Origin of the sequence: Pleomorphomonas sp. T1.2MG-36 (assembly GCF_950100655.1) — a bacterium.
Lineage (GTDB): Bacteria > Pseudomonadota > Alphaproteobacteria > Rhizobiales > Pleomorphomonadaceae > Pleomorphomonas.
In genome coordinates, this window is the sequence record NZ_CATNLY010000023.1 from 227,144 (window position 1) to 283,367 (window position 56,224).

A 56,224-nucleotide genomic window follows, 5' to 3' on the forward strand; every position below is an offset into this window, starting at 1 on the left:
AGCTGCCCAACAAAACGCCTTGGCCAATCCTTGAGCGATGATAGACTTGCGGCATGTCTAACTATGCCATCCTGCTCGGCCGTCAGCGTCACGTCTTCGACGATCTCAAGACCCTCATGGCCGCTGCTTCGCCGGAAAAATCCGGCGACCGGCTGGCCGGCATCGCCGCCGACACCAACGAGCGCCGCGTCGCCGCCCGCTACCTCCTGGCCGACGTTCCTCTCCGCACGTTTCTCGAAGAGCCGCTGATCCCCTACGAGATCGACGAAGTCACCCGGCTGATCCTGGATGGTCACGACGACGCCGCGTTTTCACCGGTCGCTCACATGACGGTCGGCCAGTTTCGCGACTGGCTGCTCTCCTACGAATGCACGACCGAAGCGCTTTCCGCCCTTGCTCCTGGCCTGACTCCGGAAATGGTCGCCGCGGCCTCCAAGATCATGCGCAACCACGACCTGATCGTCGCGGCCGCCAAGGCCAGCGTCGTCACCGGTTTCCGGACCACCATCGGCCTCAAGGGGCGCCTGTCCAGCCGCCTGCAGCCGAACCATCCGACCGACGATCCCGAGGGCGTCGCCGGCTCGACGCTCGACGGCCTCACCTACGGCGTGGGCGACGCGGTGATCGGCATCAACCCGGCCGGCGACAACCTCGAAGCCTGCATGCGGCTGATGGAGCTGTTCGACCGGCTTCGCCAGCGCTTCGACATCCCCATGCAGTCCTGCGTGCTGACCCATGTGACGACATCGATCAAGGCCGTCGAGGCCGGTGCGCCGCTCGATCTGGTGTTTCAGTCGATCGCCGGTACCGAGGCCGCCAACCGCGGCTTCGGCGTCGATCTGAAGGTACTTCGGGAAGGACGGGAGGCGGCGCTCAGTCTGAAGCGCGGCACCGTCGGCGACAATGTGATGTATCTGGAAACGGGCCAGGGATCGGCCCTCAGCGCCGACGCCCATCATGGCGTCGACGAACAGACGGTGGAGGCGCGCGCCTACGCCGTTGCCCGCCACCTGAAGCCGCTGATCGTCAACACCGTGGTCGGCTTCATCGGGCCGGAGTATCTCTACGACGCCAAGCAGATCATCCGGGCCGGCCTGGAGGACCACTTCTGCGGCAAGCTGCTCGGCGTGCCGATGGGTGTCGACGTCTGCTACACCAACCATGCCGAAGCCGATCAGGACGATATGGACAACCTGATGTTCCTGCTCGCCTCGGCCGGCGTCAACTTCCTGATCGCCGTGCCCGGCGCCGACGACGTGATGCTGAACTACCAGTCGCTCAGCTACCATGACATCGTCAGCCTCCGGCGCTCCTTCGGCCGGCCGCCGGCGCCCGAATTCGAGGCCTGGCTCTACCGCATGGGCCTTTTCGACAGCGAGGGGCGTCTGGCACCGCAGGCCAGCTCCGTCGCGCGCCGCCTCATCGACTACAAGGCGTCGGCATGAGCAATCCCATCGACCTCGATCCGTTCGCCCGCTTCAGGGCCGTCACCCGCGCCCGCATCGGCCTCGGCCGGGCCGGCGACTCGCTGCCGATCCGCGCCGTGCTCGACTTTCAGCTTGCCCATGCCCGCGCCCGCGACGCCGTGCACGGCCATGTCGACTTCACGGCAATGGCGGAACGGATCGGCGCGAAGCGGGCGGTGATCCGGCTGAGATCGCGCGCTGCCGATCGGCCGATCTATCTCGCACGCCCCGATCTCGGCCGGCGCGTTGAACCGGCGGCTCTTGCCGGCATCGAAGCGGGCGACTGGGACGTCGCCTTCGTCATCGCCGACGGCCTTTCGGCCGCCGCCGTCGAGGCCCATGCCGAAATCGTGTTGTCCGCCTGTCTGCGCCGGCTCGGCGACTTCAAGATCGCTCCGATCGTGCTCGGCGAACAGGCCCGCGTCGCCTTCGGTGACGAAGCCGGTGAGGCGCTTGGCGCCCGCATTGTCGTCGTTTTGATCGGCGAGCGACCCGGCCTGTCGGTCCCCGACAGTCTCGGCGCCTATCTGACGTTCGGGCCGAAGGTCGGCCGGCGCGACAGCGAGCGCAACTGCCTCTCGAACATTCACGCCGACGGGCTGGCGCACGAGGCGGCGGCCGACAAGATTGTCTGGCTGATCCGGGAAGCGCTGAGGCTCGGCCTCACCGGCGTCGACCTCAAGGAGGACATGACCGGCGCGGCACTGCCGTCGGCGGCCCCTTGACCCAAAGCTTCTGAACAATCCGCCTCTTACGCGACCCTTCGCCAATACCTTCTGAACTATTGCCGCACTAGCATCCCCGAACGACCGCGTTGAGTCGGTGGAGGGGAAGGCGATGCGCTTCAGCGCGATTGTGGGAGTTGCGACGCTGATCGGCACGACCAGCACCTCGATGTCTGCCGAAGTGCTGACGATTGCTGCCGTCGACAACGCCGACATGGTCCGCATGCAGGAACTCACCGACGACTTCGCCGCACGCAATCCGGGGATCCACCTCAATTGGGTGCTGCTCGAAGAAAGCGTCCTGCGGCAGAAGATCTCCACGGATATCGAGACGCGCGGCGGCCAGTTCGACATCATCGCCATCGGCAACTACGAAGTCCCGATCTGGGCTCGGCAAGGCTGGCTGCAGCCGCTCGACGCGCTGGGCGACACCTATGACGAGGACGATCTTCTGCCAGCCATCCGCAAGGCGGTCTCCTATCGAGGCAAACTCTACGCTTCGCCGTTCTATGGCGAGAGCGCCATGCTGATGTACCGCACCGACCTGTTCCGGGACGCCGGCCTTGAGATGCCGCCCTCGCCAACCTGGACATTCGTGCGCGACGCGGCGCTGAAACTCACCGACAAGGTCGCCGGACGCTATGGCATGTGCCTGCGCGGCAAGGCAGGCTGGGGCGAGAACATGGCGCTGCTCACGGCGGCCGCCAACTCCTTCGGCGCCCGCTGGTTCGGCTTCGACTGGCGTCCGGAGTTCAACTCGCCGGAGTGGAAGCGGACGCTCGAGTTCTACGTCGATCTGCTTCAGGCGGCGGGACCGCCTGGCTCGGCCTTTTACGGCTACCCCGAGAACCTCGACCTGTTCCGGGCGGGCAAGTGTGCCATGTGGATCGACTCCACCGTCGCCGCATCCACCCTCAGCGATCCCAAGACGTCGAGCGTCGTCGGGCGCGTTGGCTACGCGCCCTTCCCAAGCTACGGCACCCTCGGCAACCACGGCAACTGGCTGTGGACGTGGAACCTCGCCATTCCCACCAGCACAAGCAAGGCAGCCCCAGCCCAGCGCTTCATCGCCTGGGCAACTGACCGGGAGTATGCCGAGCTGGTCGCCGCGCATGAGGGATGGCCCTACGCGCCGCCCGGAACGCGCGTGTCGCTCTACAACAACCCCGGCTACCGGTCTGCGGCGCCGTTTTCCAGCTACACGCTAACCGCCATCAAAACGGCCAACCCCGACCAGCCGACCGTCAAGCCCGCGCCCTACACGGGCAGCCAGTTCGTGGCCATTCCCGAGTTCCAGAGGATTGGTGACGCCGTCGGCCAGATTTTCGCCGCCGCCGTCGTTGGGCAGATGAGCGTGACGCAGGCCCTCGCCTCGGCGAACGAAATGACCTTGAGGGAGATGACGCGAGCCCACTACGTCAAGCTGCCGTGAAATCGCTGGCAATTTGTGCCCGCGCAACGTCCCCCATGGGTGTCCCTTCTACGGTCGCCTCCATTCCGCCGGCTCGGCCGGCAAGAAGGGCTGTAAGCCCCCGAGGATGGAGACGGACAGATGTTTTGCTATCAGTGTGAACAGACCGCCCGCGGAACCGGCTGCGTGACGCGCGGCGTCTGCGGCAAGTCGCCGGAGGCTTCCGACCTGCAGGACGTGCTCGTCCACGCCGCCAAGCGCCTTGCGACCCGCTACGCGAACGTGCCCGCAGCCGAGCGGCCGGCGAACCTCGCCCCGATGCTCGAAGACGCTCTGTTCGTCACCGTAACCAACGTCAACTTCGACACCGCCTCGATCCTCGGCATGATCCGTAACGTGGTCGCCGCCGCCGGTACCCCCGCCGCGGGCGTCGCCGTCGAGGCGCCGGAAGACACCCTGCTCGCCTGGGCTCGCGAATCGATGATCGCCCCCCGCAAGGCAAGCCTTGGTGAAGATATCACCGGCCTGCAGGAGCTGCTGCTCTACGGCCTCAAGGGCATGGCCGCCTACGCCCACCACGCCCGCCAGATGAACCGCGCCGATCCGGTGGTCGACGCTTTCATGGTCGAAGCCCTCGCCAAGCTCGATGCCGGCGTCGCCACCGTCGACGAACTGCTCGCCCTCAACCTCAAGTGCGGCGAGGTCACCATCAACGTTCTGGCGCTGCTCGACGCCGCCCATGGCGACACCTATGGCAAGCCGACGCCGACGCCGGTGCTGATGGGTCACGTTCCCGGCAAGGCGATCCTGGTGTCCGGCCACGACATGGTCGACCTCAAGGCGCTCCTGGAGCAGACCGAGGGCAAGGGCATCAACATCTACACCCATGGCGAAATGCTGCCGGCCCACGGCTATCCCGAACTCAAGAAGTTCAAGCATCTCGTCGGTCACTTCGGCGGCGCCTGGATGCTGCAGCAGCGGGAGTTCCCCAACTTCCCCGGCGCCATCCTGATGACCACCAACTGCCTGATGCAGCCCTTCGAGGATTACGAAGGCCGCCTGTTCACCCGCAACCTCGTCGCTTGGCCGGGCATCGCCCACATCGAGGACCGCGATTTCTCGGCGGTGATCGAAGCGGCGCTGGCCGCCCCCGGCTTCACCGACAGCGTGAAGACTGGCGAGCACATGGTCGGCTTCGGCCATGACGCGGTGCTGGGCGCCGCCGACAAGATCATCGGCGCCGTCAAGTCCGGCGAGATCAAGCACTTCGCGGTCATCGGCGGTTGCGATGGTTCGGAAGGCGAGCGTTCCTACTACACCGACCTCGGCACCACCATTCCGAACGACTGGGTGATCCTGACGCTGGGCTGTGGCAAGTATCGTCTGCTCGGCCACGACTACGGCACCGTTGCCGGCCTGCCGCGTCTCCTCGACATGGGCCAGTGCAACGACAGCTTCTCGGCCGTCAAGGTGGCGCTGGCGCTCGCTGACGCCTTCGGTTGCACGGTCAACGAACTGCCGCTCTCCATCGTTCTGTCGTGGTTCGAGCAGAAGGCGGTCTGCGTGCTGCTCGCCCTGCTGCACCTCAACGTCAAGAACGTCCGCATCGGGCCGCGTCTGCCGGCCTTCCTGACGCCCGCCGTCCTGAAGGTTCTGGTCGACACATTCGGTCTGAAGCCGGTGGGCGAGGTGGAAACCGACCTCAAGGCGATGGCCAACGCCGCCTGATTGGGCGACGCGAGGAGGGAAAAACGGACCGGCCGGGCATCGCTGCCCGGCCGGCGGTTCCACGAAGAGCGCGTTGCGCGTATCAGACGCCGACGGCGATGGCCTGAAGGCCAAACAATACCGTCAGGAATGCCGCGGCAACGGCGATCCGCAGGCAGAACCCAGCAGACGGACACGTAAGAGCCCGACCCACTTCCTTGGCCACGGTGACAATCACGGCCGCCTCCCTGTTGCGTTCGCAGGTCACCCTGAACGATGAGGCCCGGCAAGTTCCTCCCACACCGGACCGCACGTTTGCAAAAATTAGAATCGAATCTACCCAAGAGTCATCCGAAACGTTTTGCCTAAGTATTCGGAGGGATGGGGACCGCCTGTCGCCAGAAGGTTGTTCAGGCTATATCTTTCACAACAGATATAAGTTTTCGGACACGTCATGAGCACAGCCGCCGCCCTTCTGAGAGAGCCCCCCGCCGGGGACGTTTTCGACCGTGCCGCCGTCAAGGCGCTGTTCGACCTGCCGCGCGAGACGCTGTTCGCCCGTGCCGACGCCGTGCGCAAGGACAACATGGGCGACGAGGTGTTCCTGCGCGGCATCGTAGAGTTCTCCAACATCTGCGCCAACGACTGCCTCTATTGCGGCATCCGCAAGTCCAATCGCGACGTGCGGCGCTATCGCATCGATGAGGAGGAAATCCTCGAGGTAGCCCACCGGATGGAAGGCTGGCAGCAGACGACCATCGTGCTGCAATCGGGCGAAGTGGCCGCAGAGAAGGAAGACGAGCGCATCGAGCGCATCATCCGCCGGATCAAGACGGAGACGCGGCTCGCCGTGACCATGAGCGCCGGCAACCGACCGCGCGACACCTATGCTCGCTGGCGCGCGGCAGGCATGGACCGCTATCTTCTGCGCTTCGAGACGTCCAACCCCGAGCTCTTCGCCTATCTGCATCCGGACTGCGACCTCGACGAGCGCATCCGCTGCCTCAAGGATCTGCGCAGCCTGGGTGTCCAGGTCGGCTCCGGCTTCATGATCGGCGTTCCGGGCGAGACGCTCGACATCCTGGCCGACAACATCCTGCTCTGCCGTGAACTCGACCTCGACATGATCGGCATCGGGCCGTTCATCGCCCATCCGGATACGCCGCTCGCCGGCCTACAGAACGCCTATGCCGACGACCACGACATGTTTTTCGCCGCCGTGTCGGCGCTCCGCATCGTCAATCCGAAGGCGCACATCCCGGCGACCACGGCCTTCGATGCCATCTTCCCGCACGCCGGCCGCGACCTTGTCCTGCAGCGCGGCGCCAACGTGTTCATGCCCAACGCGACGCCCGGCCGCTTCCGCAAGAACTATATGCTCTATCCGGACAAGCCTTGCGTCGACGAAGACGATCATCAGTGCTCCGGCTGTGCCGCGGCCCGCGTCTGGTCGATCGGCCGGGTGATCGGTCAGGGGCCGGGGCACTCGATCAAGGTCAGGTGAAGCTGCCGATCGTCGCCGGCAAGCCGTCGCGGGACGCGCGATCAATCGGCGACGCAGCGCCCTCGTCGGCGACGGAATGACGGGGCAGCCCCCGCTGGTTGCCCAGCGTCTCCGCCCTCGGGCGCCACTCGCTCCAGGGCGCGGCGCGTCGACCGAACGGCCTTCCCCTGATCTTTGGCGCCTTGCAGCTCGGGAACCTTTCCTGTCGGTCGGCCGTTGATGGCCTATCAACCAATAGGAGTCCGAGATGAAAAACATCCTCTCAGCTTCCCTTCTGGTCGGCGGCCTTGTGATTGCTCCGGCCGCCTTTGCCCAGGAAGGTACCCTCTCCGGCGCAGCTGGTGGCGCAGCCACCGGCGCTATCGTCGGTGGACCGGTGGGTGCCGTCGTGGGCGGCGTGGCCGGCGCCGCGGTCGGCACGATTCTCGATCCGCCGCCGCCGGAGGTGCGCACCATCGTCATCGAACAGACCACGCCATCGATCGTCTACGAACAGCCGATCGTGGTGGGGCAGGCCTTGCCGACGACTGTCGTGCTTCATCCGGTCCCTGGCTACGAGACCTACTATTACACCGTGATCAACAACGAGCGGGTCATCGTCGACCCGCAGTCGCGCGTGGTGTTGCAGGTCCTCAACTGACGCCGGAATCTCGGTCTGGAAGGCGGGGTTCGGCCCCGCCTTTTCATTGGGAGGCGCTGGCCCGCTCGAAAGCGATGCGCGCCGAGGGGAAAGGCCCGAGCGAGCGGTGAAGAACGCCCTGCACGCGGCTGATGGCAACGCCGTAGTTGGTGATCGGCACGCCCTGCCGCTCGGCCTGCCGGATGCGAAGTAGCACCTGCTTGCGGTTGACCGTACAGGCGCCACACTGAACGACCAGCGCGTAGGGGCTGAGATCCTCGGGGAAAGCCCGGCCGGCCATCGTCTCGAACTCGATGTCGCCGCCGGCGTATTGTCGGAACCAACGAGGTATTTTTACCCGGCCGATATCGTCGGCCATGGAGTGGTGGGTGCAGGCCTCGGCGATCAGCACCCGATCCCCCGGCTTCAAATGGTCGATGCGCGCCGCGCCTTCGGCAAGACGGACGAGATCGCCCTTGAAGCGGGCCATCAGGATCGAGAAGGTGGTGAGCGGCACGTCGTCGGGCGTATCGGCCGCCGCCTTCAACACGATCTGGCTGTCGCAGACCACGAGGTCGGGCTTCTTGCCGAGCATCTTCAACGTTGACGCCAGTTCGCGCTCCTTGACCACGGTACAGCTCGCATCGGCGTCCAGAATGTCGCGGATGGCCATCACCTGCGGCAGGATCAGCCGGCCCTTCGGCGCCGACAGATCGATGGGTACCACCAGCACCACATGCCCGCCGGCCGGCACCAGATCGGCCAGGAGATGCGGCACCTCGAAGGAACTCTCCGGAGCGGCCTGAAGAATCACCTCGCGGACACGCGCGGCATCGGCTTTCGATGCGGTCGAGATGATCGCGAAGGGCACGTCGCGCGCCTTGACCGCCGCCAGCGCCTCTGCCGGCGGCGCACCGAGATCGGCCTTGGTGAAGACGACGCAATAGGGAGTCTCGCGGTCGGCGAGCGCATCCATCAGCCTGATCTCGTCGTCGCCGATCGCTCCATCGGTGACGATGATGCCGAGATCGGTGTGGTCGAGCGCCTTGAGCGTCTTCTCGACGCGCATCTCGCCGAGGTTGCCGACGTCATCGATACCGGCGGTGTCGACAAACAGGACAGGACCGATCGGCAACAGCTCCATCGCCTTCTCGACCGGATCGGTGGTGGTGCCCGCGACGTCGGAGACGATCGACACTTCCTGCCCGATCAACAGGTTGACCAGGGACGACTTGCCGACGTTGCGCCGGCCGTAGACGCCGATATGCAGACGAAGACCCTTGGGCGTGGCGAGCATGGTCTGGTCCTATCTATTTCGTACCGAGGGCGGTCATGGCGTTGGCGGAGAGCAGGCGCTCGAGATCGGCGGGTTCGATCAGCTTGCGTTCGAGGACGATCTCGATCACCGACCGGCCGCTGTCGCGAGCGGCAACGGCAACCTCGGTGGCGGTCTCATATCCCAGGCGCGGCAGAAGGGCGGTGACGACGGCACGGCTTTCGGCCACCTGCCGCCGACAGGCCGCCTCATCGACGGAAAGCCCCTCGACGCAACGCGTGCGGAACATGATCGAGGCCGCCTCCAGAAGACTCAAACTGTCGAGCAATGCGTCGGCCAGGAGCGGCAGGAAGGCGTTGAGCTCAAGCTGGCCGTTCTGGGCGGCAAGCGTCACCACCTGGTCGTTGCCCATCACCCGCATGGCCGCCTGGCCGACCGCTTCGGGAATCACCGGGTTGACCTTGCCGGGCATGATCGACGAGCCCGCCTGCACCGCAGGAAGCAGGATCTCGCCGAAGCCGGCCTGCGGCCCCGACGACAGCAGGCGGAGGTCGGAGGAAATCTTGAACAGATTGACGGCATTGGCCTTCAGAATGCCCGACACCTCGACGAAGGCATCGGCGTTCTGGGTAGCGTCGACAAGGTTCTCCGCCCGGGCAAGACCGAGGCCGGTCACCTCGCGCAGCACTTCGGTGACCATGAAGACGTAATCGCGCGGCGCGGCAATGGCGGTGCCAATGGCCGTGCCGCCGAGGTTGACGACGCGCAGCCGCTCCTCGCACTTGAAGACGCGCCAGCGATCGCGCGATAGCGCTTCGGCCCAGGCCGAGAATACGGCGCCATAGGCGATCGGGCAGGCATCCTGCAGCTCGGTGCGGGCGATCTTGACCACACCGGACCAGGTCCGCTCCTTGTCCTGGAAGGCGACCTGGAGATCGGCGATGGCCTTTTCCAGTCCGTGCAGCAGGCGAATGGCGGCGATCTTCAGCGCCGTCGGGAAGGTGTCGTTGGTCGACTGATTGAGGTTGACGTGATCGTTGGGATGGACGCGGAGGTGCTGACCGCGCCGGCCGCCGAGCAGTTCCTCGGCCCGATTGGCGATCACCTCGTTGACGTTCATGTTGAGCGAGGTACCGGCGCCACCTTGCAGCGCGTCGACGACGATCTCGGAAAGGAGCGTGCCATCCTCGATTTCGCGGGCGGCGCGCACGATCGCCTCCGCCACATCGTCGGCAAGGAAGCCGAGGCGATGGTTGGTTTTCGCCGCCGCGATCTTCACGGCAGCATAGGCCTTGATGAGGTCGGGATGACACGGCCGGCCGGCCAGCGGAAAGTTCTCGCGCGCCCGCGCCGTGTGGATGCCCGTGAGGGCATCCGCCGCAATGTCACGCTCGCCGATCAGGTCGGCCTCGCGTCGCGTCGCCATCGCCTGCCTCCAGGCCACGTCCCCCTCAGCGGTAGACGTCGCGCTTGCCCTCGCGCACCTTGCGCATCATCGTCTCCGAATAGCGGGCGATCTTCGGCTCCATGGTCGCCACCTCGGTCGCCACGGCCTTTTCGCCGGCGGCGCAGGTATCTTCGGAGCCGTAGTCGAGCATGTATTCCATGAAGGACGACAGGGCGTTCGGTCCGCACATTTCGCGGATGAGGCCGGGCTTGGCAAGGTCCATGAAGTCGGCGCCGGTGCGTCCCATGCGATAGCAGGCGGTGCAGAAGGATGGCACGCAGCCGCTGGCGGCGATGTCGCGCACCACTTCATCGAGCGGGCGATGATCGCCGCGGGTGAACTGGGCGGCGTGCTCCTCGACCGGCGTCGCGTAGCCGCCGGGGTTGGTGCGGCTGCCGCCGGAGATCTGCGACACGCCGAGGCGGAAGGCCTCGCGACGCATTTCCGGGCTTTCGCGCGTCGACAGGATGATGCCGGTGTAGGGCACGGCGAGGCGCAGGATGGCGATGATCTTCTTGAAATCGGTATCCGAGACGGCATGCGGCGGCGCCATCGACACGTCCGAGCCGAAAGCGGGCTCCATGCGCGGCACCGAGATGGTGTGCGGGCCGACGCCGAAAGCATCCTCCAGATGGGCGATGTGCTGCATGGTCGCCAGCACCTCGAAGCGCCAATCGTGCAGGCCGAACAGCGGACCGATGCCGACGTCGTCGATGCCGGCGGCCATGGCGCGGTCCATCACCGACACGCGCCAGTCGAAATCGGCCTTGGCGCCCGACGGATGCATCGGCTCGTAGACCTTGCGATTATAGGTCTCCTGGAACAGCTGGTAGGTGCCGATGCCGGTTTCCTTGAGCCGACGGAACTCGTCGGTCTCCAGCGGAGCCACGTTGACGTTGATGCGGCGGATTTCGCCACGGCCACGCTTCACCGAGTAGATGCGCTCGATGGCGTCGATGAGATACTGGAAGCCGGTCTTGGGGAAGGCTTCGCCACCGATCAGCAGCACGCGCTTGTGGCCCTGGTCGATCAGCGCCGCCGTCTCCGCCTCGATTTCCTCCATGGTCAGGATCTTGCGATCGAGATCCTTGTTGGAGCGGCGGAAGGCGCAGTAGACGCACTCGTTGAGGCAGATGTTGGAGAAGTAGAGCGGCGCGAACAGCACGATGCGCGGGCCGTAGATCTCCGTCTTCACCTTCTCGGCCGTGTGGAACAGCTCGGCCGTCAGATCGGGGTCGGTGACGGCGCAAAGAACGGCAACGTCGTCCTCCGAAAGACCGCCCAGCATCGCCGCCTTTTCGAGGATCTCGCGCACGCGCTGCTTGTCGGCACCGGCGGCAGTAGCGGCGATCTCCGCCTCGATGCGATTCTCATCGAGCCAGGTGATCCGTTCGGTCTTCGTCATCATTGCAGCCTTTCACCGGCCCGTCCGCCGGAGCTTTTCGCAGGCGACACTGCCCGATATCGACCGGGGACGAATTGCGGGAGATCAATCCTAACTCGGTTAAACTGGAATAGTGGGGTAATAAAAGCCGGGGCAGCCCGGTTTGGTAGCGTTTACCTCGCTCGTTGGCGGCGTTTGTGTGGCGTTTCCTGACAGCACAAAAGCGGATAGGCTCGGACCAAACCAGCGAGGATTGTGGAATGAGGGAAAAGGACAACGAGACCTTGTCCAGCGACACGGCCGGTCGGGAAGCCGGCGCCCGCCGTCGCGGTCGCCTCAGGAATGTTTCCCGCTCGCTGCCGGTCGCCCTTCTCAGAACACGGGAAGCGGTGATGCGGCAATTTCGCCCGGTGCTGAGATCGGTGGATCTCACCGAGCAGCAATGGCGCGTGCTGCGAGCACTCGACTCGGTACCGGAGATCGACGCCACCGGCCTCGCCATGGCGACGTTCCTGCTTCCCCCCTCGTTGTCGCGCATCCTGCGCGACCTCGAGAAAAGGCATCTCATCAACCGCCGCCCCGACCCTGCCGACCTCCGGGCATGGCTGATCTCGTTGACGCCCGAGGGCAAGAAGGTCATTGACGCGGTGGGCACCTGGGCCGAAACGGTCTATGCCTCAATGACGGACCGGATCGGCCAGGAACGGCTCGACACGCTGATGCGCCTCCTCAGGGACATCGAGCAGGATCTCAACGCGCCGCTGACCGATGACGACGCGGCCGAGCCGCGCGGGGAATGAGTGGAGGAGACATGTTGAAGACGGGGTTTGGCGGCGGTGCGTGGGTGAACGAGCCCTCCCGCTGGAACATCGACGGCGACCAGTTGACCCTGGCCACCGAGAACGAGACGGATTTCTGGCGCGAGACCTATTACGGCTTCGTGCATGACAACGGCCATGCCTATCTGCTGCCGGCCGATGACGGCTTCACCGCCCTTTTGCGCATTCGCGCCGACTATACCGCCAACTTCGACCAAGCCGGCCTGATGCTGTACCTCGACGAGAAGCATTGGCTGAAGTGCGGCGTCGAACTGACGGATGGCGACCGCTTCCTGTCGGTGGTTGTCACCAACGGCCGCTCCGACTGGTCGGTTTGCCAACCCTTCCGCGAGCTTGACGACTTCCGCCTGCGCTTGACGGTCAAGGACGGTTCGGTGCTGGTCCACGCGTCCCGCGACGGCAAGACATGGTCGATGCTGCGGGTTGCCTCCTTCGCAACGGCGCCGCGCTACCGGGTCGGCCCCATGGCCTGCTCGCCATCGCGCGCTGGACTGGAAGTCGCCTTCTCGGACTTTTCCATCGGACCGGCCTCGACCGAGCCTCTCCACGCCGACATGTGAGGCGCAGGAGCTTGCCCATGACCGATGCACCCGCGATCCGCCTGACCGGCATCGACAAACTGTTCTCGACGGAAGCTGGCGGCACGGTAACGGCGCTCACCGGCGTCGACCTCGACGTGGCGGCCGGAGAGTTCGTCGCGCTGATCGGCCCATCGGGTTGCGGCAAGAGCACCATCCTGCGGCTGGTCGCCGGTCTCGACCGGCCGAGCAGCGGAACGGTGACCGTCCATGGCGGCGAACCGGGTGCTCTCAGCCGTGCCCACAAGCTGGGCTTCGCCTTCCAGGACGCGGCCCTGCTGCCCTGGCTCGACGTTCGCGACAACATCGCCATGCCCTTCCGTCTCGCCGGCACCGAGACGAACATGGATCGCGTGGCCATGCTCACCGATCTCGTGGGGCTCGCCGGTTTCGAGCGGGCGCGACCGGACGAACTCTCCGGCGGCATGCGCCAGCGCGTCGCCATCGCGAGAGCGCTGGTGCTTGAGCCGGAGGTCCTTCTGCTCGACGAGCCGTTCGGCGCGCTCGATGCGGTGACGCGGCGGCAAATGAACCTCGAACTGCAACGCATCTGGAGCGCCACGCAAACGACGACTCTTCTGGTGACTCATGCCGTCGACGAAGCCCTGTTCCTCGCCGACCGCGTGCTGGTGATGAGCCCGCGCCCCGGCCGGGTCATCGAAACGGTGGACGTGCCCTTCGGCCGGCCGCGCGCGCCATCGCTGCTGCGCGAGGCCGCCTTCCACGCCTTGGAGGACCGCTTGACGGAAGCGCTCATCCCCAACGCCTATAGCGAACCGGCGCGCATCCAGCCTATTGCGTAGCCGCTCCTGAAACGCTAGGTAATCCCTCACGTTTCGGTCGCGGGGCATAGCGCAGTCTGGTAGCGCACCTGCTTTGGGAGCAGGGGGTCGCAAGTTCGAATCTTGCTGCCCCGACCAAACGGCGGCCCTCGATCGCGGTCCCGCGGCCGGCGGCCGGGACGGCGACAGAGGAGAAGGGCCAAGATGACGGCGCGAATCTACAAGCCTGCCAAGACCGCCATGCAGTCCGGACGCGGTCGCACGGAGCGTTGGCTGCTGGAGTTCGAGCCGGAGAAGCCCAAGACCATCGAGCCGCTGATGGGCTACACCTCGTCGCGCGACATGAAGCAGCAGGTGCGCCTCTCCTTCGACACGCGCGAGGAGGCGATTGCCTACGCCGTGCGCGAGGGCCTCGCCTATCAGGTGATGGAGCCCAAGGAGCGGACGCCGAAGAAGCTCTCCTATTCCGACAATTTCAAATATTCCAAGGCCGAAACCTGGACGCATTGAAGCGTTCGGTCCCAGCCGCCCCTGGAGCGGCCGGCCTAACGGCTCCATAGCTCAGCTGGATAGAGCAGCCGCCTTCTAAGCGGCAGGTCGCAGGTTCGAGCCCTGCTGGAGTCGCCAAACACATCGCAAGCGCAAGCCACGAGCGGCGGCCGCCAAGCTGCTCGCAAACTCCGTTTTGCCGGGCATCATCGGCTTTCAGGTGAAGGCGCAGTTCTTTCCAGTTTGGAAACCAAGAAAGCCGCTCTCGTTCGAGGATGGCGCGAGGCGTGGTGATTGCGGATTGACTCCAAACCAATCCCGGTAGTTGTGTCGCGCCAACTTCATAAAGGGAATGGGGTACAATCTTGAAGTGTTATTCGGTTTTGGCCGTCGCCTCCGCGGCGTTGGCACTCTCTGGCTGCGTGACGGTCGAGAAGACCTCATTTGCAAAGCAAGCCGGACAGGAAATCCTCGTCCGCTCTGGACGAGACGCCATTCTGTCCCAAACGGGATCCACTCAGCTCATCGTCGCGCCGGCATCCCGCACCGAGCAGATGCCGAGGCCAACCTATGTGGCGCTGATCAGAAACACCGGGAACAAACCGGTTACGCTACGCTACTCGGATATTTCCGTCGTCCAGACCAACACCGGCAAGCCGCTCAAGGTATGGACCGTAGATGAGTTGCAGTCCGAAGCGCGCGGACAAGCCATTGCGCTGGCGCTGCTCGGTGGCGTGGCCGGTGCGGCAAGCGGATACTATTCGGGCTCGGGAACCATCAACGGTCAACACTATACCTACAGCGGCTACAATGGCGCCGCAGGCTCGGCCATCGCCAATGCCAACGTAAGATCCGCTGCGGCGGAGGGTGAGATCAATGTCGCGGCCCTCGAAAGCAACATGCTGATGGACAACACGATCCTCCCCGGCGAGTCATATGGCGGCGCGTTCGTGTTCGACGCGGCCAAAGTGGCCAAGACGTCCGATCCAAAGCAGTACACGATCACCTTCAAGATCGGGTCCGACGTCCACAAGATCCAGCTGGCGGTCACCAAGGAAAAATCGAAGTAACTTCGGATCTGCACAGCTTTTTCCGCCGCCGGGGCGACCAGTCTTCGGCGGCGCTTTTCGCCGGCCATCAGGCCTTTCGCCTTGTCGACGCCTTCTTTACCGGCGACACGGCAGAATGCGTAGACGCATAAGGACGGCAGGAGCGAAGAGATGAAGCTGGAACATATCGGGCGCAAGTTGTTCCAGATGTCGGGCATTCTCTCACTCGCCGTGATCGTGGTGCTGTCCCTCCTGCCGGGCGCCGAGCGGCCGCATGTCTTCGGGTCGGGCAACGTCGAGCATCTGCTCGCCTACGCCGGCGCGGCCTTCTTTGCCTCCACGCTGCCGCCCTTGCGCGGGTGGCGGATCGTGCTGCTGCTGTCCGCGGCATCGCTTCTGTTCGAAGGCATTCAGATATTCATTCCCGGTCGTGGCCCGGGGCTCGACAACTGGGCCGCCTCGACGCTCGGGGCGATCATCGGGCTTGTTCTCGCCCGCGCTTTCGTGACCGTGGCACGCACCACGCTGGCGATCGTTTCTCGCTGAACCTCAGCTCGCCGCCACAAGCTCCACGCCCGACTGCCGGAGCGTCGCGGCCAGTTTCTCGGGCGGCGGCGCATCGGTGACGAGCGCATCGACATCCCGCCACGGCGCGTAACGCGAGGGAAAGATGGCGTCGAACTTGGAATGGTCGGCCACCACCACGCACTTGGCAGCGCGCGCCACCATCGCCGTATAGACCGCGCCGCATTCGAGCAGGGCCTCCGACGGGCCGTCGACGGCAAGGCCCGACGCTCCGGTGATGGCGTAGTCGGCGTAGAAGTTGCCGAGGAAGGACACCGTGTGCACGCCGACCGTGGCGCCTTCGCTGGAATGATAGTCGCCGGGCAGCATCAGCACCTTGATGGTCGGGTTGAAGGCCAGCACCGTCGCCACGCCGAAAGAATGGGTGATGACGGTGATGTTCTTCATTTCCACGGCGATGCGGCGGGCTACGTGGACCGTGGTGGCGCCGGAGCCGATCATCAGCACATGGCCGTCACCGATGACCTTCAGGGCGGCGCGCGCGATGCGCTGGCGCTCTTCGACAAACAGGCGGTGGCGTTCGGTGACGGACGGCTCGCTGGAGAGCGGGCGGACGGCGCCACCGTAGGTCCTGTTGAGCAGGCCCTGCGTCGTCAACTCGTCGAGGTCGCGCCGGATGGTTTCCGTGGAAACATCGAGCCGACGGGCGAGTTCGGCGACGCGCAGCGACGGACTTGAATCGAGCTCCGCCAGAATCTGCGTCTGCCGCGATGATTTGGTCCGCTTCATTTCACGCGCCATTGTCCCGTTGGCCGATCAGGTCCGATTCGGCCATCCTCTTGATCTCCGAGGTTTTCAGGTCGAGGTGACGACGGTCAAGGCGTCTTATTGGCTGCCTCAATCGCCGGTGGGCTTCCAGCCCTAGCTTCACCCTTCCCGCGCCCGCAGTGCAGCGCGACGCCGGATCAGGAAGCGGATGAGGCCGCCACCCAGAAGAAGCGCGGCCGCCGTCAGCGTGCTCATGGTGCCGAGAGCCGGGACCATCGGCGTATAGCCGGCCACCATCTTGGAATAGAGCCACTTCGGAATCGTCGAGTCGGCACCGGCCGTGTAGAGCGATAGCGGGAAGTTGCCCCAGGACAGCAGGAAGGCGAACAGCGCGCCCGACCAGATGCCCGGCCACAGGATGGGCAACGTGACCGTGCGGAGCGTGAACAGGCGCGAGGCGCCGAGATCGCTGGCCGCCTCCTCCAGGACGGGGTCGAAACTGAACACCTGGATGGCGATCACCAGCGTCACCACCGGCACGATCCAGACGAGATGGGCGACGACGGCCGTCTTCCAGGTGGGACTGATGCCGAGCGCATTGAACCACAGGAGCAGCGCGAGGCCGAGCACCGGCTGAGGAAAGAAGATCGGCAGCAGCAAGAGGCGCTGGAAGGCGCGACGGCCCTTCCAGGGATAGCGAGCGAAGGCCAACGCGCCGAAGAAGGCGAAGAGAACGCTGAGCACCGTGACGATCAGGGCGATCAGCACCGAGTTCTGCACGAGGACGTGGATCTCGAAGGAGTCCCTGGTCCTGCCCCACCACTCGGTTGAAAAGACCCGGATCGGGAAGGCGAAGTAGCGCCCCTTGGAAAGCCCGGCCAGAGCGCCGCAGGCGATCGGCAGGTAGATCGCCAGCACGACGAAGGTCGTCCAGGCACGGATGACGAAATGGGTGCGGGTGCGGCCGACGGTCTGCATGGCTCAGCGCTTTCCGAGGATCTTGTCGAGGTCGAGCCGAGCCATGGCGGAGAGCGCCAGACCGGAGACGATAAGGACGAGGATGAGGGCGAGCGCCGATCCCATCGGCCAGTTCTGGGCGTAGGTGAAGGCCACCTCGATGTCTTGGGTGATGGTGATCACCGACTGGCCGCCGAGGATCTTGGCTTCGGCCACGGCGCCGGCAGCCAGCACGAAAGTCAAGAGCGCACCGATCAGGATACCCGGCATGGCGAGCGGCAGTTCCACCTCGCGCCAGATCATCAGCCTACCCGCCCCTAGGTCGCTCGCGGCATCGACCAGATCGCGCGGGATCATGGCGATGCCGAGCGTCATGGGGAACAGCATGAACGGCAGGTAGACGTAGACCATGCCGAAGAGAGTGATGCCCGGCGTGTAGAGAAGCTCGGGACCGCCGGAGAAGCCGAGCCATTTCAGCGCACCGTCGAGGACGCCGTTCTTTATGAAGAACAGCACCCAACCGTAGAGACGGACGTTTTCGGAAACGAAGAGAGGAAAGACGAACAGCACCGACACTAGGCCGGACCACTTGCCGAACACCTTGTTGAGGCCGAAGGCGATCGGGTAGCAGACGACGAGAAGGATGGCCACGCAGGCGAAGGCGAGCGCCAGCGACCAGACGAAGGACGTCCAGACGGTATTGTTGGGGTCGAAGATCGCCGACAGATTTTCAAGTGTGAAGGACCTGAAGGCGTCGAAACTCTTGGGCGTCGCGAAGGCATAGGCGGCGACGGTGAGAAGTGGAGCGAGAAAGCCGGCGACCAAAAGGAAAAGCACCGGCAAGGAAGCGCGCAAACCGGGCGAGAGCTTCGGCGCGGGCCCAGAGAGTGAGCTTTCGGCCATCTCAGCCTCCCACCACGATGGCATTCCCGGCGTCCCAGCCGATCGTCACCTCGCCATCGCCCTTCCAGGCAGCGGCGCGCGGCACCTCGACAAGGAAGGTGCGGCCGGTGCGGCTTCTCACCTGGTATTGCAGGCGGGAGCCAAGCGAGTACTCGTTGAAGATGGTCCCCGTCAGCGTGTTGTCGACCCCGGCCTCGTCGGTGACGAAGCGCATGTATTCGGGGCGGATGACGACGCTGGCCTCGTCGCCGTCGATGACGAGGTTGGGCGTCACCGCCACCGGCTTGCCGTCGCGGCGCAGCCATCCGTCATCGGCACGGCGGATCGGCACGATGTTCACTTCGCCGAAGAACTCGGCAACGAACCGATCGGCTGGCGTCGAATAGATCTCTTCGGGCGTGCCGATCTGCACCACCTTGCCGGCGCGCATGACGCCGATACGGTCGGACATCACCATCGCCTCTTCGAGCGAGTGGGTGATGTAGACGAAGGTCTTTCCGCTCTCGCGATGCAGGTCCTTCAGCTCCTTTTCCAGGAGCTTCTTCAGCTTGTAGTCGAGGGCGGACAGCGGCTCGTCGAAGAACAGGACATCGGGATCGTAGGCGAAGGCGCGGGCCAGCGCCACGCGCTGCTTCTCGCCGCCCGAGCACAGCATGACGTTCTTGGAATAATAGTCCTCGGGCAGGCGCACCTTGGCCATCAGCTCCAGCGCCCGCCTGCGCCGCTCATCTGGCGCCATCTTGCGGACGCGCAGCGGGAACTCGATGTTGTCGCCCACCGTCATGTGCGGGAAGAGCGCCAGAGACTGGAACACCAGGCAGGTCGGCCGCCGGTTGGACGGCACGTCGTTGATCAGCTCGCCGCGCAAAGTGATGTAACCGTCGCTGGGGCTTTCGAGGCCAGCCAGCATCCTGAGCAGCGTCGTCTTGCCCGATCCCGATGGTCCGACGATGGTGACGAACTCCCCCTCCTCGATGTCGAGACTGATGCCGTCGACTGCCGCGAAACCATCGAACACCTTGCGAACATCGACGAGTTGCAGCACCGGTCGCGGAGACTTCTGGACGGGGGATGAAGCGGGCACTGGAGTGGCGGCGACAGACGACATGAGCGAGCGATCCTGAAAGCAGACCTGAGGAAACCATCCGCCGCGTGCGACGGACGGTCGTGTATCGGGCGGAAGATCAGCCGCGCTGGCGCTTGGCGCCGAGCATGATCTCCAGCGCCTTGTCGTAATCGGGCACGATGTCGTACTCGGCCGAACGCGCCATCTCTTCCTCGAGGCTGTCCCACTGGATGGCGTCGAGCTCTTCCTTGGTGAACAGGTCGAAGCAGGCCTTGTTGCCCATCTGGGCAACCGGGTTGAAGGTACCCTCGGCGAAGGCCACGGTGTGCGCCACCTCCGGGTCCTGAACGTACTGAAGGAACTCGGTCGCCAGCGGCGACAGCTGCGGATTGTTGACGGTCGAGGTGACCTCGATCCAGGAAACGCCGCCCTTGCCGTCGATCGGCCCCTTCAGCGGCGTGACGGCGCGCAGGTTCGGATAGCCGTCGGCACGGGCCGGCGATACCGAATAGGTGCCGCCGGTGAAGTGCAGGTCGATCTCGCCGGAGATCAGCGCCTGGTTCATGGTGGCGATGTCGCCGATCATCTTGGCGCCCTTGAAGATGCGGACGGCCGTTTCCTCGAACAGCTTGAAGTCGGCGTCCGTGTGCTCGACGAAGGGATTGATGCCGGCTGTCAGGAAGATGTCGAAGACATTCCAGTCGTCGGACTCGAGGATGCCGTACTTGCCGGCGAGCGACGGATCGTTGAAGAGGTTCCAGCCCTGCTCCTCGGCGGTGGCCCGGCTGATCTTGTCGGTATTGACGACGAAGGAATACGGCCCGAAGCGTTGGGCCATGCCAAGGAGATCCTTGCCGTCGTCGCTCATCGCCCAGCGATAGGGCGCCTTGAAGGCCGGCAGCATCTTGTCGAAATAGGGCTCGAAGGTCTCGCGCGGCAGCGGCTTGATCAGGCCGGCCGGCGCCATCACCTTGCGCGCCCAGGGGTTGTTGACGTTGATGAGGTCCCAGACGTTGGTCTCGCCGGCCCTGAGGCGGTTGATCATCGTCGGGTCGTTGGTAAGGCTCTCGGCCTTCACCGTGGCGCTCTTGGCCGACCGGAAGGGGTCGAGCACCTGCGCCGAGTTGTAGCCCTCCCAGCACAGAATGTTGAGCTCGCCTTCACGGGCGGCGAAGGCTCGGCTCGCGGAGAGAAGCGGGCCGGCAAAGGCGGCAGCCCCCATCATTTGCAACATGTTGCGCCTGGACATCGGTCCCATCGGAAAACCCTTTCCTGCTGACGGTTGGTCTGTTCCCTTTCGTTATGTTGGAAGTCTGTCGCAAAAATGTGCTGTTTACAACATCAATTTCGTTGGGCATGTTGATCCCAACGAGACGCAGCCTCGCGACCGGCGAAGGACCTACCGGGTTGCAGAGCGAGATCATCACCCGCTGAAATCCTCTGTTTTTCGGGGAATCATCGCGTACCCGCCATGCCGCATCTTTTTTGATCGACGGCTGCCGCAGACATGATCGATGTGCTGGATTTTTGGTCAAACAACAACAGAAGGTGGAACTTGATGTTGCAGTCACTACACGGAAGGACGGTGATCGTCACCGGTGGCAGCCGGGGCATCGGCAAGGGCATCGCCCTTCGTTTCGGCGAGGCCGGCCTCAACGTGCTGGTGGTATCGCGCAGCGAATCCGATGCGTCAGCCGTCGCCAGGACGATCGGACCGAACGCCAGCGGTTTCAGTGCCGACGTGTCGACGCCGGAGGGATGCACGGCGATGGCGAAGGCGGCGCTCGATCGCTACGGCGCCATCAACGTGCTGTGCGCCAACGCCGGAATATTTCCGGCGGCCAAGCTGTCGGACATGACGCCGGCCGACTTCGACCATGTGATCTCCACCAACCTTCGCTCCACATTCCTCAGCGTATCGGCGGTGTTGCCGGCCATGACGGCGGCGGGCAGCGGTCGCATCGTTCTGACGTCTTCCATTACCGGCCCCGTGACCGGCTATCCCGGCTGGTCGCACTATGGCGCCAGCAAGGCTGGTCAACTCGGCTTCATGCGCACTGCGGCGATCGAACTGGCGCCGAAAGGCATCACCGTCAACGCGGTTCTGCCCGGCAACATCTTCACCGAAGGACTTGAGGGAATGGGGCCGGACTACATCGCCAAGATGGAGGCGTCGATCCCACTGAAGCGACTGGGCACGGTGGCCGACATCGCCAACGCTGCCCTGTTCTTTGCCTCCGAGGAGGCCGCCTACATCACCGGGCAGACCATCACCGTCGACGGCGGCCAGATCCTGCCGGAAAGCCTGGGCGCGCTGGAAGCCATGGAGGGGTGAGTTTCCGGGGTGGCGGCGCCAGAAGGCGCCGCTCCTCCGGCTTGCATCCGTTCAACGGTCAGCAAGAATCGACTTCAGCGTTTCCACAAAGAAGTCGGCATTTTCCCTTGAGAAGCAGAGCGGTGGCCGGATCTTCAGCGTGCTGCCCCATAGGCCGGCGGCACCGATCAGGATGCCGCGCTCCTTCATGGCGTTGATGACCGAGGTAGCCAGCCCTTGATCGGGACGACCGTCGGCATCGATGAAATCCAGGCCGATGAAGAGGCCGGCTCCGCGCACCGCGCCGATATCGCGGCGGTTGCCCATCACCTGGGTAAGGCTGGCCTTGAAATAGGCTCCGACATTCCGAGCGTTGTCGACCAGCCCTTCCCTCTCGATGACGCCGAGCACGGCCGCCCCGGCAGCGGCAGCCACCGGATTGCCGCCGAAGGTGTTGAAATATCCGGTCTCCTCGCAGAACAGCGACAGAAGGTCGGGCCGGGTGACGACGCCGGCCATCGGGAAGCCGTTGCCCATAGGCTTGCCCATGGTGACGACGTCGGGAACGATGCCATGTCGCGAGAAGCCCCACAGACCGCCGCCGGTGCGACCGAAGCCAGGCTGCACCTCGTCTGCGATGAAGAGACCGCCGGCCTTGTGCGCCACCTCGTCAGCCGACCTCAGGAAACCGGGCGGATCGGCGAAGATGCCGTCCGAAGAAAAGATGGTGTCGACAATGACGGCCGCGAAACCGATGCCCTTTTCTTCGAGATCGTCGATCGCCGCCTGAAGGTTGCCGGCGAAGAAGGCCGCAACATCGCCGCCCGGCGCCAAAGCCGGATCGGGCTCGGGGATGACGCGGACAAAGTCTGGCACCGGCTTCGACTTCATCGACGATGGCGATATGGCCGTCACGTGATGGGTGTTGCCGTGATAGGCGGCACGCGTGACGACGAACCCGCGCTTGCCCGTCGCCGCCTCGGCGATGCGCATGGCGAGATCGTTGCTCTCGGAGCCGGTGCAGGTCATCGTGAGGTTGGAGAGCGGCGCCGGAAACTTCGACAACAGCTTCTCGGCATAGGCTTCAACTGGCCGAGTCAGGTAGCGGGTATGAATGTTGAGAACGGCGATCTGCGCGGCCACCGCCTCGGCAACGGCGGGATGGGAATGCCCGATTGACGGAACGTTGTTGTAGACGTCGAGGTAGCGCTTGCCGTGGGCGTCGTACATGAAGACTCCTTCCGCCCGCACCATCTCGATCGGCTCCCTGTAGAAGAGAACCGACGAAGCGCCGAAGGTTGCCTGCCGCTTGGCGACCCGCGCCGCCAGTTCCGGCGCCAGCGCCGCCCCCTCCGAAGCCTCGAAGCGGTTGAGGGCGAGAATCTGCTTGGTCGGGCTCATGCCACCCCCTTCAGGAAATCGGAGCCAAGGTAGCGATCGGCGAGCTCGATGGTGCCGGCGGTGTATGCCGTACCCATGGACTGCGCCGTCGGCGTTTCCGAGTGAGAGGCGATCCAGGCGGTGAGCTGCATCCGCCTCAGCATCACCAGCATGGGCAACGCCGCCACCTGCTCGGGATCGAGCGAGGCGAGGCGAGCATAGCCGTCGAGCCAGGCCGCCATCAGTTCGGGTATGAAGGGAGCGGTCTCCATGAAGGAGATCGAAGCGGCAAAATCGTAGGCGAACCAGGAGAAGCCGCAGTCGTCAAAGTCGATGACGCCGAGCCGTTCCCCGTCGACCAAGAGGTTGGCGGCGCGCATGTCGGCATGGATCAGGCCGAACCGATCGGGCGACGTTCCGAAGGCCGCCGTTTCATGCTGAAGCCGGGCCGCCACCCGTTCCAGGATCGCCCGCCCGGCGGCGTCGAGGCCAAGCGCCGCGCGCCAGTCGCCCCAATAGGCGTTCGGGCCGATGATGGTGTCGAATGTCCAGGTCTTGCGGACAAACCCTGGCGGCGGCGACCACGCCCGACTGTGAGCGTGGAGACGGGCGGAGATTTCTCCGAGATGGCAATACCAGCGGGCGAGGTCGTCGGTCTCATCGGGCGCCTTGCCGCGCATGAACTCGAACGCCACGACGTTGCGGCGCGTTTCGCCATCGAAGAAGGTGGCGAGCAGCCGCCCATCCGTTGAGTGAAGCGGTGCCGGCGTGGCGATGACACCCGCTGCCCTGAGCGCCTCGATCCACTGGAGTTCAGAGGCGATCTCCTGGTCGCTGTGGTAGGCCGGACGATGGACGCGCAGGACCAGTTGGCGGCCTCCTTCCGCGTCGTCCACCTTGAAGGTGGCATTCTCGGAAATGGTCAGCAGCGACAGTTCCGCTGTTTCGTCGATATTCCAAGTCGGTAGCGCCGAGCGCAGGCCACCTTCGAGACGGGCGAGAAAGGCATCATGATAAAGCATGCTGGCCGGATCCGTGCAGGACTATATTTGCAGATGCAACAACATTAATGTTGGAATTGCAACATTAAAAACTGGTCACTCCCACAGCGGAAGCCAGTGCAGGCTCCCATTGGCGGAATTTGTCGCCCCGGAGCTTTCGGCGATCAAGTCAGTTCAACCAATTGGCGGACGCCTCGACCGTGTCCCATGGCAGACCGGCCGGCATAGGCTCGATCTGTCGCCCATTGTGCTGGCAGCCATCGACGCTTCGACCCTGACTGCCGCCACCGGCGGGCGACAAGCGAGCCGATGCTGATTGCAACGGACTTCGGCGGATTGGAATCCAATCTTGTCTCTGAGCGCAAGATATTCCAGGCACAAGCCGGATGACGCATCACCACGCCTTGGCTCCTCAAGCAAAAATCCCCGGGGAGCTTATCCCCGGGGACCACGTTCAGGAGGAGATTTGCCGCTTGCGATCAGCGAGCCGCCGTCCAGCCCTTGTAGTCGGCGATGTTCTCGCGCGTCACCAGCTTGGAGGGAAGCAGCGTTACCTGCTGCGCCGGCTTCTTGCCGTTGATCAGGTCGATGCCGATCTGCGTGGCGAGCTGGGCCATGGCATAGGGATCCTGGCTCGACGAGGCGACGACGAGCGACGACGTGTCCTTCAGCTCGGCCTCGATGTCCGGCGCGCCGTCAACAGCGGTGATGAACAGGTTCGTGCGGTTGGCCTGCTTGGCGGCAAGGCTGGCGCCAATGCCCGTCGGGTCGTTGATGGCGAACACGGCGTCGATCTTCTCGAAGCGCGTCAGCATCGACTGCATGACGTTCAGGCCGCCGTCGCGCGAGCCCTTGGCGTCCTGGTCGTCCGAGAGAACCTTGATGCCGGAGTTGGCGCCGAACACCTTCTTGCAGCCGACGACGCGGTCGGTGACGGCCGAGACCTGCGGGCCGTTGACGATGACGACGTCACCCTTTCCTTGAAGCTTGTCGACGATGTACTGGCAGGCGATCTCGCCGGCCTGGACGTTGTCGGTCGTCACGGTGGCGTCGGCGCCGTCGGCGGCGGTATCAACGGCCACGACGGGAATGCCGGCGGCCTGAGCGCGGGCGATGGCGGGCGCCACGGCCTTCGGATCGGCCGGGTTCAGAAGGATCAGGTCGACGCCGGCGGCGATGAAGTTGTCGATCTGGGTGAACTGCTTGTTCATGTCGTAGTCGTAGCCGAGCGCGGTGACTTCGACGTTGGGATTGACTTCCTTGGCCTTGTCCGTCGCGCCGGTCGCGAGAGCCACGAAGAACGGATTGCCCATCGAGCCGAGCGAGATGCCGATCTTGTTGAGGTCTTTGGCCGAGGCGGCGCCGGTCAGAGCGACAACGGCGGCGGCGGCAAGCAGAATGCTGCGAGACTTCATGACTATGTTCCTCCTTGGGATGCCGGCTGAGTCAGGCGGATCTCCTCCCGCCCGACGCGCCCGCTATGTCCGGCCGGCCGCGAGGCGGTCCCGCCGGTGGATTGCAGGGGCGCCGCGACTACCGGACCTGGCCGGCGGAAACGTCACCCCAGATGCGGAGGCGGGGACGGCCCGCCGCCGAATTGCCTGGATTGGGCAAAATGCGTTTCCCAATCCTTCGTTTTCTCGCATCCGCCTGGTCCGAAAAGCCTCCAACTTTTCGGGCAGATGCTCAGGTCCGCGCACCACCTTGCGAACGGACGCGGTCGAGCGCCACGGCGATGATGATGACGAGGCCCTTGATGATGTACTGCCAGATGTCGGAGACGCCGATCAGCACCAGCCCGTTGGACAGCACGGCGATGATCAGCGCGCCGATCAGCGTGCCCCAGATGGAGCCGACACCGCCGGTGAACGAAGTACCGCCGAGGATGACCGCCGCGATGGCGTCGAGTTCGTAGGACTGGCCGAGCTGGGTGCCGTTGGCGGCGAACAGACGCGCCGCGCTCATCACGCCGCCGAGGCCGGCCATCAGGCCCGAGAAGCCGTAGACGAACAGGAATACCGCCCAGACCTTGATGCCGGAGAGGCGGGCGGCGCTCTCGTTGCCGCCGGTGGCGTAGATGTGCACGCCGAGCACCGTCCGGCGCAGGATGATCCAGGTGACGATGACCGACAGGAAGGCGATGATCACCAGCCAGGGGATGCCGAACAGGTAGCCGTTGCCGATGAAGGCGAAGGGCAGATGCGAGTTGAAGACGGTGGTGTCGTTGCCGAGCAATCGGGCGACGCCGCGCACGGCGGTCAGCGAGCCGAGCGTCGAGATGAACGGCGGCAGGCCGATGAAGGCGACCAGCGAACCGTTGATGAGGCCGAACAGCAGGCCGGCGAACAGCGCCAGCGGAATGCCGATCATGCCCATGTCGGGGATCAGCGAGCCCATGACCGCCACCATGGCCGAGGCGGCCAGGATGGAGCCGACGGAGAGGTCGATGCCGCCGGTGAGGATCACCGCCGTCATGCCGCAGGCCAGAACGGTGTTGATCGACGCCTGCTGCGTCACGATCGACAGGTTCTGCGGCGAGATGAAGCGGCCGGACATCAGCTGGAAGGCGATGCCGAGCAGGATCAGGATCGGCAGCATGCCGACCGTGCGAATGATCTGCTGGATGAGGACCTGGCGATTGGCAGCGGCCTTCTCGCGGGTGAGATCGGCGGCCGACGAGGTTTCCTGGGACATGGCGGTTCCCTTGCTTACGTTTCTTGTGACTTCAGGCAGCCGGTGCGCTCGGGTGAGCGAGGCCGGCAGCCAAGGCAATGATGTTTTCCTGGGTGATCGCGATGCCGGTGGTGCCGCCGACCTCGCCGACGATATGACCTTCCCGCATCACCAGCACACGGTCGGCGATGCCGACCACTTCAGGCATCTCCGAGGAGATGACCAGCACGCCGACGCCCGCTTTCACGAGGTCGTCGATGATGCGATAGATTTCCGACTTGGCGCCGATGTCGACGCCACGCGTCGGCTCGTCGAGGATCAGCACGCGCGGCTTGGTTTCCAGAAGGCGCGACAGCAGAACCTTCTGCTGGTTGCCGCCGGACAGTGAACCGACCTCGACGATCGGGCCGGCCACGCGGATCGACAGCGCCTTGATGGCATCGACCGCCCTGAGCTTGGCCTTCTTGAGATCGAGAAGGCCACCCTTGCCGGCGTCACGACCGATCACCTGCAGATTGATGTTCTCCTGCACCGTCATGTCGAGGAACAGGCCCTGCCCTTTGCGGTCCTCGGTGAGATAGACGATGCCGGAATCCACCGCCTGGATCGGCTTGTTGATGTCGAGCGGCTTGCCGTCGAGCGCCACCGTTCCGCTCTTGCGACCGTCGGCGCCGTAGATCAGGCGGGCGAGCTCGGTGCGTCCCGACCCGACCAGTCCGGCAAGGCAGAGAACCTCGCCACGGTGCAGGTCGAGAGAACAACCGCGGACGCGGTGGCCATCGCTCATGTCGCGAACCGACAGGATCACCTCGCCGCGGCTGCCCTTGGCGTCGTGGTCCTTCTTGTAGAACTTGGACAAGTCGCGGCCGACCATCATCTTGACCAGCGCCTCGGCCTTGAGGTCCTCGCGCATCAGCGTGCCGACGTAGCTGCCGTCGCGCAGCACCGAGCAGCGGTCGCCCAGCTCGTAGACCTCCGCCATGCGGTGCGAGATGTAGATGATGGCGAGACCATCGGCGCGCAGCGTGCGAATGAGGTCGAACAGCTTGTCGGTCTCGCGCGATGACAGGGCCGTCGTCGGCTCGTCCATGACCAGAATGCGGGCGTTGGCGTGAATGGCGCGGGCAATCTCCACCATCTGCCGTTCGGCGATCGACAGCGTCGAAACCACCGTCGTCGGGCCGAAGGTGGCGCCGAGGCGGTCGAGCACGCCCTGGCATTCGGCGCGCATGCGGGTCCGGTCGACCTGACCGCCCGACGACAGCTCGCGTCCGAGATAGATGTTCTCGGCCACCGTCAGGTTCGGCGACAGGCTGAGTTCCTGGTAGATGACGGCGATGCCCTTCGTCTTGGCGCTCAGCGGGCCGTCGATGTGGATCACCTCGCCATTGATGCGAAGTTCGCCGCCGGGATCGGCGCGGTAGGCGCCCGACAGGATCTTCATCAGTGTCGATTTGCCGGCACCATTCTCGCCCATCAGGGCGTGTACCTCGCCCGGATAGACGGTCAGCTCGACATTGGCGAGCGCCTTCACGCCGGGAAAGGTCTTGGAGATGCCGCGCATCTCAAGGATGGGTGTCGTCTCAGGCGCGGACGGCATAGTCTCTGAACTCCCTGAACATGGGCGCCGTACCGGTCAGGATCGACGAGCGCGGCGAGAAGTTGAAGAAGAGCGGCAGCGTGGCGGCGCCGAGCGCACCGGCCCGGGCCCGGAACGAGCCCTCGATCACCTGGGCTACGGGGACGCTTTCCGGTGCGGCGGTCGCGAGCGCCTTGGCGAGACGTTCGACGATGATCTCGACGAGGCCGCAGTCGAGATCGCCCTCGAGAATGACCTGGTCGACATCAAGCGCCGCCGTGGTGGAAAGGATGGCCGGGACGAAGGCAGCCACTGCGTCGTCGATCCACTCGTCGAAGGCGGCCGGTCGAGGCGCGCGGCGAAAAAGATCGCCAATCTCGGCCAGAGTATCGACGGCGTGACCGTGCCAGCGCAGGTGCCGCCGGAGCCCGGCCAGCGACGTCCGGGTCAGCAGGACGTCGAAGGAGCGCTCCGGCCGCGGCGCCGAGGGCAGCGCCGACGCCGGCACGGGCATCATGGCAAAGTCGCCGGCGTTGCCCCGACTGCCACGCAGGCAATCGCCATCGAGAACGACACCGCCGCCAACAGCGCCACCGATGAAAAGGTAGATGAAGTCCGATCGCGTCCGCCCATGACCATAGAACAGTTCGGCAATGGCGGCGGCATTGCCGTCGTTCTCAAGAAAAACGGGAATGCCGGTCTGCGCCTCAAGGGCGGCGCCGAAATCGAAGTCGTCCCACAGGCGGAAGGAACTGGCCGGCAACTCCAGCTCGCGCAGCCAGCTTCCCAGATGATAGGGTTGGGCAAGACCAATGCCGGCCAGCCGCTCCCAGCGTTCCGGCCCGATTTCCGTCTCGATCGACTTGATGTCGGCGACAACGGTCGCCAGCATGTCCTTGGGCGGCGGCAACAGCGTGTCATGCGCCCGGCTGGCGAGGATGCGCCCTCCGAAATCGACGCATATCGTCTCGTAGCCGACCCGGTCGATGCGAACGCCGATGGAATAGGCCCCCTCAGGCGCCAGCGCCAGCATGGTGGCCGGCTGACCGCGCAACCCCTCGCGCTTCTTGCCAAGCTCGACCACGAGCCCGGCGGCGGCGAGATAAGCGGTGATGGCGCCGATGGCGTTGTTGGTGAGGCCGGCCTCCCGAGCAAGATCGGTCTTGGACGCCTCGCCGAAACGGCGCAGCGCCTGTAGCACGATCCGCTCATTGTAGAGGCGCACCTGGGCAGAGTTCGACCCCTGCCCGGTCCGCGTCGTGCGGGCCGACATTCACACTCCCCCCGGAGCAGAGCAAAGCAACCGACTTGTCGACTGTTGAAGGTAGCGACGACGGCCTCCCAACCGTCGTCGCCCAGCCGAGGCAAGATCTCCCGTGCTTCCCTCGATTAATTAATTCACGATGAAGAACTTAGGTCCGATAACCCAGACCGTCAATTCAGCCAAAAGCATGAACGACATCCGATTGACTTCGGCATGGAGTCGGCGCATCGCGCGCAAATCTGACGCGCGATAATGTTGAATTGTTTCAATCGGTAAGGCGGTCAGCCGAGCCGTGTGTACGCAACGTTTCGGGCAAGCCAGCAGCCAAGGCCGAGCCCTTCGACCGCACCGCTTGCCGAACGCCGAACACGAACGGTCCAGTCGCCAGGGGCCGGCGCATCCATGCTGCGCGGGGTCGCCAACTTCCAGACATCGCCGGCAAACGGCCTCATCTGGTGCATCGGACCGCGACCGAGAAACCCATCGAAGCGCCCGGCAAAGGCGGGACCCACGGCCTCGATTTCCAGGAACGACTCGGTTTCATCGGACCAGTAGCGGCCGGCGATATCCGCCGAAACGTCGCCGTCGAGGCGGGCAGCCAGCCCGCGAAGATTGTCGCCCGGCCGATCAAGGCGAAGGCTACCTCCTTCCCGAGAAAGGCTCATTCCCGCCGAACGAGCCACGCCGTCCTCGCCCACCGACAACACCTCGGGGCCACCGCCCAGACTGGCGAGGACTGCGTTCCCGTGGGTCATGACCTCGACCGACAGGCCCGAGGTCGGTTCCAGGTAGGCGCCGGTCCAGCTCTTGTCGGCCGGGACGCCATCTCGCGGCCGGGACGGCCGGCCGAGCGCTGCACGCATCACGAAAAGGGCGGCGGCATGCGCATCGGCCTCATGGTTGAACATCACGACGACCGACAGTCGCTCGGCCGCGGCGTGCAGACGACGAATGCGGAAGCCGCGCAGCGCGCCACCATGTCCGGTTATGGCGACATCGTCGATTCGATCGTGCGCCAACCCCATGCCGTAACGGGCCGGGCGACCGTCGGAGAATGTCGTCGGCGCCGACAAACGCCCGTAAAGACCATCCGCATCGTTTCGGGTACGGTCGATGAAACCCTCCCACGCCAGCATGTCGTCAAGCGTTGCCGCGATGCCGGCATCGCCGGTCCAGAAGATGCGATTCGTCGCCGGGAACCAGCCGACCGCCGCGTTTCCCTCATGTCCAACGGTGCCATTGAGCGGTGTCGCGGTGTCGGCGGCGAGACGGGCATCGCGCATGCCGGCAGGCTCGAAAATGTAGCGTCGGTAGAGTTCGGCGAGCGAGCGGCCGGACTCCTCCTCAAGAAGATCCGACAGGATGCGGAAATTTCCATTGGAATAGGAGTATTGGCTGCCAGGTTCGAAATGTGTGGTCTTCATGCGGGCGAACAGCGGCAGCGCATCCTCCCGGCGAAAGACGCCCTCATGGTGAGCACCATGAAGCACGGTGAGCGCCCAGTAGTCGCGCAGTCCCGAGCGGTTGTCGCAGAGTTCGCGCATCGTCGGCCGTCGGCCCCGCAGATTCGGCAAGAAGCCGGCGAGTCGGTCATCGAGCGCCGATGGGTCGCCAACAAGGTCGAGCAAGACGCCGCAGGTCATCTGCTTGCTGATCGAGCAGATCGGCAGAAGGCGGGACGGCGTCATGGCAAGGCCGGCGTCGGGATCGGCATAACCCCACGCTTCCCGTGCGATGACCTCGCCGTCCTTCATCACGCCGACGGTGCCGCCCGGCCCCTTGAAACGCTCCGGCAGCGAGGCTAGGGCTGCGTCAAGGGCGGCACGATCGATCGACGACATTTTCAACTTTCCTTCGGATGGGGCGCATGGAGCTAAAGCGGCAAGGCGTCGCCGCGCAAGGCCTTTTCCGCCGAAGATCGTTCCGTCAGTGCGACATGGTGGACCGATGCGCCCATCCGGTCATCCGCTTCTCCACCCAGGCCATGATCGAGTACATGACGATACCCTCGACGGCGAGCGCCAGCAGGCCGGCGAAGACCAGGGGAACGTTGAACTGGCTCTGGGCCGAACTCATCAGATTGCCGAGGCCGTAGTTCGAGGCCACCGTCTCCGACACCACGGAGCCGACGAAGGCCAGCGTGATCGCCACCTTCAGAGAGCCAAAGAAATAGGGCATCGAGCGAGGGATGCCGACCTTCAGCATGATGTCGAGCTTCTTGGCGCCGAGCGCCCTGAGCACGTCCTCGGTTTCCGGCTCGATGGTGGCGAGGCCGGTGGCGACGTTGACGACGATCGGGAAGAAGGAAATCAGAAATGCCGTGAGCATGGCCGGGACCGCGCCGATGCCGAACCAGATGACCAGGATCGGCACCACCGCCACCTTTGGCACGGCATTGAAGCCGATCATCAGCGGATAGAGGCCGGCGTAGATCATCTTCGACCAGCCGATGAAAAGGCCGAGGGCAAGACCGCCGACCACGGCCATCAGAAAGCCAAGCGTCGTCGTGTAGAGCGTCTGCAGCGAGTTCTTCCAGATGGGTGACCAATACTGGTAGAAGGCCGCGAAGATGCGCGAGGGCGCCGGCAGTACGGTATAGGACAGATCGAAAATGCGGACCGACGCCTCCCAGATGGCGAACAGCGCAATGGTGTAGAGCCAGGGAGACGCCTTCACCCAGTCGATGCGGGCGACCAGAGGCTTTGCCTGTTCCGGCTTCTGAATGTCCTCGACCACGGCGCTCATGCCACCCTCCTCGCGTTGGCGATCTCGCCGTGCAGTTCGTGAACGACGTCGTTGAACGCCTTGTCGTAGGTGATCTCCAGGTCGCGCGGCCGCGCGAAAGGCACGCGGTGCTCGCGCAACACCCGGCCGGGACGGGCGCTCATCACCAGGATCTTGTCGGCGAGGAACACCGCCTCGCGCAGGTCGTGGGTGACCAGCACGATGGTGACGTCCTGAGCGGCATGCAGGTCGCGAATGACGCACCAAAGCTCTTCGCGGGTAAAGGCGTCGAGAGCGCCGAACGGCTCGTCCAGCATCAGAAGCTGCGGCTCGTGGATCAGCGCCCGGCAGAGGTTGGCGCGCTGCTGCATGCCGCCCGACAGTTGCCAGGGATATTTCGTCCCGAAGCCCTTGAGGCCGACCACCTCCAGAAGATGTTCGGCCTTCTCGACGTACTCAGCCTTGTGGGCACGCAAGCGCTTGCGGTGCTTCTCGACGATCTCCAGCGGCAGCAGGATGTTGTCGAGCGTGGTACGCCACGGCAGCAAGCTGGGGTTCTGGAAGGCCATGCCGACGATGCTCACCGGCTCGGTGACGTGCTGGCCGGCCACGATGACGTTGCCCGCCTGCGGTATATGCAGACCGGTGACGAGGCGCATCAGCGTCGACTTGCCGCAGCCGGACGGGCCGACCACGGCGGCGAACTCACCTTTGTCGACCTTGAAGGTAAGGTCGGCGACGGCCAGCGTTCCGCTGGTTCCGCCATAGCGCATGTCGACGTTCTCGATGGAGACCAAGTGAGTCATTGTCTGGCATTTCCAAGAAAGCAGAACCGGCCGAAGACCTCGGCCGGTTCACCACGCCTGGGGATCAGGGCAGCTTGCGGTCGCCTTCCGGCGGCAGGAAGCTCGCGTCGAACACCTTGTCGGCAGTCACCGCGCCCTTGAGGCCCATCGAGGTCTTCAGCGTCTCGATGGCGGCCGTCAGCCTGGCGGGATCGATGCCGCCCATGCCATGCTCGACGACATAGGGCGTCTTGATGTTCTGGGCGTTGGCCATGGTGAGGCGTTCGAGCTCGATGTCCGGATTCAGCGTCTCGTTGCGCTTCAGCACCGCGTCGACGCCTTCCTGCGGATTGGCCACGGCATCGGCAAAGCCCTTGGCCAGTGCCTTGAGCACACCCTTCACCACCTCGGGGTTTTTGGCGGCGAAGTCGGTGTTGACGGTGACGGTGTTGCCGTAGAGGTTGAGACCATGCTCGGCCATCAGGATGGGAGCGATGTCGTCCGCCGGTACGCCCTGAGCCTTGAGGTTCAGGATGACCGAGAACGAGAAACCGAAGACGGCGTCGACGTCGCCCTTAGCCAGCATCGGTTCACGGACCGGGAAGCCGACCGATTCAAGGGTGATCTTGCTGTCGTCGATGCCGGCCACCGCTTTGAAGGCCTTCCACTGGGCGAAGGCGCCATCCGGCGGCGGGGCGCCGAGTTTCTTGCCTTCGAGCGACTTGGGATCGTCGGTGATGCCGAGCGACTTGCGCCCCACGACGGCAAAGGTCGGACGGTCGTAGACCATGAAGACGCCCTTGATCTTCTGCGAGGGATCTTCGTCGAGCAGCTTGATCAGCGAGTTGATATCGCCGAAGCCCATATCGTAGGTGCCGGTGGCGACGCGCGAGATGGCCTCCACCGAACCGTTGCCGCTGTCGATGGTGACGTCCAGCCCTTCGGCCTTGAAGTAGCCCTTGTCGAGAGCCAGCAGGAAGCCGGCCGCCGGTCCCTCGAACTTCCAATCGAGCGTGAACTTGACGGGCGTATCGGCAAAGGCGGCCGTCGCGGCGACGAGCGAAGCGACCCCCGCGAGACCGGCAACGGCGGCTCTCGCGGCAAGGCGGCGGGCGGATTTCAGCATAACGTTCCCCTTATAGGCTTGTAATGACGCCATTTTGCCGGGGAAGCGAAGACGATTGCAAGCCAAATTGCTCAATGTCTAAGCAACATGCAATCTGCCTATAATTTAAACCATCAAGCGGATGACTTTGCCTTTCATGCAAGCAACCAGCTGTGGATAGCACGGAGGGCCGCTCAGGGAAGCCGTCTATCCGGCACGACCGAATGTTGCCAGCAGCCAGTCATGCGGCAGCGCCGGCATGAAGTTGCCGTCCCGGCCGGTCATGTCGGCATTGGCGACGAGTGCGTTGAGGATGGCCTCCTCAACCGCCTGGACGGTAGCGTCGAAGAAGGGATCGATATCGACATCCGGGATCGAGACCAACGATGCGAGGCGACCGGAACGACCGGCCGCAGCCTCGGCATTGGCCGTCGAGAAGGCGAGGAAGATATCGCCCGACGAGTTGTAGCCGAGGCCGCCGGTCCAAGCGATGCCGAGTGGCACGCGCCGGGCAATCCGCTTCAGTTGGTGCGGCAGGAGCGGCGCGTCGGTGGCGACAATGGCGATGATCGAGCTCTTTTCCGCGCGGGACGTGCGCTCGACCGGACGGGGTTCGGCAAGCTCCGTTCCGGCGCGATGGCCGCGGATCATGAGATTGCGACGCTTGCCGAAGTTGCTCTGAACGAACACGCCAAGCGTGAAGGTCTCGCCGCCCCAACGGACGCGACGCGATGACGTGCCGGACCCCGCCTTGAACTCGAAGGTGGACATGCCCGTACCGCCGCCGACCGACCCCTCCTCGATCGGCCCGGACACGGCGCCGTCAAGAGCGGCAAAGACGTGATCGTCGGTCAGATGATGGCCGTTGATGTCGTTGAGAAAGCCATCGTAGGTCTCGCCGGTCACCGGCAAGCCCCAGGCCGAGGCAAGAGCCTCAGGTCTTCTGGCCGCCACCCACTTCAGCGTCGCATCACGGGCGACACCAAGGGAGTGGGTGTTGGTGATGGTGATCGGCAGACTGAAGGCGCCAACCTCTTCCACAAGATGGATGCCGGTCAGTTCGCCATTGCCGTTGCCCGAAAAGAAGCCAGCAAGACAGGGACATGCAATGTCGGCTTGCGGGCGCGGCAGGATGGCCGTCACACCCGTCCGCACGGGACCATGGCCGACGTCCAGCGGTCCATCCCCGGAAATCAGCGTCGTGTAGCCGACACTGACGCCCGGCACATCGGTAATGGCGTTGTAGAGCCCCGGTTCGCCATCGAGGGGAATGGCGAAGGCACGAGCCCGTGGCCGGCTCGATGGTGTCGAGAGATGAAAATCGGTCACGATGGATACGTCTCCGGAGCGGCACGCAAAATCGGAAACGCAGGATAGGCACAGGGCAAACCGGAAAGGCAAGAGTGGTGGATCGATGCCGGGTCAACGAGGAGGCCACTCTCGCCGGCATCGATCGACCGACCCGACAAGACCAGGAGATGCGGCGGACCTGGCTTTACCGGGTTGTAGTTGGAAAGCAATTGTATTCTTTCCAAAATTTCTAGACTATCAACAATCTTGTTCTAACGTTTTAACGAGTTATTTACAACAATATCCTTGCTCCCCACTGCGCCGAAGTAAGTTAATCATGAACAGGTAACCTTAATTGCTTCCTCGAAGGCCTTTGTGAGACGCACGCGCAGGTAAGCCCCAACTCACCCGAAGGCGACATCGGAACTATGCATGCTATTGATTTCCAACGGACGTATCGGGCCGAGGCGTCGCCGACTCCCATGTCGGGCACAGCGGCGGGCGACGAGGCGAAAGGACGGGATGGCGTGCGGTCAGGCGGCGGCGAGAACGACGCGGTTCCGCCCTTCCGCCTTGGCGCGGTAGAGGGCGTTGTCAGCGCGTTTCAGCAGAGATTCCGGCGTGTCGCCATCATGCAGAATGTAGGCGGCCCCGACGGAAATGGTCACGTCGACGAACTCCGCGCCACCATGGATGGCGAAGGGATCGCGGGCAATCTTGGTGCGCAGCCGCTCGGCGACGATGGAGGCGATGCCGTAGTCGGTTTCCGGCATGACGATCACGAACTCCTCGCCGCCGAAACGGCAAGGCAGATCGAGGGCGCGCAGGTTGCGCCGGATACGGGTGGCAAACTCCCGGAGGATCTCGTCACCGGCGTCGTGGCCGTGGGTGTCGTTGACCCTCTTGAAGTAGTCGATGTCGATGATCAGCACCGACAGATCGCCCTTCTTCTCGGTGGCGCGCTCGACGAGCGCGGCGAGATGCGAATCCAGGTAGCGGCGGTTGTAAAGGCCGGTCAGCGCATCGGTGATGGCAAGTTCCATCGTCTGCAGCACGCTGGCGCGCAGCCGGTCCGTGTAGCGCTTGCGGCGAATTTGAGTGCGGCAGCGGGCAGTCAGCTCCTGGGCGTCCACCGGCCGCATCAGATAGTCGTTGATGCCGAGCTCGAGGCCGCGCGTCAGCCGGTTGCCCTCGTCGGGGTCGGCGATCAGGAGGATCGGCAACAGGCGCGTCCGATCGAGCGATCGCAACTGCGAGCAAAGGCGAAGCGCATCGTAGTCGTCGAGCCCCATCGAGATCATCGCCAAGTCGTAGTCGCCCTCGGCGGCACGGAACACAGCTTCCTGCGGGTTGGTCTCGATATCGACGGCCATTTCGCTCGATAGCGCCTGAGCGATCCGCACATAGGCCGAACGGCGATCCTCGACCAGCAGCACGCGGCCGGGCGCGCGCGCCGTGAGATCGGCATAGGTCATCGCCCGGTCGAAGGCGACGGACCCCTGGTTGGCCCTGAGATCGAGTTCGTCGGTAAGCTGCTTCAGGCGGACAAGGCTTTTGACACGCGTGACGAGCTGGGTGTCGGAAACCGGCTTGGTGAGAAAGTCGTCGGCGCCGGCCTCGAGGCCATGGACGCGGTCGGCGGGTTGGTCAAGCGCAGTGACCATGATCACCGGCAGTTGGGTCGTCTTCGGGTTGGCACGAATGCGGCGACAGACTTCGAAGCCATCCATGCCCGGCATCATGACGTCGAGCAGAACGATGTCATAGGTGGCGTTGTCGAGCATCGCCAGCGCCTCGGCGCCCGAGGTGGCGGTGTGGACATCGAAATATTCGGCAGTGAGGCGAGCCTCCATGAGGCGCACATTGACCAATATATCGTCGACAACAAGAATACGCGCTGTCATCACACACTTCCGTTCCGACCGGCGCTTACTGGTCGCCGATATACGTCCGCACCGTCTCGATGAACTTTGAAACCGAAATCGGCTTGGAAATATAAGCCTCGCAGCCGCCTTGGCGAATGCGTTCCTCGTCGCCCTTCATGGCAAAGGCGGTGACCGCCACCACCGGGATCGAGCGCAACTCGTCATCTTCCTTCAGCCACTTGGTGACCTCCAACCCCGACACTTCCGGGAGCTGGATGTCCATGAGAATGAGGTCCGGCCGGTGGGTGCGCACCAGATCCAGGGCTTCGATCCCATTGCGTGTTTGAATCGTGCGATAACCATGCGCTTCCAGGAGATCGTGGAAGAGCTTCATGTTGAGCTCGTTGTCCTCGACGATGAGAACTGTCTTGGCCATTCGACTCTCTTTCCGCCTCGCGCACCGATTTTACCGGGTGCTTGGCGGGTTTCGCTCCAGCGCACTCGGCTCGTACGCAGGAACGCCTTCCGGTGGGGATAGGTTGCCACACTGATTCCAGTATAACAAATATAGTACGGATTCCTTTAGCAATCCCAAACGGTGGACCAAACATGCCCATTGGCAAAAGGCTTAGCGTCGACGAGGCGGAAGGGTTGGCCATTTCCGCCCTCGCCTACCTTGCAGGAAATCCGGATGCGCTTGGCCGCTTCCTGTCACTTTCGGGCATAGGACCGGCGGATCTTCGGACGGCGGCGCGCGAGCCCGGCTTCCTGGCCGGGGTGCTGGAGTTCTTTCTTGCCGACGAATCGTTGCTGCTATCCTTCGTCGAAGAGGTGCAGATAAGGCCGACCATGATCGCGGTGGCCCGCCATGCCCTGGTCGGCGACAGCGAGTTCTGATCGGCCGGCGGAGAGCGGAGGGCCGGCGGGAGGGAAACATGTCCGAGGCGTCGATTGGCTTCTGCAAGGATTGCCTCGCCCCGGCGCCGGCAGAAGGGCGCCGCTGTCCGGCCTGCGGCGGTCCTCGCCTTCTCCGTCACCCCGAGCTTCACCGCCTCGTCATCGCCCATGTCGATTGCGACGCCTTTTATGCCTCCGTTGAAAAGCGCGATGACCCTTCGCTCGCCAGCAAGCCGCTGATCATCGGCGGCGGCAAGCGCGGCGTCGTGTCGACGGCCTGCTACATTGCCCGCATCAGCGGCGTGCGCTCGGCCATGCCGATGTTCAAGGCCTTGCAGCTTTGCCCCGATGCGGTGGTGATTCGGCCCAACATGGAGAAGTACGCGCGCGTCGGCCGGGAGATTCGGCGGCGGATGCTCGAGCTGACGCCACTCGTCGAGCCGCTGTCCATCGACGAAGCCTTTCTCGACTTGTCGGGCACGGAGAAGCTGCATCGCGCCAGCCCGGCGCTGGTGCTGGCCCGCTTTGCCAGGGAGGTGGAGCGCGAGGTGGGCATCACCGTTTCGGTCGGGCTCGCCGCCAACAAGTTTCTCGCCAAGATCGCTTCCGATCTCGACAAGCCCAGGGGCTTTTCGGTGATCGGGCAGACGGAGGCCGCAGCCTTTCTGGCGCCGCGACCGGTCACGACGATCTGGGGTGTCGGCCGCGCGTTCTCCGAGCGCCTTGCCGCCGACGGCTTCCGGACGGTAGGCGATTTGCAGACGGCCGATCCGGCCCGGCTTGCCAGCCGCTACGGCGCGCTCGGCCTCAGGATCGTCAAGCTGTCGCATGGCGAGGACAACCGGCACGTCGTTCCCAACTCGAAGCGCAAAAGCGTCGGTTCGGAGGTGACGTTCTTCGAAGATCTGGCCGACGTCCGCGACCTCCGGCCGATCCTGCGCGAACAGGCGGAGCGCGTGTCCTTCGGACTCAAGCACGAAGACATCGCCGGCTCCTCGGTCACGCTGAAGCTCAAGACCGCCGACTTCAAGCTGAGGACCAGAACCAGACGCCTTGCCGACCCGACCCAGCTCGCCGACCGCATCTTCGCAGCCGCCGACGCGCTCCTTGCGGAGGAAGCGCATGGCCAGAAGTATCGTCTCCTGGGCGTCGCGGTGGCCGACCTATGCGAAAGCCGCTTCGCCGACCCGGCCGATCTCGTCGACCAGAAGGCAATGCGCAAGGCGGCGGCCGAACGGGCGATGGACGAGGTCAGGCAGAAGTTCGGCAAGCGGGCGCTCGAAACCGGACTGGTCTTCGACAATCATCGCCGTAACAAGGAGTGAACAAACACTCCGCAGGACCTGGCAGCGTTCATTAATCACATCAACCGCTTACTGTTCATTAAGATCGATTTTCATCAACTTGTCGCATTCGTTGAACACAACCCGGGAATGTGGCATCACCTGTGAAAATCATCATAAAGCCATTTCTTGATGCTCAGGCCGTCCGCCCACGATCCCGCGCTGTCCGATCTGCTCCACCGTCTGCGCCATCCCGCGGTGCGCAGCTTTGACGGGCGCCGCGAACCGCGTCAGGCGTGCAACCGCGTCGCCGCCCTCAATCGCGAGGGATTGTCGACGCCGATCGGCTGCGTTATCGAGGATCTCAGCCCTTCCGGCTGCCGCCTGCGTCTGACGGCGCGCGCGCATTTCGCTCCCGACGACCTCGTAAGCTTGTTCATTCCCAGTTGCCGCCGCGTGTTCACGGGCCGGGCCGTCTGGCAGAGAGGCGACGAGATCGGCGTCATGCTCGACGCCAGTCAGGACATCGGCCGGCCGCAGCTTGACAGTTGGACCACGGACGTCGTGATCGCGGTCGGCGGACCGCCCTCCAATTGTCGTGGTGTCAGCCCCGGCTCAGGCGGGCGCGCGTCGTGCGTGGCGTCGTCAAGAGCAGGCTGGTGTCGGACCCGGTAATGCCGGGCAACAGGCGGATGCGACGCAGCACGGTATCGAAGTCCGTGAGCGTCGCGGCACCCAACTCGACCACGAGATCCCAGCGGCCGTTGGTAGTGTGGATTGCCGCCACCTCGGGAAAGCCCCCGAGCTGACGGATGACCTTGTCCAGTACGTGCCCCTCGATCTCGATCATCATGATCGCCCGAACCGGCACCTCGATGGCGTCGTTGCGCAGGATCACCGTGTAGCCGAGGATGTCCCCATCGCGTTCGAGCCGCTCCATGCGGGCGCGCACGGTGGCACGCGATACCCCCAGCTCAACTGCGAGATCGGACACCGAGCGGCGCCCCTCGTGACGCAGGAGAGTGACCAGTTGCTGATCGAGCCGATCCATGGATTTGCCGTTTTGAGCAATGAAACTGCCATTTTGATAAGCCGATCCGGTTAACTTGCCAATCCCCCCTGTTCACTTCGCCAGCCGTCGATGGCCAGATGCCGCGACCCAACAGCGAAGGACGACAGCATGAAGGTGAGGCTTCTGGGCATTCCGGTCGAGGACGGTGCCGGCCGCATGGGGTGCGAGATGGGACCGAGCGCCTATCGCACCGCCGGCATCGTCGAAGCGATCGCCGAACTCGGCCACGAGGTCGAGGATCTCGGCAACGTCGCCCGCGGTCCTCTGCCGGCCGTCAAGCCCCCCTATCCTCACCTTCGTCGCCTGCCCGAGATCGCCGCCTGGATCGGCGCCGTCACCGAAGCCGCCTATGAAGCCAGCGACGGCGCCCTGCCGGTGTTCCTCGGCGGCGACCACGCGCTCGCCGCCGGCACGGTGCCCGGCATCGCCCGGCGAGCGGCGGAAGACGGCCTTCCCCTCTTCGTGCTTTGGCTCGACGCCCACACCGACTTTCACACGCTCGATACGACCCAGAGCGGCAATCTTCACGGCACGCCGGTCGCCTATTTCACGGGCGCGGATGGATTTCACGACTGCTACCCACCGCTCGCCCATCCGGTGCCACCGGGCAACGTGACGATGGTCGGCATCCGCTCGGTCGACCCAGCCGAACGACGGGCGCTCGGAGGCTCCGGCGTGACCGTCCACGATATGCGCGCCCTCGACGAGCATGGCGTCGGCGCGCTGGTATGGCGCTTCCTGGAGCGTGTCGCTGCGGCAAGCGGCCGCCTGCATGTGAGCCTCGACGTCGATTTCCTCGACCCGTCGATCGCCCCCGGCGTCGGCACCACCGCGCCGGGCGGCGCCACGTTCCGCGAGGCGCATCTCATCATGGAGATGCTGCACGACAGCGGTCTCGTTTCCTCGATCGACCTCGTCGAGCTCAATCCGTTCCTCGACGAGCGCGGCCGGACCGCCACGCTGATGGTCGACCTTCTTTCCAGCCTGATGGGCCGCACCGTCATGGATCGCCCGACCCGGAGCTTTGCCGCATGAACGCCATTTCCCCGCTCGCCATCGTTCCCTTCGTCTCGGTCGACAACATGATGCGGCTGGTGCTCAGCGTCGGCGTCGAGCGTTTCCTCGTCGAGCTCTCCAACTACATCGAGGAAGACTTTCGGCGCTGGCCGACCTTCGACAAGACGCCGCGCGTCGCCTCCCACTCGGTCGATGGCGTCATCGAACTGATGCCCACGTCGGACGGGACGCTTTACGGCTTCAAATACGTCAACGGCCACCCGAAGAACATGCGTGAGGGCAAGCAGACGGTGACGGCATTTGGCGTGTTGGCCGACGTCGGCTCGGGCTATCCGATGCTGCTCTCGGAGATGACGCTGCTGACGGCGCTCAGGACCGGCGCAACCTCGGCGATGGCAGCGAGGCGCCTGGCCCCGCAGGGAGCCAGCACCATGGCCATCATCGGCAATGGCGCGCAGTCCGAGTTTCAGGCTCTAGCCTTCGGGGCCATACTCGGCATCCGAAATCTGCGCCTTTTCGACATCGATCCGGAGGCCACCGAGAAGTGTCGGCGCAACCTCGCCCCGCTCGGCTTCTCCATCACCCCCTGCCGCACCGGCCAGGAAGCCGTCGAGGGAGCCGATGTCATCACGACCGTGACGGCCGACAAGCAATACGCCACCATCCTGACCGACAACATGGTCGGCTCGGGCGTCCACATCAACGCTGTCGGCGGCGACTGTCCCGGCAAGACGGAGCTTCACCGCGGCATCCTGAAGCGATCGTCGATTTTCGTGGAGTATGCGCCCCAGACGCGCATCGAAGGCGAGATCCAGCAGCTTCCGGCCGATCACCCCGTTACCGAGTTCTGGGAAGTGCTCGCCGGCGTGGCGCCGGGCCGCACGTCGCCCGGCGAGGTGACGCTGTTCGATTCGGTCGGATTCGCCATCGAGGACTTTTCGGCGCTGCGCTACGTGCGCGACAAGCTCGCCGGCACATCCTTCTATCAGGAGCTCGACCTGCTCGCCGACCCGGACGAACCGCGCGACCTGTTCGGAATGCTGGTGCGCGCCAAACCTCTGGCTACTTGAGGTGATCCTGGAGAGCCTGGAAGCGAACGGCCAGTTCGCTCTTGCCGCTCGAGCCGCTTGCAGACTTGACGGGCAGCGAATAGCCGGGAACCTCGATACCCTGTTCGAGCATTTCCTGGACGGTTATCGTCCCGGCATCGACGATTTCGCCGGTGCTCGTGTTGGTGATGTAGTGCCGATAGGTGCTGCTGCCGACCTTCCAATAGGAATGGGTTTTCTTGGCCTCAAGGTCGGCCATGCTTGGCGGCGGGCGGGTTCCCGGATCTGACGAAGCAACGGGAAACGGTTTCACGTAGACCCAGATGGCCAAGAGGATCGAGGCAACCAACACCGCCAGGAAGCCGGCTATGAGAAACGACCTTGCGTCCTGATGGCTTCCGGTGCGGCGCCGACGAGCGGCCGTGCTTCCGGCCTTCCCAGCCTTCTTTCTGGCGGGGCTGCCAATGGACATGTTCTGCGAGGCGACTACTCGTGACGGCATGTTCCGCCTCCCTCAGCGCGCGGCGTTCTTCCTCCAACCATCGAACCAAACTCTGCCAGCCATGGCAGTTCTGCGGGGCCCCAACAACTGGCCTACCCGCATGATGCAACAGATAAGCGCGGAAAACGTTTATTTCCCTTACTGGGCGAGTTCGTCGGTCAAGAAAGAAAAAATAGCGTTAACAAACGGTTAAATCTACATAACCCGTCGTTTCCCCCAACAAGGCCCGGCGGAACGAAGATGGCGAGAGCCGGAACTCCAACTCTTTGTGAAGGCAAAACCTTTCGCGAGACTTGCGGCTCAACGGGTTCGCTCGGCCGATCATCCATACTGGCCTTGCCGAGAGAGAATGAAACCGTCGACGCGACTCAACGGCAACCATGTCTTCTGGAAAGCCTATCGTTTGCCAGGACCGGTGTTTTGACACGGTCGATACACAACAAGAGCAGACTGAAAGTCCAGATTAATGCTGAGATTGGAGAGGACGTAAGAAACTGCAGCCTTAAGTCCCGGTTCACCATTGCCGGTGCAATCATTTCGACAATGGATTTTTACTGAAGATGCGGAAAATGTTTCTCAATCGAGTCAAGTTGTGGAAGGTGATCGGCGCAGCCGTAGCGATATTCATTACGCTGACGGTGTGCTTGCTGCTATCCGTCGTCTACACGACGCTATCGGCCGATGCCGCGCGCCAAGCGCTCGAAAAGCAAACGATTGCCATCCGAACGGGCGCCCTTCTGATGCAGAAGGATATCGCCGATACGACGATCGCATGGTCGGGGGATGCCGTCGATCATATCGAGATGCCCGCCATTCCGCCTTTCCAGAACCACGATCTCATTGACAATCTCACGCGCACCGCAGGCGCCGCCGCCACTGTCTTTGCTTACGATGCCGCCAAGGATGACTTCACGCGCGTGACGACATCGATCAAGAAGACCGATGGAAGCCGCGCTGTGGGGACCGACCTCGGAAAGACCTCGCCGGCCTACGCGGCCATCAAGGCGGGGCGGACCTATACGGGGGAGGCCGCCATCCTCGGGGCACCCTATCTCACCATCTACACGCCGATCAAGAATGGGGCGGGTCAGGTGATCGGCATATTGTTCGCCGGCATTCCGGAAGCCACCGTCGCCGCCACGAAGGATGGGCTGGTCCTGAAGGTGTCGTTGCTCGGCTTGTTGCTGGCGGCACTGATGTCCGTCGCCGCATCCTGGCTGGTGGCGCGTCTTATCCACCCCGTGACCCATCTCTCCGGCCTGATGGAGCGCATCTCCCGCGACGATCTCGCCGATGAGATTCCCTACGCCGCCCACGGCAACGAGGTGGGAACCATCGCCCGCGCCGTCGTCATCCTCAAGAACAGCGCCCTCTCCCGCATCGCACTGGAGAAAGACAAAAGCTCGGAAGCGGCCGAGCGGGCCGCGCGGCAGGAGCGCGTCGAGAGGCTGATCGACGATTTCCGCTCATCCACCCGGACGGCGCTCGGCGCAGTGAACACGACTGTCGAGGACCTGCTCGCGGCGGCCGGTTCGCTGGGCGCCGGCGCGGTACGGACCGTGCAGGACGCGGGCGCCGCCTCCAATGCCTCGTGCGATGCGACCGACAACGTGCAGGCCGTCGCGTCGGCGACCGAGGAGCTTGCGGCATCGATCGGCGAGATTTCCGGCCAGATACAGCGCACCGGCGTCATCGTCGCAGAGGCGGCGCGCGGAACCCGCGACGCCGACACCAAGATCAACCGGCTTGCTGCCGGTGCGACCAAGATCGGTGAGGTGGTCACGCTGATCAAGGCGATCGCCGAACAGACCAATCTTCTGGCTCTCAATGCAACCATCGAGGCCGCACGCGCCGGTGAAGCAGGCAAGGGATTCGCCGTCGTCGCCTCCGAAGTGAAGAACTTGGCCGGGCAGACCGCCAAGGCGACCGAGGAAATCGCGGCACAGGTCGACAACATCCAGGAAGCCACTGCCGACGCCGTGGAGGCCATACAGGCCATCAGCGCCACCATGCAGGAGGTCGACCGCTATACCGGCGCCATTGCCGCTGCGGTCGAGGAGCAGGGAGCCGCCACCGACGACATCAGTCGTTCGGTCAACGCCGCGGCCGCCGGTTCGCAGAGGGTGGCGACCAACGTCGGCGCCGTTCTGACCACCGCTCGCGAGACCGAAACCGCTGCGCAGAAGCTCGATCGGGACTCGCGGGAAGTGGCCGACGAGGCGGATCAGCTGCGCTCGACCATCGATGCATTCCTCGGCGCCGTCGTCGCCGCCTGACGTCCTGGGCCCGCTTCCGCCTGTTCTCCTCAGGCGGAAGCCACGACCGCAAAAAAGTGGCCGGCGGGGGCTTGCATTGCCGGAACGATCCAACTAGGTTCCGCGCCGTCATGTGCAGCTGTAGCTCAGTTGGCTAGAGCGTCGGATTGTGGCTCCGAAGGTCGCTGGTTCAAGCCCAGCCAGCTGTACCATTTCCCCCCTAAAGATGACTGTCCGCCAACGTTGACGGCGACCGAGTCGTTCTTGCGCTCGTCGAGGCGATCGGATGGCTTTATCGCCTGGCGACATTGATGGTGACATCGTGGCCCCCGTTGCCCGTTACCTCCGTACGCTCATAGGACCTGCGGGCCTGATGCCGGAAAACACCCACTGTCTGGAGCCAAAAGCTGGCAAGCGCCTTGCCGTGCGATGGGCGCCCACAAAGCGCCTCATAGTCGCGGAACCATCCACCAAGAAAAGTGTATCCATAGGTGACGGCTCTCGTCGGCTTGCGTGCAGCTTCTAGCCCGAAAGTGGGCGCCAAATCGCGTTTTGGGCCGAATCCGGGCCTCAACTTCAAGGCCTATCACGCGAACGTGCTCACGGGTCGCGGTAAATTTCCCATCAGCACACGGACTTAACACGGGCTCGTGAAAACACTTCACGGAATCCGTCCTGTCCTATTGACCCCATGCACCCTTTTTCCGTGATCAAGCCGGTTCTATATCATATTCATCGAAGCGAGATGAATGACTGGGCTGGATAAGACATCCTCAAGACCTCCCGACGCTATCGAATACATGGAGTATGGAAATGAAAACCTTCGCTATCGCCGCCGTTGCTGTCGCCGCCATCGCCCTCCCGAGCCTTGCCTCGGCTGCCGAGCGCACCTACTTTGAGCCGTCCGACGGCACTTTCGTCGCCGGCACGCTGAACGCTCCCGCCGCCGCTAGCGAAGATGGCTCCCGTTACACCCAGACGATCTCGGTGTACGAGCCGGCCGATGATACCTTCACGACGGTCAAGGTTTCCGGCACGCCGGTTCTCGCCACGCATGACGCCGTCGCCGCCAAGGCCACCTCGGTCATTCGGTACTACGAGCCGGCCGATGACACCTTCGTCGAGGTTCCGGTCGGCAAGTGATCTCAAGTCACCCCTGGTTCTGAGAATGGCGCCGGATCCGTCCGGCGCCATTTTTGCATGCGGCGGCGGCGAAAACGGGCGGCGTTCACGGCGATGGGAGCCTCATCGTCCGCACGATTTTTCCTTTGCCTTGTCTGCGAACTCGGCTATACGAACCGTGTTTCGCGTCTCACGTTGACGCCTACGCACCCGTAGCTCAGCTGGATAGAGTGCTGCCCTCCGAAGGCAGAGGTCACAGGTTCGAATCCTGTCGGGTGCGCCACTCCCCTTTGCCCGGCCCTGAGAAAAGGGTGAGCGTCTGTACCTAAGACATGGGTGACAACCTCGTGCCGAGCGGGTTGTCGATAGTCTGTAGGGTTCTTCGTTCGAGACCGCTGTATCCGAGATCGCAGGTCATGAAGGTGACGAGCCCAGTGCCGTCATCGATCTCCGTTATGCCGAGTTTCAGTCTTGCGAGCGCGATGGAAGATTGATCTTCTTCCGGTAGAGGCTGACGTTGCTTCCGAAATGTATCCCGTTCAGAGCTCGTTCCGGCCTGTTGTGAAGCGCGATCTGCCTGCGCACCTCCATCGGCATCAAGCCTTTCCCGTAATGGTGCCGACACGGATCCGGTAGATGATCGCCTTGTCGGTTTCCGACAGGGCCTTGGACAGGGAGCGGTCTTCTTCTATTTCTGCGAACGGAAGCTCCATGTCGTTCATGAAGATGCGCTCGCAAAATTTCGCTCCTGGCGCGGCGGCGTCGAGGACGCCCTTCCAGCAGGAAGAGTACAAATCGGTTCCGCAATAGGAACCGAAATCAGATAGCGAGAAGCCGTCGATGGCGCCAACGTCGAGTTCGCCAAGATCGGCGAGGCCACCTTCGACGATCCGCAGCCGCGATAGCCTTTCGCGGATCCTCTGGTAGTTTTCCGGCCTGAGATGAACGGGAAGCGCGCCGTCCGCCTGATGAGCACCACGAAAAATCAGTATGGCGAAGTCGCTGTCGCGGAACAGAAAGGAACGAGATGCCCGCATGAAGTCGGATGCCAAACGTCTGGCGACATCCCGAGGCGGGGGAAGAAACGCGCCGCCGGGCTCCCGCACGACCCACCGCCAGATCCAGTCGCGGCCGATCAACTTGATGACGGCGCGCAGTCGGTTATCGCCGAACTTCTGCCCCCACAGACCGGCCTGCTCTTCGACGTCCGGTGCGGCGAGCAGGGCGTCGAGCGCCCTGCCGCGAAAGAGTCTGAGAAACCGAGCGTTCCAGCGCAGTAGCTTTTCCCACTTTCCGGCGTACCAGACACCCGCTTCAACGAGGGCGCGGCGGCGATCCCAATAGCCCCGCACGGCGGGAGAAAGGCAGTGGCGGAGCCGATCATACGCTGTGCCTCGGGTCGCACTTGGCGACACGCCGAGAAACGCCAGGAACTCGTCGCGCTCGAAGCTTTCGATGGCAGCGACCTTCAGCGCCAGCAGGGCGTTCTGCGCCGGATTCACGTCGAGTGCGACGATCTCCTCGGCATCGGACATCAGCAGATCCAGAGGCCTCGTACCCGAGCCGGTCAGGCACAGGATGCGCCCTGCCCCGGCAAGGGCGGCGAGTTCGGTTTCGCCGTCTTCGTTCGACGACGAGAAATTGAGATTCTGAAAGAAATCCATTGAATCTCCTATCGATCCGATTGTGCACGACGTCGGCGCAGACTGACCTGGCTGGCAAGGTCTCGCGCCGGGCCGCTGCGGTCAAGGAGAGCGGCACGAGTGGTTCACCTTGCTCGACCTCAATTTGAACGCCGTTCAAATGAGGATTGAACGACGTTCATGCCAATGCTATACAGAGTTTGAACGACGTTCACAACATAGGATCGTCCCATCATGAAGTCCGGATCGCCAAGCCTACCGGAGAGATGGCCTCCCCCGCCGTCGTCAACGCACCGGCCGCCGAACCCCGATCAAGATCCCGCGGCAACCGCCATGCCGCCGCCCCCCCACCGAGGAGACACATTCCGACGGTCGAATCCCTACCGCTTCCCGCCTCCGGCACGGTCGGATCCGCCGCCGTCGCCCGCGTGGTGCGGCACCGGCCGCTTGAAATCGTCGGTTCGTATCGGAGAATCGGTCTTTCCTGTTCTCCGGCTGACGATACGAGTGCATTGAAGCGACAACCGAGTGCCGGGCGGACAAATCGCGCGATGACCGGTCGTCAACCGATCGACTCGGATACCGGGGTCCCTCGCTTCGGGTGATCCTTTGGAGGACAAAGCCAATGACCGCGATCAGAGGCATGGCGATTCTGGGAACCGGCGCTGTTCTGCCACGCAGCAAGGTGACAGCCGCAGACGTCGATGCCCGCGCGGGCAAGCGGGCCGGATGGACGAAGCAGCGCATCGGCGTGATCGATCGCTATTTCTGCGAGGATGAAAGCCAGATCGACCTGGCAGTCGCTGCCGCGAACCAGGCCTTGGCCGCCGCCGGATGCCTCGCCGAGGAGATCGACGTGGTCGTCGCCGCCGCTGCCGTGCCCTATCAGCCGATCCCGGCGACGGCTCCGCTGATCCAGCGTCGGCTCGGCATCCCAGAGGGGCGATGCGCGGCCTTCGACGTCAATTCCACCTGCCTCAGCTTCGTGACCGCTCTCGACATGCTGGCCTCCCACATCGCCCTCGGACGGTATCGCCGGGGCCTGATCGTGTCGGCCGAAGTCGCCTCGCGCGGTCTGCCGTGGGACGAACGCCCCGAGGTCGCGGCGCTGTTCGGCGACGGCGCCGCCGCCGCCATCGTGGGGACGGGCGCAGGAAACCAGGGGATCGTCGCCGCGCGGCTGGAGACCTATCCTTCGGGTTACGAGGATTGCGAGCTTGCTGCTGGCGGCACGCGGTTCGACTTCAACCGTCAACGGGCGGAGTTTGCCCGTCATTCCTTGTTTCGCATGGACGGCAAGGCGCTGTTCCGCCGAACGCTGGAGCAGTTCGATGGCTTTCTCGATCGCCTGCTCGGCGAATGCGACTGGCACCGCGAGGATGTCAACGTCGTCGTCCCCCATCAGGCGAGCCCTGGAGCGCTGCATCATCTGATAAAGCGATGCGGTTTTCGCCAGGAGCAGATCATCGACATCATTGCCCGGCAGGGTAACCAGATCGCGGCGTCGTTGCCCTCGGCCCTTCATGAGGCTCGTATCGCCGGACATCTGCACTCGGGTGCGAAGGTTCTTCTTCTTGGAACGTCCGCCGGTATTTCCCTCGGCGGCCTTGCCCTGATCGCGTGAGGCGGACATGCGCGCCATCGTTACCGGAGCAACCGGATTTCTCGGATCGAGACTTGCCCTTCGGTTCAAGGCGGAGGGCTGGGAGGTTGCCGGCATCGGCCGCAATCCCGAACGTGGGCGGTGGCTGACCGAACGCGGCATCAGCTTCTTCCCCCTTGACCTGACCACACCCGGCGGCGGCGATGCCCTGCGTGCCTTCGGATCGGCCGATCTGTTCGTTCATGCCGGAGGGCTGTCGTCGGCTTTCGGCCGGCGTCGGGATTTTCTCTCCGCCAACGTCACCGGGACGCGCATGGCATTGGAGTTGGCCCGCCGCGCGAACGTCCGCCGTTTCATCTTCATCTCGTCACCGTCGGTATATGCCCGGTTTTGCGACCAGTTCGACCTTCCGGAAACGGCGCCGCTGCCACAACCGCTAACGCCCTATGCGGACAGCAAGGCAAGGGCCGAGACGATCGTCCTCGGCAACGCGGATCTGTCGCCGATCGTCTTGCGCCCCCGCGCCATGTACGGACCGGGCGACACGGCGCTTCTTCCCCGATTGCTCCGCGCCGCCCAAGGAGGAAGGCTGCCGCTTCTGCGCGGCGGCGAGGCGCTCACCAACCTGACCCATGTCGACGACGCGGTCGACGCGATCCTCGCCGCCGGCAGAGCCGGTCCGGAGGCCGGCGGAGAGATCTTCAACGTGGCCGGCAGCGAGGTCCTGCGGCTGACCGAAGTCGTCGAGCGCGTGGCCGAGCGCGTTGGCCTCGAGATTTCCTGGCGCCGCGTGCCATGGACCGTGGCGCTTGCGCTCGCCCGCCTGTTCGAAGCGCTGGCGCGGCTCACGCCCGGCATGCCCGAGCCCGCGGTGACCGTTCACGGGTTGACCGCTTTCGCCTTCAGCCAGACGCTCGACACGTCGAAGGCGCAGGCCCTCCTGGGGTTCGTCCCGCAAGTGCTGTTCAAGGACGGGCTGGAACGGACACTCGGCGCGGGGGAAAAGAGATGAATCGCCCGATCTTTCCGGTCAGCGCGACGGTCAGGGTCTGGAGGTGGCTGGTGCTTGCCGGTGGCGGCTGGCAGAGGCTCGACCTTGCCGTCCGCTACGGGATCTGGGCGCGCCCAGGAACAGCGCCGATCCTGGTCGATACCGGCTACGGAGGGCGCAGTTGCGTTTCGCCCGAACGATCGTTGCCGCTCAAGCTCTACGGCCGCGTCCTGCGCCCGCGCCTCAGTCCGGATGACCTGATGGCGGCGCGTCTCGCTCGGCTCGGCTTCACGCCCGGCGACGTGCGGCTCGCCATCGTCACCCATTTCCATGCCGATCATATCGACGGACTGAAGGACCTGCCAGCGGCGCATTTCCTGGTTTCGGCCGAGGCATGGCAGGAGGTGTCGCGTCTCGGCCGACTGGGTCGGCTCGGCTCCGGCATCTTCGACGAACTCATGCCGGCGGATTTCCGGTCTCGGATATCCTTCATCGAGGACCTGCCTCGACGAATCTTGCCGTTTGACCTCGGCGAGGGCCACGACGTCCTCGGCGACGGATCGTTGCTCGCGCTGCCGCTCACCGGACATGCGCCCGGCCATTTCGGCCTTCTCTGGCCAGACCTCGATCCGCCACTCCTCTATGGCGTCGACGCCCAATGGCTCTGGCAGGCCATCGCGGAAGACCGCGCGCCCTATCTCGCCACACGCCTCGTCGCCCATGACAGGACGACCTCGCTTGCGACCATGGCCCGCCTCCGCGCCTTCGCCGAGGCGGGCGGCGAGGTGGTTCTCTGCCACGATCCGTCGCCCAACCCCACCCGTTCTCCCAGGGGAAAAGCATGAAGGATCGAGGCTGGCCCATCGCACGACTGGTCCGCGCCTGGTGGCGAACCCGCCGACTGGCGTCCACGCTTCACACGCGCACCGACCTGGAACGCTGGCAGAACCGGCGGATCGCTCGATGGATGGCGGAGGCCCTGCCAGGCATACCCTTCTATTCCCGTTTCGACGTCCGCCAGCTGGAGGATCTCCCCGTCGTCGACAAATCGGTTCTGATGGCAGATTTCGGCGCCTTCAACCGCGCGGGCATCGACGGGGAAACCGGATGGCGCATCTTCGCCGGCGAGGAGCGGGCTCCGGCCGGCTTCCACGTCGGAGCCAGCACCGGCACCAGCGGCAACCGCGGACTTTACGTGATTTCCGACGCCGAGCGCTACGAATGGCTCGGCGTTCTGCTCGCCAAGGCTCTGCCGCGCTACCCTTTCGAAGGCGCCAGAATCGCCCTGGTTCTGCCGCAGGTCTCGGCCCTCTACGGCGCGACCAACCGCGCACCGCGCCTGTCTCTCCGCTTCTTCGATCTCAAGGCGGGCCTCGAAGCGCTCGCCCCGGCAATAGGCGACTGGAAGCCGGACATCCTGATCGCGCCGCCCAAGGTCCTGCGCTGGCTGGCCGAGCGCAGCCCGCCCGCCGGAATCAGGCGCCTGTTTTCCGGTGCCGAGGTGCTGGACACACCCGACCGAGCGATCATCGAGCGGGGCTTTGGGGTGCCTGTTCGCGAGATCTATATGGCCACCGAGGGGCTGCTTGGTGTCGCCTGCGAGCACGGGACCATCCATCTCGTCGAGGACGCCCTGCATTTCGAACTCGAACCCGTCGGCAGCGATGGACTGGTCTCTCCCGTCATCACCGACTTCACTCGCACCACTCAGATCATGGCGCGCTACCGGATGAACGATCTCCTGCGCCTGCGAAAGAGACCATGCCCTTGCGGTTCCCCCTTGCGCGCCCTCGCCGAGATCGTCGGGCGGGCGGACGACATCCTGTCGCTGCCGGCGATCGACGGCGACCGGCTTGTCGACGTCACTCCCGACATCCTGCGCAACGTCATCCTGGATTGCGATGGACGCATCACCGACTTCAGGCTGGTACAGGTCGGGCTCGACCGATTGACCCTTTCACTGCCCGAACCGATCTCGGATCTGGGTCCAGGGGTTTGCGGAGCAGTTGGACGGCTTTTCGCACGACTCGGCATCCAGGCTACGATAGAATTCAACGTCGGCCTCCCGGCCAATGGAATCGCCAAAATCCGGCGCGTCGAACGACGCTGGAGGGCAACTGGCGGAGCATGAAACGTCAAAGGATGCCAGGTCCGCTTGAAAGAGAAACCGTAGGCGGAGACTGTTTCATTCCTGCGGGCAGACGTGCACCAGCGCGACCGTGAGAAGAACGGTTCTGCGGTTGGGACATCGCGTTTCCAAGAGCACCTCGCGCACCACACAATGAACTTCGGAACGTCCGGCGCTGCGCGCTTGCTCGCGACGGCGGCGCCTGCAAGCGGTCGGTTCGAGGACACGATCCTCATCGGTTTCCGTGCGGCGGGATCAAGCCCGAGGCTACGGGCATACGTCAGATTCCGGGCAAGACGCCCAAAGGCTTGCCCTTCCGACGCCGCAGAGACAGGATGAGGGAAAGCCTTGGCTGCTGCGGGCCACCGTGAGCCGGCTCCTCCCCGTATCGACCGAGGCGCGTCTCCATGCTGTTCAGTGCCGATGAGCTCAACGCCTTCATTCTCACCGCGCGCTGCGGCTCGTTCGCGGGGGCGGCCCAACGGCTCAACAAGGTGCCGAATGCCGTAAGCTATACCATTCACAAGCTTGAGGATGCGGTCGGCGTGCCGCTGTTCGAGCGCCAGGGCAAACAGCTCCAGCCGACCGAAGCAGGAATCTATTTTCTGAAGCGCTCGGAGATGGTTCTCGAGGAACTGGTGGCCATGCGCGAGGCCACCCAGCGCATCGGCAAGGGCTTCGAGGCGGAGTTGCGACTTTCGGTCAACAACATCGTCAGTCTCAGGCCGTTGCTCCCGATCCTTGCCGAGAGCGAGCGTCTGTTTCCGCAAACGGAGATACGCCTCACAACGGACGTGCACAACGGCGTCTGGGACTCGCTGGTCAACAAACGCGCCGACATCGCCATCGGCGCTCCAAACGAGGTCGTCAGCGGCGCGGATATCGTTGCCCGCGAACAGGGCGAGGTGACCTGGGTGTTCGCCATCAGCCCCGATCACCCGATCGCGTCCGAGGAGGAGCCGATCGCCACCGAGCGGTTGCGGCCTTATCCGGCGATCTGCATTGCCGACACGTCGATCCGGCTCGAACCGAAGGTGGCCTGGCAACTGCACGGGCAGAAGGCGATGGTGGCGCCGGACTATCAGCACAAGATCCGCATGCATCTGGCAGGTATCGGCATAGGCTTCCTGCCCAGCCAGTTCGCAGCACCGTATCTTGCGACCGGTGAACTTGTCGGCAAGCAGGTGGAAAACCCAAAACCGCCGACGCCGATGTTCATTGCCTGGCACCGGGCCCGCGGCGGCCCCTGCCACGGCTGGTGGCTTGAGAAGCTGGCCGATCCGGCTCTTCGGGCCGCCATGATCGGCAGCCCGCAATAGGACGAGGCCCCGGCAAGGGCCACTCATGCGCAGCGGCGCCTTGGCATAGGTGAGCCGCCGGACCGGACAACGCCGAGCCGACGGCACATCTTCTTCAGGGAATGGTGGTCAGGCTTCTCCGCCTTCCTGGCCGGCAATCGGCGACCAGTCCCACTTTCCGTCCTCGCTTCTCTGGCGGACGGCGAGGACCGCCAGGACAACGGCCGTCAGGCCGTAACCGAGCGTCACCGTCGGGGAGGCGTTGAAGGCCATCTGTCCGCTATGGATCAGTCCGAAGAAGGACAGCACCGTTGCCGCCGCCGCGTAGACGCTGGCCCAGTTGAAGCGGCGATCGATGATGAAGGCGGCGATGGCTCCCATCAGAAGGCCAGCCAGCACGGCGCCGCCTCCAGTGATGGTCATCCCATGATAGAGCACGCCGTTCTGCTCCATGCCCGACACCACTTCGGGCGGCAGCGGACGAGCAACGGCTCCGGCAGCGGAAAGAGCACCATCCACCTGACTCTTGGCCCACTCGGCGATGTTCGGCACCAGGGCGAGGATGATGGCCGGAGCATGGCGCTTGGGCGTCACCTGGAAGGCCTGGGCACCGATGACGAGGCCGATGAACAGCAGGATCGGGACGATGGCGACCAGCGGGATCAGCGACAGCAGCAAGGCGGTCAGGCCGAGGAAGCACATCAGGGCGATGGAGACGCCGGTCGCCAGCGAGTAGCCGATGCGCCCACCCATCGCCTTCCAGCCGGGATGACCGATGTAGACGGCCGGCGGGAAGGGCGAGCCGAGCAGAGCGCCGACAATGGCGCCGAGGCCATCGGCGGTCAGAACGGCCCGGAGGTTGAAGTGATCGCCGCCGGCTGCCGCCGACTCGACGTTGTTGAGGATCTCCGTGAAGTTGAAGATGCCAAGCGGGATGGCCGTGACCAGAAGCGGCCAGACCATGGCCGACGGCACGGAGAACACGTCACCGCTGAAGCTCGGCAGATGGAGCGAGAAGTTGGACGTGGCGGCCATGACGGCGGCCGGTTGCATCAGATCACTCTGACCGAGAGCGACCGCGCCCCAACCGAGAGCGGAGCCGACCAGCACGACCGCGAGACCGCCGGGAATTCCGAACGGCAGGCGGACACCGCCGACCCAGTTGAGCAGGATGATGGCGAAGCAGACAAGGCCGATCCAGGCGCCCTCGAACATCTGGTAGGCCGGTCGCATGGCGATGAAGGCGATGGCGATGCCGGCCAATGTGCCGAGCATGGCGGCGCGCGGCGTATACTTGCGGATGGCCGGGCCGACAAACACGCCGGCAAGCACGATGATGCCGACGATCATCGCCCAGATGAGGCCAAGCTTCCAGGCCAGCATCCAGTCCTTGCTGACGAGATAGGCCGGCAGCATCACGACGAAGACGACGATGAACATATGTGGCACGCTCGGCCCGTAGGGCAGAGCCGTGACGGTGTCACGCCCCTCGCGGCGAGCGAGACGGTAGGCGAGCCAGGCATAGAAAAGATTGCCGAGCGGCAGCGCGATGCCGAGCGCCGGCAGGATGCGGCCGTAAACCGTCTCGGCCGGGATCTGGGCGACGTAGAGGGATAGACCGGACAGCACCAGCACGTTCAGCAGCACGTTGGTGAACAATCCGAAGAAGGCATTCAAGTCGCCGTCGACCCACAGTTTCGGGGTGAAGGCAGTGGACTTCAAGGCAGTCATGACCTGATCTCCCGGTCTCACGAAAGCGTGGCCGCGTATGCACGCCAGCCACCGTATTCGGTAATCTCGCGCTCACCCTCGGTGAGCCATGGCTCGGCCAGCACGCCGAGAACCTCGCGGCCGTCATCGAGCAGAACCTTGCCGACGCAGAGCCCGGC

General features: G+C 64.3%; 52 protein-coding genes, 4 tRNA genes and 1 pseudogene (1 of these 57 only partly in view). 29 read left to right on the forward strand and 28 right to left on the reverse strand.

Annotated features, from left to right (window positions below):
- Positions 1-53 precede the first annotated feature (53 nt).
- From QQZ18_RS12520 to hcp, 4 genes are all read left to right on the forward strand, one after another.
- Complete coding sequence (locus QQZ18_RS12520) at positions 54-1,445, forward strand: ethanolamine ammonia-lyase subunit EutB (protein ID WP_284541259.1); 1,392 nt, start codon at positions 54-56, stop codon at positions 1,443-1,445.
- On the forward strand, positions 1,442-2,191 hold the full coding sequence (eutC, locus tag QQZ18_RS12525; RefSeq protein ID WP_284541260.1) for an ethanolamine ammonia-lyase subunit EutC: 750 nt from the start codon (positions 1,442-1,444) through the stop codon (positions 2,189-2,191). The genes QQZ18_RS12520 and eutC overlap by 4 nt, the downstream gene beginning before the upstream one ends.
- A 112-nt stretch (positions 2,192-2,303) precedes the next feature.
- Entirely contained in the window at positions 2,304-3,623 is a 1,320-nt protein-coding gene (locus tag QQZ18_RS12530; protein WP_284541261.1) for an ABC transporter substrate-binding protein, read from the forward strand.
- Between the two features lie 120 nt (positions 3,624-3,743).
- Positions 3,744-5,330 (forward strand): hydroxylamine reductase, encoded by a 1,587-nt coding sequence (gene hcp, locus QQZ18_RS12535; protein WP_284541262.1) that lies wholly within the window; start codon positions 3,744-3,746, stop codon positions 5,328-5,330.
- Positions 5,331-5,412: 82 nt separating this feature from the next.
- On the opposite strand, the gene QQZ18_RS12540 is transcribed toward hcp, so the two are convergent.
- Positions 5,413-5,547, reverse strand: a complete 135-nt coding sequence (locus QQZ18_RS12540) for a hypothetical protein (protein WP_284541263.1) — start codon at positions 5,545-5,547, stop codon at positions 5,413-5,415.
- Between the two features lie 216 nt (positions 5,548-5,763).
- Here QQZ18_RS12540 and hydE point away from each other — a divergent pair, with 216 nt between their 5' ends.
- Positions 5,764-6,813 carry a [FeFe] hydrogenase H-cluster radical SAM maturase HydE gene (gene hydE / locus QQZ18_RS12545; RefSeq protein ID WP_284541264.1) on the forward strand — a complete coding sequence of 350 codons (1,050 nt, stop codon included), beginning with the start codon at positions 5,764-5,766 and terminating at the stop codon, positions 6,811-6,813.
- Positions 6,814-7,060: 247 nt separating this feature from the next.
- Entirely contained in the window at positions 7,061-7,453 is a 393-nt protein-coding gene (locus tag QQZ18_RS12550; protein WP_284541265.1) for a DUF1236 domain-containing protein, read from the forward strand.
- Positions 7,454-7,496: 43 nt separating this feature from the next.
- Here QQZ18_RS12550 and hydF read toward each other — a convergent pair whose 3' ends face one another.
- The 3 genes from hydF to hydG are packed head-to-tail and all read right to left on the reverse strand — an operon-like array spanning position 7,497 to position 11,563.
- On the reverse strand, positions 7,497-8,729 hold the full coding sequence (gene hydF, locus QQZ18_RS12555) for a [FeFe] hydrogenase H-cluster maturation GTPase HydF (protein WP_284541266.1): 1,233 nt from the start codon (positions 8,727-8,729) through the stop codon (positions 7,497-7,499).
- 13 nt (positions 8,730-8,742) lie between these two features.
- Positions 8,743-10,134: an aspartate ammonia-lyase gene (locus QQZ18_RS12560; RefSeq protein ID WP_284541267.1), complete on the reverse strand. Its 1,392-nt coding sequence runs from the start codon at positions 10,132-10,134 to the stop codon at positions 8,743-8,745.
- Positions 10,135-10,159: 25 nt separating this feature from the next.
- Complete coding sequence (gene hydG, locus QQZ18_RS12565) at positions 10,160-11,563, reverse strand: [FeFe] hydrogenase H-cluster radical SAM maturase HydG (RefSeq protein WP_284541268.1); 1,404 nt, start codon at positions 11,561-11,563, stop codon at positions 10,160-10,162.
- 236 nt (positions 11,564-11,799) lie between these two features.
- On the opposite strand from hydG, the gene hpaR reads away from it, so the two are divergent.
- The 8 genes from hpaR to QQZ18_RS12605 all read left to right on the forward strand — a co-directional run bounded on the left by hpaR (position 11,800) and on the right by QQZ18_RS12605 (position 15,822).
- Positions 11,800-12,339, forward strand: a complete 540-nt coding sequence (gene hpaR, locus QQZ18_RS12570; protein WP_284541269.1) for a homoprotocatechuate degradation operon regulator HpaR — start codon at positions 11,800-11,802, stop codon at positions 12,337-12,339.
- 14 nt (positions 12,340-12,353) lie between these two features.
- On the forward strand, positions 12,354-12,938 hold the full coding sequence (locus QQZ18_RS12575; protein WP_446728656.1) for a DUF1349 domain-containing protein: 585 nt from the start codon (positions 12,354-12,356) through the stop codon (positions 12,936-12,938).
- Between the two features lie 17 nt (positions 12,939-12,955).
- Complete coding sequence (locus QQZ18_RS12580) at positions 12,956-13,759, forward strand: ABC transporter ATP-binding protein (protein WP_284541271.1); 804 nt, start codon at positions 12,956-12,958, stop codon at positions 13,757-13,759.
- A gap of 40 nt (positions 13,760-13,799) precedes the next feature.
- Positions 13,800-13,876: transfer RNA gene (locus QQZ18_RS12585), tRNA-Pro, on the forward strand.
- 66 nt (positions 13,877-13,942) lie between these two features.
- A complete protein-coding gene (locus tag QQZ18_RS12590) occupies positions 13,943-14,248 on the forward strand; it encodes an ETC complex I subunit (RefSeq protein ID WP_026790850.1) in 306 nt (101 codons plus the stop codon).
- A 40-nt stretch (positions 14,249-14,288) separates the two neighbouring features.
- Positions 14,289-14,365 (forward strand) — tRNA-Arg (locus QQZ18_RS12595).
- A 227-nt stretch (positions 14,366-14,592) separates the two neighbouring features.
- The gene (locus QQZ18_RS12600) at positions 14,593-15,297 is read left to right on the forward strand and encodes a hypothetical protein (protein ID WP_284541272.1); all 705 of its coding nucleotides are present in this window, start codon (positions 14,593-14,595) and stop codon (positions 15,295-15,297) included.
- Between the two features lie 150 nt (positions 15,298-15,447).
- Positions 15,448-15,822 carry a VanZ family protein gene (locus QQZ18_RS12605; protein WP_284541273.1) on the forward strand — a complete coding sequence of 125 codons (375 nt, stop codon included), beginning with the start codon at positions 15,448-15,450 and terminating at the stop codon, positions 15,820-15,822.
- A gap of 3 nt (positions 15,823-15,825) precedes the next feature.
- Here QQZ18_RS12605 and QQZ18_RS12610 read toward each other — a convergent pair whose 3' ends face one another.
- The 5 genes from QQZ18_RS12610 to QQZ18_RS12630 all read right to left on the reverse strand — a co-directional run bounded on the left by QQZ18_RS12610 (position 15,826) and on the right by QQZ18_RS12630 (position 20,753).
- Positions 15,826-16,590, reverse strand: coding sequence for a DeoR/GlpR family DNA-binding transcription regulator (locus tag QQZ18_RS12610; protein WP_284541274.1), 765 nt, complete (start codon positions 16,588-16,590; stop codon positions 15,826-15,828).
- A 138-nt stretch (positions 16,591-16,728) separates the two neighbouring features.
- The gene (locus QQZ18_RS12615; RefSeq protein ID WP_284541275.1) at positions 16,729-17,547 is read right to left on the reverse strand and encodes an ABC transporter permease; all 819 of its coding nucleotides are present in this window, start codon (positions 17,545-17,547) and stop codon (positions 16,729-16,731) included.
- A 3-nt stretch (positions 17,548-17,550) separates the two neighbouring features.
- The gene (locus QQZ18_RS12620; protein ID WP_284541276.1) at positions 17,551-18,429 is read right to left on the reverse strand and encodes an ABC transporter permease; all 879 of its coding nucleotides are present in this window, start codon (positions 18,427-18,429) and stop codon (positions 17,551-17,553) included.
- Position 18,430: 1 nt separating this feature from the next.
- Positions 18,431-19,537, reverse strand: coding sequence for an ABC transporter ATP-binding protein (locus QQZ18_RS12625; RefSeq protein WP_284541277.1), 1,107 nt, complete (start codon positions 19,535-19,537; stop codon positions 18,431-18,433).
- Positions 19,538-19,613: 76 nt separating this feature from the next.
- Positions 19,614-20,753: an ABC transporter substrate-binding protein gene (locus QQZ18_RS12630; protein WP_284541278.1), complete on the reverse strand. Its 1,140-nt coding sequence runs from the start codon at positions 20,751-20,753 to the stop codon at positions 19,614-19,616.
- Positions 20,754-21,053: 300 nt separating this feature from the next.
- On the opposite strand from QQZ18_RS12630, the gene fabG reads away from it, so the two are divergent.
- Positions 21,054-21,830 carry a 3-oxoacyl-ACP reductase FabG gene (fabG, locus tag QQZ18_RS12635; protein ID WP_284541279.1) on the forward strand — a complete coding sequence of 259 codons (777 nt, stop codon included), beginning with the start codon at positions 21,054-21,056 and terminating at the stop codon, positions 21,828-21,830.
- Between the two features lie 51 nt (positions 21,831-21,881).
- On the opposite strand, the gene QQZ18_RS12640 is transcribed toward fabG, so the two are convergent.
- The 13 genes from QQZ18_RS12640 to QQZ18_RS12700 all read right to left on the reverse strand — a co-directional run bounded on the left by QQZ18_RS12640 (position 21,882) and on the right by QQZ18_RS12700 (position 37,911).
- Positions 21,882-23,210, reverse strand: coding sequence for an aspartate aminotransferase family protein (locus tag QQZ18_RS12640; RefSeq protein ID WP_284541280.1), 1,329 nt, complete (start codon positions 23,208-23,210; stop codon positions 21,882-21,884).
- The gene (locus tag QQZ18_RS12645; RefSeq protein WP_284541281.1) at positions 23,207-24,211 is read right to left on the reverse strand and encodes a phosphotransferase enzyme family protein; all 1,005 of its coding nucleotides are present in this window, start codon (positions 24,209-24,211) and stop codon (positions 23,207-23,209) included. The genes QQZ18_RS12640 and QQZ18_RS12645 overlap by 4 nt, the downstream gene beginning before the upstream one ends.
- A gap of 458 nt (positions 24,212-24,669) precedes the next feature.
- On the reverse strand, positions 24,670-25,605 hold the full coding sequence (locus QQZ18_RS12650; RefSeq protein WP_284541282.1) for an ABC transporter substrate-binding protein: 936 nt from the start codon (positions 25,603-25,605) through the stop codon (positions 24,670-24,672).
- A 271-nt stretch (positions 25,606-25,876) separates the two neighbouring features.
- Positions 25,877-26,884, reverse strand: coding sequence for an ABC transporter permease subunit (locus QQZ18_RS12655; RefSeq protein WP_284541283.1), 1,008 nt, complete (start codon positions 26,882-26,884; stop codon positions 25,877-25,879).
- 31 nt (positions 26,885-26,915) lie between these two features.
- Entirely contained in the window at positions 26,916-28,463 is a 1,548-nt protein-coding gene (locus QQZ18_RS12660; protein ID WP_284541284.1) for a sugar ABC transporter ATP-binding protein, read from the reverse strand.
- Positions 28,447-29,715, reverse strand: a complete 1,269-nt coding sequence (locus QQZ18_RS12665; RefSeq protein ID WP_284541285.1) for an ROK family protein — start codon at positions 29,713-29,715, stop codon at positions 28,447-28,449. The genes QQZ18_RS12660 and QQZ18_RS12665 overlap by 17 nt, the downstream gene beginning before the upstream one ends.
- Before the next feature lie 272 nt (positions 29,716-29,987).
- Positions 29,988-31,547, reverse strand: a complete 1,560-nt coding sequence (locus QQZ18_RS12670) for a D-aminopeptidase (protein ID WP_284541286.1) — start codon at positions 31,545-31,547, stop codon at positions 29,988-29,990.
- Positions 31,548-31,632: 85 nt separating this feature from the next.
- Positions 31,633-32,451: an ABC transporter permease gene (locus QQZ18_RS12675; RefSeq protein ID WP_284541287.1), complete on the reverse strand. Its 819-nt coding sequence runs from the start codon at positions 32,449-32,451 to the stop codon at positions 31,633-31,635.
- Positions 32,448-33,236 (reverse strand): ABC transporter ATP-binding protein, encoded by a 789-nt coding sequence (locus QQZ18_RS12680; RefSeq protein WP_284541288.1) that lies wholly within the window; start codon positions 33,234-33,236, stop codon positions 32,448-32,450. The genes QQZ18_RS12675 and QQZ18_RS12680 overlap by 4 nt, the downstream gene beginning before the upstream one ends.
- A 64-nt stretch (positions 33,237-33,300) precedes the next feature.
- A complete protein-coding gene (locus QQZ18_RS12685) occupies positions 33,301-34,341 on the reverse strand; it encodes an ABC transporter substrate-binding protein (RefSeq protein WP_284541289.1) in 1,041 nt (346 codons plus the stop codon).
- Positions 34,342-34,527: 186 nt separating this feature from the next.
- A complete protein-coding gene (locus QQZ18_RS12690; protein ID WP_284541290.1) occupies positions 34,528-35,649 on the reverse strand; it encodes a DmpA family aminopeptidase in 1,122 nt (373 codons plus the stop codon).
- Positions 35,650-36,143: 494 nt separating this feature from the next.
- Positions 36,144-37,514 carry a PleD family two-component system response regulator gene (locus QQZ18_RS12695; protein ID WP_284541291.1) on the reverse strand — a complete coding sequence of 457 codons (1,371 nt, stop codon included), beginning with the start codon at positions 37,512-37,514 and terminating at the stop codon, positions 36,144-36,146.
- A gap of 25 nt (positions 37,515-37,539) precedes the next feature.
- Positions 37,540-37,911, reverse strand: coding sequence for a response regulator (locus QQZ18_RS12700; protein ID WP_101290899.1), 372 nt, complete (start codon positions 37,909-37,911; stop codon positions 37,540-37,542).
- Between the two features lie 173 nt (positions 37,912-38,084).
- Here QQZ18_RS12700 and QQZ18_RS12705 point away from each other — a divergent pair, with 173 nt between their 5' ends.
- The 3 genes from QQZ18_RS12705 to QQZ18_RS23820 all read left to right on the forward strand — a co-directional run bounded on the left by QQZ18_RS12705 (position 38,085) and on the right by QQZ18_RS23820 (position 40,330).
- The gene (locus QQZ18_RS12705; protein WP_284541292.1) at positions 38,085-38,372 is read left to right on the forward strand and encodes a DUF3572 domain-containing protein; all 288 of its coding nucleotides are present in this window, start codon (positions 38,085-38,087) and stop codon (positions 38,370-38,372) included.
- A 38-nt stretch (positions 38,373-38,410) separates the two neighbouring features.
- Positions 38,411-39,697: a DNA polymerase IV gene (locus tag QQZ18_RS12710; RefSeq protein ID WP_284541293.1), complete on the forward strand. Its 1,287-nt coding sequence runs from the start codon at positions 38,411-38,413 to the stop codon at positions 39,695-39,697.
- A gap of 150 nt (positions 39,698-39,847) precedes the next feature.
- Complete coding sequence (locus tag QQZ18_RS23820) at positions 39,848-40,330, forward strand: PilZ domain-containing protein (RefSeq protein ID WP_446728657.1); 483 nt, start codon at positions 39,848-39,850, stop codon at positions 40,328-40,330.
- On the opposite strand, the gene QQZ18_RS12715 is transcribed toward QQZ18_RS23820, so the two are convergent.
- Complete coding sequence (locus QQZ18_RS12715) at positions 40,260-40,706, reverse strand: Lrp/AsnC family transcriptional regulator (protein WP_284541294.1); 447 nt, start codon at positions 40,704-40,706, stop codon at positions 40,260-40,262. The two genes, QQZ18_RS23820 and QQZ18_RS12715, sit on opposite strands and share 71 nt — an antisense overlap.
- A gap of 129 nt (positions 40,707-40,835) precedes the next feature.
- On the opposite strand from QQZ18_RS12715, the gene rocF reads away from it, so the two are divergent.
- Both rocF and QQZ18_RS12725 read left to right on the forward strand, forming a co-directional pair.
- Positions 40,836-41,762: an arginase gene (rocF, locus tag QQZ18_RS12720; protein WP_284541295.1), complete on the forward strand. Its 927-nt coding sequence runs from the start codon at positions 40,836-40,838 to the stop codon at positions 41,760-41,762.
- Positions 41,759-42,814, forward strand: a complete 1,056-nt coding sequence (locus QQZ18_RS12725; RefSeq protein ID WP_284541296.1) for an ornithine cyclodeaminase — start codon at positions 41,759-41,761, stop codon at positions 42,812-42,814. Before rocF ends, QQZ18_RS12725 begins: the two co-directional genes overlap by 4 nt.
- Here the strand turns inward: QQZ18_RS12725 and QQZ18_RS12730 are convergent.
- Complete coding sequence (locus QQZ18_RS12730; RefSeq protein ID WP_284541297.1) at positions 42,807-43,295, reverse strand: hypothetical protein; 489 nt, start codon at positions 43,293-43,295, stop codon at positions 42,807-42,809. The genes QQZ18_RS12725 and QQZ18_RS12730 overlap by 8 nt on opposite strands.
- Before the next feature lie 569 nt (positions 43,296-43,864).
- On the opposite strand from QQZ18_RS12730, the gene QQZ18_RS12735 reads away from it, so the two are divergent.
- The 4 genes from QQZ18_RS12735 to QQZ18_RS12750 all read left to right on the forward strand — a co-directional run bounded on the left by QQZ18_RS12735 (position 43,865) and on the right by QQZ18_RS12750 (position 46,955).
- Entirely contained in the window at positions 43,865-45,571 is a 1,707-nt protein-coding gene (locus QQZ18_RS12735; RefSeq protein ID WP_284541298.1) for a methyl-accepting chemotaxis protein, read from the forward strand.
- Between the two features lie 114 nt (positions 45,572-45,685).
- Positions 45,686-45,762: transfer RNA gene (locus QQZ18_RS12740), tRNA-His, on the forward strand.
- Between the two features lie 601 nt (positions 45,763-46,363).
- Positions 46,364-46,693 carry a hypothetical protein gene (locus tag QQZ18_RS12745; RefSeq protein ID WP_284541299.1) on the forward strand — a complete coding sequence of 110 codons (330 nt, stop codon included), beginning with the start codon at positions 46,364-46,366 and terminating at the stop codon, positions 46,691-46,693.
- 185 nt (positions 46,694-46,878) lie between these two features.
- Positions 46,879-46,955 (forward strand) — tRNA-Arg (locus tag QQZ18_RS12750).
- Positions 46,956-46,997: 42 nt separating this feature from the next.
- Here QQZ18_RS12750 and QQZ18_RS23825 read toward each other — a convergent pair.
- Both QQZ18_RS23825 and QQZ18_RS12755 read right to left on the reverse strand, forming a co-directional pair.
- Positions 46,998-47,188: pseudogene (locus QQZ18_RS23825) on the reverse strand (IS481 family transposase); the annotation flags it as partial.
- Between the two features lie 80 nt (positions 47,189-47,268).
- Positions 47,269-48,336: a DUF3419 family protein gene (locus tag QQZ18_RS12755; RefSeq protein WP_284541300.1), complete on the reverse strand. Its 1,068-nt coding sequence runs from the start codon at positions 48,334-48,336 to the stop codon at positions 47,269-47,271.
- Between the two features lie 604 nt (positions 48,337-48,940).
- Here QQZ18_RS12755 and QQZ18_RS12760 point away from each other — a divergent pair.
- The 5 genes from QQZ18_RS12760 (at position 48,941) to QQZ18_RS12780 (ending at position 54,356) form a co-directional block, all read left to right on the forward strand.
- Complete coding sequence (locus tag QQZ18_RS12760; protein WP_284541301.1) at positions 48,941-49,939, forward strand: 3-oxoacyl-[acyl-carrier-protein] synthase III C-terminal domain-containing protein; 999 nt, start codon at positions 48,941-48,943, stop codon at positions 49,937-49,939.
- 7 nt (positions 49,940-49,946) lie between these two features.
- The gene (locus QQZ18_RS12765; protein WP_284541302.1) at positions 49,947-50,930 is read left to right on the forward strand and encodes an NAD-dependent epimerase/dehydratase family protein; all 984 of its coding nucleotides are present in this window, start codon (positions 49,947-49,949) and stop codon (positions 50,928-50,930) included.
- On the forward strand, positions 50,927-51,754 hold the full coding sequence (locus QQZ18_RS12770; RefSeq protein ID WP_284541303.1) for an MBL fold metallo-hydrolase: 828 nt from the start codon (positions 50,927-50,929) through the stop codon (positions 51,752-51,754). The genes QQZ18_RS12765 and QQZ18_RS12770 overlap by 4 nt, the downstream gene beginning before the upstream one ends.
- Complete coding sequence (locus tag QQZ18_RS12775; RefSeq protein WP_284541304.1) at positions 51,751-53,040, forward strand: F390 synthetase-related protein; 1,290 nt, start codon at positions 51,751-51,753, stop codon at positions 53,038-53,040. The genes QQZ18_RS12770 and QQZ18_RS12775 overlap by 4 nt, the downstream gene beginning before the upstream one ends.
- Positions 53,041-53,444: 404 nt before the next feature.
- On the forward strand, positions 53,445-54,356 hold the full coding sequence (locus QQZ18_RS12780) for a LysR substrate-binding domain-containing protein (RefSeq protein WP_284541305.1): 912 nt from the start codon (positions 53,445-53,447) through the stop codon (positions 54,354-54,356).
- 108 nt (positions 54,357-54,464) lie between these two features.
- Here QQZ18_RS12780 and QQZ18_RS12785 read toward each other — a convergent pair whose 3' ends face one another.
- A complete protein-coding gene (locus QQZ18_RS12785) occupies positions 54,465-56,066 on the reverse strand; it encodes a regulator (protein ID WP_284541306.1) in 1,602 nt (533 codons plus the stop codon).
- 17 nt (positions 56,067-56,083) lie between these two features.
- A protein-coding gene (locus QQZ18_RS12790; protein ID WP_284541307.1) for an allophanate hydrolase-related protein crosses the window boundary here: on the reverse strand, positions 56,084-56,224 show its end. Its footprint extends 249 nt past the window's final position; the window shows 141 of its 390 coding nt (coding positions 250-390); the start codon falls outside the window, past its right edge; the stop codon is at positions 56,084-56,086.

Coding starts and splice junctions, on each gene's coding strand:
- QQZ18_RS12530 (WP_284541261.1), top strand. CDS start 2,304: ATGCGCTTCAGCGCGATTGTGGGAGTTGCGACGCTGATCGGCACGACC.
- QQZ18_RS12610 (WP_284541274.1), bottom strand. CDS start 16,590: ATGAAGCGGACCAAATCATCGCGGCAGACGCAGATTCTGGCGGAGCTC.
- QQZ18_RS12650 (WP_284541282.1), bottom strand. CDS start 25,605: ATGAAGTCTCGCAGCATTCTGCTTGCCGCCGCCGCCGTTGTCGCTCTG.
- QQZ18_RS12775 (WP_284541304.1), top strand. CDS start 51,751: ATGAAGGATCGAGGCTGGCCCATCGCACGACTGGTCCGCGCCTGGTGG.
- QQZ18_RS12620 (WP_284541276.1), bottom strand. CDS start 18,429: ATGGCCGAAAGCTCACTCTCTGGGCCCGCGCCGAAGCTCTCGCCCGGT.
- QQZ18_RS12590 (WP_026790850.1), top strand. CDS start 13,943: ATGACGGCGCGAATCTACAAGCCTGCCAAGACCGCCATGCAGTCCGGA.
- QQZ18_RS12780 (WP_284541305.1), top strand. CDS start 53,445: ATGCTGTTCAGTGCCGATGAGCTCAACGCCTTCATTCTCACCGCGCGC.
- QQZ18_RS12710 (WP_284541293.1), top strand. CDS start 38,411: ATGTCCGAGGCGTCGATTGGCTTCTGCAAGGATTGCCTCGCCCCGGCG.
- QQZ18_RS12770 (WP_284541303.1), top strand. CDS start 50,927: ATGAATCGCCCGATCTTTCCGGTCAGCGCGACGGTCAGGGTCTGGAGG.
- QQZ18_RS12695 (WP_284541291.1), bottom strand. CDS start 37,514: ATGACAGCGCGTATTCTTGTTGTCGACGATATATTGGTCAATGTGCGC.
- QQZ18_RS12735 (WP_284541298.1), top strand. CDS start 43,865: ATGTTTCTCAATCGAGTCAAGTTGTGGAAGGTGATCGGCGCAGCCGTA.
- QQZ18_RS12745 (WP_284541299.1), top strand. CDS start 46,364: ATGAAAACCTTCGCTATCGCCGCCGTTGCTGTCGCCGCCATCGCCCTC.
- QQZ18_RS12550 (WP_284541265.1), top strand. CDS start 7,061: ATGAAAAACATCCTCTCAGCTTCCCTTCTGGTCGGCGGCCTTGTGATT.
- hydF (WP_284541266.1), bottom strand. CDS start 8,729: ATGCTCGCCACGCCCAAGGGTCTTCGTCTGCATATCGGCGTCTACGGC.
- QQZ18_RS12760 (WP_284541301.1), top strand. CDS start 48,941: ATGACCGCGATCAGAGGCATGGCGATTCTGGGAACCGGCGCTGTTCTG.
- hcp (WP_284541262.1), top strand. CDS start 3,744: ATGTTTTGCTATCAGTGTGAACAGACCGCCCGCGGAACCGGCTGCGTG.
- QQZ18_RS12560 (WP_284541267.1), bottom strand. CDS start 10,134: ATGGCGACGCGACGCGAGGCCGACCTGATCGGCGAGCGTGACATTGCG.
- QQZ18_RS12640 (WP_284541280.1), bottom strand. CDS start 23,210: ATGAGCCCGACCAAGCAGATTCTCGCCCTCAACCGCTTCGAGGCTTCG.
- QQZ18_RS12580 (WP_284541271.1), top strand. CDS start 12,956: ATGACCGATGCACCCGCGATCCGCCTGACCGGCATCGACAAACTGTTC.
- QQZ18_RS12685 (WP_284541289.1), bottom strand. CDS start 34,341: ATGCTGAAATCCGCCCGCCGCCTTGCCGCGAGAGCCGCCGTTGCCGGT.
- hydE (WP_284541264.1), top strand. CDS start 5,764: ATGAGCACAGCCGCCGCCCTTCTGAGAGAGCCCCCCGCCGGGGACGTT.
- QQZ18_RS12605 (WP_284541273.1), top strand. CDS start 15,448: ATGAAGCTGGAACATATCGGGCGCAAGTTGTTCCAGATGTCGGGCATT.
- QQZ18_RS12730 (WP_284541297.1), bottom strand. CDS start 43,295: ATGCCGTCACGAGTAGTCGCCTCGCAGAACATGTCCATTGGCAGCCCC.
- QQZ18_RS12675 (WP_284541287.1), bottom strand. CDS start 32,451: ATGAGCGCCGTGGTCGAGGACATTCAGAAGCCGGAACAGGCAAAGCCT.
- QQZ18_RS12700 (WP_101290899.1), bottom strand. CDS start 37,911: ATGGCCAAGACAGTTCTCATCGTCGAGGACAACGAGCTCAACATGAAG.
- QQZ18_RS12625 (WP_284541277.1), bottom strand. CDS start 19,537: ATGTCGTCTGTCGCCGCCACTCCAGTGCCCGCTTCATCCCCCGTCCAG.
- fabG (WP_284541279.1), top strand. CDS start 21,054: ATGTTGCAGTCACTACACGGAAGGACGGTGATCGTCACCGGTGGCAGC.
- QQZ18_RS12670 (WP_284541286.1), bottom strand. CDS start 31,547: ATGTCGTCGATCGATCGTGCCGCCCTTGACGCAGCCCTAGCCTCGCTG.
- QQZ18_RS12660 (WP_284541284.1), bottom strand. CDS start 28,463: ATGCCGTCCGCGCCTGAGACGACACCCATCCTTGAGATGCGCGGCATC.
- QQZ18_RS12665 (WP_284541285.1), bottom strand. CDS start 29,715: ATGTCGGCCCGCACGACGCGGACCGGGCAGGGGTCGAACTCTGCCCAG.
- QQZ18_RS12785 (WP_284541306.1), bottom strand. CDS start 56,066: ATGACTGCCTTGAAGTCCACTGCCTTCACCCCGAAACTGTGGGTCGAC.
- QQZ18_RS12520 (WP_284541259.1), top strand. CDS start 54: ATGTCTAACTATGCCATCCTGCTCGGCCGTCAGCGTCACGTCTTCGAC.
- QQZ18_RS23820 (WP_446728657.1), top strand. CDS start 39,848: ATGCTCAGGCCGTCCGCCCACGATCCCGCGCTGTCCGATCTGCTCCAC.
- QQZ18_RS12615 (WP_284541275.1), bottom strand. CDS start 17,547: ATGCAGACCGTCGGCCGCACCCGCACCCATTTCGTCATCCGTGCCTGG.
- QQZ18_RS12655 (WP_284541283.1), bottom strand. CDS start 26,884: ATGTCCCAGGAAACCTCGTCGGCCGCCGATCTCACCCGCGAGAAGGCC.
- QQZ18_RS12680 (WP_284541288.1), bottom strand. CDS start 33,236: ATGACTCACTTGGTCTCCATCGAGAACGTCGACATGCGCTATGGCGGA.
- hpaR (WP_284541269.1), top strand. CDS start 11,800: ATGAGGGAAAAGGACAACGAGACCTTGTCCAGCGACACGGCCGGTCGG.
- hydG (WP_284541268.1), bottom strand. CDS start 11,563: ATGATGACGAAGACCGAACGGATCACCTGGCTCGATGAGAATCGCATC.
- QQZ18_RS12630 (WP_284541278.1), bottom strand. CDS start 20,753: ATGGGACCGATGTCCAGGCGCAACATGTTGCAAATGATGGGGGCTGCC.
- rocF (WP_284541295.1), top strand. CDS start 40,836: ATGAAGGTGAGGCTTCTGGGCATTCCGGTCGAGGACGGTGCCGGCCGC.
- QQZ18_RS12715 (WP_284541294.1), bottom strand. CDS start 40,706: ATGGATCGGCTCGATCAGCAACTGGTCACTCTCCTGCGTCACGAGGGG.
- QQZ18_RS12705 (WP_284541292.1), top strand. CDS start 38,085: ATGCCCATTGGCAAAAGGCTTAGCGTCGACGAGGCGGAAGGGTTGGCC.
- QQZ18_RS12755 (WP_284541300.1), bottom strand. CDS start 48,336: ATGGATTTCTTTCAGAATCTCAATTTCTCGTCGTCGAACGAAGACGGC.
- QQZ18_RS12645 (WP_284541281.1), bottom strand. CDS start 24,211: ATGCTTTATCATGATGCCTTTCTCGCCCGTCTCGAAGGTGGCCTGCGC.
- eutC (WP_284541260.1), top strand. CDS start 1,442: ATGAGCAATCCCATCGACCTCGATCCGTTCGCCCGCTTCAGGGCCGTC.
- QQZ18_RS12725 (WP_284541296.1), top strand. CDS start 41,759: ATGAACGCCATTTCCCCGCTCGCCATCGTTCCCTTCGTCTCGGTCGAC.
- QQZ18_RS12765 (WP_284541302.1), top strand. CDS start 49,947: ATGCGCGCCATCGTTACCGGAGCAACCGGATTTCTCGGATCGAGACTT.